This is a genomic window from Micromonospora sp. 050-3 (assembly GCF_046549335.1).
Lineage (GTDB): Bacteria > Actinomycetota > Actinomycetes > Mycobacteriales > Micromonosporaceae > Micromonospora > Micromonospora trifolii.
Genome location: NZ_JAJPVX010000002.1, coordinates 1,875,994 through 1,933,333 on the forward strand (window position 1 = coordinate 1,875,994; position 57,340 = coordinate 1,933,333).

Consider the following 57,340-nt stretch of genomic DNA (forward strand, 5'->3'; position numbering starts at 1 on the left):
GTACCCGGGTCGGCGCCGGCTGGGTCTCCACTGTGCTGCAACGCCTGGTGCTCGCCCTGTGGCGGGACCCGGCGGTCACCGAGTTGGTGCAGCGGGCGGCGCAGAGCTACGAGCAACGGCGCGAAGGGCTGCTCGCCGCGCTGGCCGAGCACGGCCTGAGCGCACACGGTCGCAGCGGCATCAACGTCTGGCTGCCGGTCGCGGACGAGACCAGCACTGTGACCGCGCTCCGCGACGCCGGCTGGGCGGTGGCCCCCGGCGCGCTCTACCGGATCGCCGCCCCGCCCGCCCTGCGCATCACCGTCAGCTCCCTGGACACCGCCGACCTGGCCCCGCTGGCCGCCGCCCTGGCCCACGCCGAGAACCCACCCCCCTCCCGAGGCTTCCCCACCTAACCCCACCCCACCCCGCCCTCGCGATCTTGCGGTTGGTGTTGGCGAAATGTCGGACCTGTGCATGTTGGCCCGGGCAGAAAGTGCGAGATCGCGGGGATTCGGGACGGCCGGGACGGGTATGCGGGCGCCCGGAGGTGGGGGACATGGCTTCTGGTGGGGCTCGTAAGGGGATCTGGATCGCGGTGGCGGTGGCGATCATCATCATCGTCATCGTGCTGATCGCGATCGCGTCCGGCGGCGACGGGGGCGGCAACGGGTACTGACGCGAAGCGGCCGGAGCACCGGGGCGTATCCGGCGGCGAGCATCGAACGGGTATATAACAGTCGGCATGGCCGAGCAGACCGGGAGCGCTCCGGGCGCCCAGCGGTTCATCCCGTCCGACGCCGACACCATCGACGACCTGCGCACCGCTGCCGGCGGCTGCCGGGGTTGCGAGCTGTACCGGGACGCCTCGCAGACGGTCTTCGGCCGGGGTGACGAGAGCGCCCGCGTGGTGCTGGTCGGCGAGCAGCCCGGTGACATGGAGGACCAGAAGGGGCTGCCCTTCGTCGGCCCGGCCGGGCGCCTGCTGCGCCGCGCCGTCGACGACGCCGGGCTGGACCCGGGCCACCTCTACCTCACAAATGCCGTAAAGCACTTTCGTTTTGAGCTGCGTGGCAAGCGGCGGATCCACCAGACCCCGGACCAGGCGCACATCACCGCCTGCCGCCCCTGGTTGGTCGCCGAGTTCGCCCGGCTGCGTCCGGAGGTCGTAGTGGTGCTCGGCGCGACCGCCGCCAAGGCGCTGCTCGGTCCGTCCTTCCGGGTCACCCGGCAGCGGGGTGAGCTGCTGCCCTGGCCGGAGTCGGCCCAACACCCCGCGGACTTCGAGCAGGTGCCGGTGGACAACGCCGGAAAGCGGGCCGACGCGCCGCAGGCTCGGCTGCTGGCCACCATCCACCCGTCCGCCGTCCTGCGGGCCGACGACCAGGACAAGGCGTACGAGGGCCTGGTCGCCGACCTCACCGTCGTCACCCGCGCCCTACCGGGCTAGCCGGCGACCGCAACCGCCCCGATCCGAGCCGGCCAAATTCCGGCCGGGTCGCGCGGCGAGGTGATACCCGCCGGAAACGGCGACGCGGGCACTGCGTAACAGATCCTCTGCAGACTCATGCGAGTCGATCTTGTAGGGGAGGCCGTTATGAGCGATCAGACGACGTCGATGGTCAGCCGGCGTGGGTTCCTGCGTACGGTCGGAGTCAGCGGTGGTGCCGGAGCGATGCTCGCCACGATGGGCGCCATGGGGCTGGCTCCCAGCGCGGCGGCGTCGGTCACCCCGGCATTCCGGCCGCCGGAGCGGTCAGACTTCACTCTCACTGGGCGGTCGGGCGCCAGCGTGGTCGTTCTCGGCGGCGGCATCGCCGGGCTCACCACGGCGTACGAGTTGGGCAAGGCGGGCTACCACTGCACCATCCTTGAGGCGCGGCACCGCGTCGGTGGACGGAATCTGACCATTCGGGGCGGCGACGTCGAGACCGACCTCGACGGACGCACCCAGCGGGCCAGCTTCTCCGACGGGGTCTACTTCAACGCCGGGCCGGGCCGCATTGCACAGTGGATGGTCACGATGGACTACTGCCGCGAACTCGGCGTACCCATCGAGGTCTTCACCAACCAGAACGCCGACGCCTGGATCTACAACGAGTCCGCCGGGATGACCGAGCCGGTCCGGTACCGCACCGCCAAGGCCGACGTGTACGGCTACGTCTCGGAACTGCTCGCGAAGGCCACCGACCAGGGCGCGCTGGACGCCCGGCTCACCACCGAGGACCGTGACCGGCTGCTGTCGTTCCTGCAGAGCTTCGGTGCGATCGGCGGTCGGACCAGCGACTGGGCGTACACCGGCACCAACCGTCGCGGCTATCTCACCTATCCGGGCGCGGGCAACGACGTGGGGAGCCCGCTCGGTACGCCGCCGGCGCTCTCCGACGTGTTCGCCAGCAACATCGGCAGGTACTTCTCCTTCGAGTTCGGCTACGACCAGGCCATGCTGATGTTCCAGCCGGTCGGCGGGATGGACCAGATCCCCCGAGCCCTGGCCCGGGCGGTGGGCCCGCACCGGATCCGACTCAACGCCGAGGTGACCGCGGTGACCGACCGGGGCAGTCGGGTGGAGGTGACCTACCGGCAGGGTGGCCGGCAGTCGCAGATCACCGCCGACTACTGCGTGGCGGCGCTACCGCCGCACCTGATGGCCCGCGTCCCGCACAATCTCGGCACGGCGGTGACAGCGGCCCTGGCCGACTTCCCGGTCACCGCCTCCGGAAAGATCGGCCTGGAATACCGCAGCCGCTGGTGGGAGACCGATCAGCGGATCTACGGCGGCATCACCGAGACCGACCTGGACCTGTCGCACATCTGGTACCCGTCCTACGGCTTCCACGGGAAGCGCGGCCTGGTCGTCGGCTACTACAACACCGGGGCGAACGCCAGGACATACAGCGGGCTCACGCCGGAGCAGCGCAGCGAGCGCGCGATCAGCCAGGGTGTGAAGATCCACGGTGACAAGTACCGCAGCGAGCTGGTCAGCTCGTACTCCCACGCCTGGGACCGTACCCGTTACATCGAGGGCGCCTGGACGTCACCCCGGTACGGCACGGCCGGCTACAACCTGCTGCTCCAGCCGGCCGGGCGGGTCTACTTCGCCGGGGACTGGCTCAGCCACGAGGTGGCCTGGCAGCACGGGGCGTTCGTGGCGGCGCGTTCGGCGGTTTCCGCGCTGCACCAGCGGGTGATGGCGGGCTGACCGACCCAGCCGTACGCCGTCCAGATCTTGGACAGTTTCCGTTCGCGCGGAACGGAAACTGTCCAAGATTGACAGTGCGTCGCGGATCGTGCTGGTGGGTAACGGGTGTCGATGGACGTTGACAACGAGGAGCGTCGCGCCGGAGCGGCCGCCGGGCGTCGCGGGAGAGGGAAGCGATTCTTCGAGCGGGCGCCCGGCTTGCAGCTCATGGCCGTCTACTGGGTGCCGATGACAGTGCTCATCGGGCTGCCGGTGCGCTGGCTCTTCGACCGACAGGAATCACTTGACGAAGCCGTGCTGGGTGCCGCGCTGAACGCCGTCTCGATCGGCCCCGCGCTCTACCTGAGCCGGCGGATGGCGGGCCAGCAGAGTGCCCGGCGGGATCCCGAGGGGTACGCGCTGCGCGAGGCGATGCGTACCGGCACCGTGCCCGAGGACGACGCGGTACGGGCCGACCTGCCCGGCTACCTCGCCGGACAGCGGCGGGCCACCTGGGCGGCGCTGCTGTCCATCCTGGGCATCTCCCTCGGGCTGATCCTGCTCGCTCTCGTCGCCGCCGACAACGAGGGCTTCGCTGTGCTCTTCGGCGTGGTCGCCGCCGTCAGTGTGGCCGTCGCCGCGCTCACCCTCACCCATATCCGCCGGCTGGCATCACGGGCACGATAGGCGTGGACCGCGTCGGCGGCGACTCCGTTCCGGCAAAACCCACTGCCGGGCGTTGGTGCGGGTGCGCGAGGATGAGGCACCCCTTCCGACAGGAGCGCCGATGGCGACCAACCTGACCGCGCCGCGTACCGCCGCCCGACCCGACGTCGCGTCGATCCAGCGGCGTACCCTGCGGCTGCTCTTCACCACCCAGATCATCGGCGGGATCGGCGTGACCATCGGCATCGCCGTGGGCGCGCTGCTCGCGGCACGGATCGCCGGGACCGCGGTGGCCGGTGTCGCGCAGAGCGCCGGGGTGGTCGGTGCCGCGCTGCTCGCCGTACCGGTCACCCGGATCATGGCGCGGCACGGTCGCCGGCCGGGCCTGGTGCTGGCGTACGCGGTCGGCGCCGTCGGCGGCCTGCTGGTGGTGCTGGCCGCTGCCACCCGCTGGGTGCCGCTGCTCTTCCTCGGCATGCTGCTCTTCGGCGGGGGCACCGCCGCGAACCTCCAGGCCCGCTACACGGCGGTGGATCTCGCCGAGCCGGCCCGCCGGGGGCGGCAGCTCTCCCTGATCGTCTGGGCCACCACCATCGGTGCGGTGGCCGCGCCGAACTTCGCCGCGCTGGCCGACCGGGTCACCACCGGCTGGGGATTGCCCCCGCTGGCCGGCCCGTTCGCGTTCAGCGCGGCCGCGTTCGTGCTGGCTGCCGTCGTACTCCTCGGGTTGCTCCGCCCCGACCCGCTGCTCACCGCGCGGCGGCTCGCGGCGGCCGACGCGCCGGCCGCCGATCTGCCGCCGGCCGCCGACGCGACGGCGACCGCGGTGGCGGCCGAGGCGCCGGTGGCAGGTGGCGGTGCGACGCCGGCCGCCGCGCCGGTCACGGTGCGCGCGCCGCGCGGCGCCGGGATGCGTGCGGCCTGGTCGGTGGTACGCGGGCAGCCCGCCGCCCGACTCGGGATCGCCGCCGTGGCGGTGGGTCATCTGGTGATGGTGGCGGTGATGGCGATGACTCCGGTGCGGCTCGGTGAGTCGCACGCCGACGCCGACGTGTTGCGGCTGGTCGGCATCGTGCTGAGTCTGCACATCGCCGGCATGTACGCGTTCTCCCCGGTGGTCGGTTGGCTCACCGACCGGCTCGGTCGACGGGCGGTGATCCTCGGTGGGGTCGGGCTGCTGCTGGCCGCCTGTGCTGTCGCCGGCACCGCCGGGCACCACACGCCCCGGCTCTCGGTCGGTCTGGTCCTGCTCGGGTTGGGTTGGTCGGGGACGATGGTGGCCGGCTCGACCCTGCTGTCCGAGTCGGTGTCGGCCGAGGTGCGGCCGAGCGTCCAGGGGCTGTCCGACCTGATCATGGGGCTGGCCGGGGCCGGGGCCGCCGTGGTCAGCGGGTTTGTCATGCAGTTCGCCGGATATCCCGTGCTCACCCTGCTCGCGGCGGTCGCGGCGGCGCCCCTGGTGGCGCTAGCGTTGCGCCCGGTGCCGACCGGGGCACCGGACGAGGAGGGCTGATCACTGTGCGGCTGACCGATTTCTGGACGCGGTTGGACGAGGCGTTCGGGCCCGGCTACGCGGCCAGCATCGCCCGCGATCAGGTGCTGTCCCAGCTCGGCGGGCGGACCATCGAACAGGCCCTGGCATCGGGGGAGCAGACGCACGTGGTGTGGCGGGCGGTTTGTGCCGCGTACCCCGACCGGGTGCCCGCCCGACTACGCTGAGCAGCCTTTTCGCCGGTCCCGCGTGTCACTTGTCGAGTCGTACACCTGTTCGGCTATTGTCCACAGCGGGGTGCTCGTCCACAGCTCGCGGCCCGTCGGCTGGTTTTCTGTCGGACCTAGCGCCTAGCGTGTCCGCGTGACGCGAAGCTCAGCAAAGACGCCGGCGAAGGCAGGGGTGGCAGCCATGGCAGCAGGGCCTGACCGGGAGAAGGCACTCGACCTTGCTCTCGCTCAGATTGACAAGCAATTCGGCAAGGGCTCGGTGATGCGGCTGGGTGACCGGCCGGTCGTCCAGACCGCAATCATTCCGACCGGCTCCATCGCTCTCGACGTGGCCCTCGGCATTGGTGGCCTGCCCCGTGGCCGGGTGGTCGAGATCTACGGCCCCGAGTCCAGCGGTAAGACCACCGTGGCGCTGCACTCGGTGGCCAGTGCCCAGCGACTCGGCGGCATCGCCGCCTTCATCGACGCCGAGCACGCGCTCGACCCGGAGTACGCGAAGGCCCTCGGTGTCGACACCGACGCGATGCTGGTCTCGCAGCCGGACACCGGCGAGCAGGCGCTGGAGATCGCGGACATGCTGATCCGCTCCGGCGCGATCGACATCATCGTGATCGACTCGGTGGCGGCCCTGGTGCCGCGCGCCGAGATCGAGGGTGAGATGGGCGACAGCCACGTGGGCCTCCAGGCCCGGCTGATGAGCCAGGCGCTCCGGAAGATCACCGGTGTGCTCAGCAACACCGGCACCACGGCGATCTTCATCAACCAGCTGCGGGAAAAGATCGGCGTCATGTTCGGCAGCCCGGAGACCACCACCGGTGGTCGGGCGCTGAAGTTCTACGCCTCGGTCCGGCTCGACGTGCGACGCATCGAGAGCCTCAAGGACGGCACCGACGTGGTCGGTAACCGCACCCGGGTCAAGGTCGTGAAGAACAAGGTCGCCGCGCCGTTCAAGCAGGCCGAGTTCGACATCATGTACGGCAAGGGCATCTCGCGTGAGGGCTCGCTGATCGACGTCGGTGTGGAGCAGGCGATCATCCGCAAGTCCGGAGCGTGGTACACGTACGACGGCGACCAGCTCGGCCAGGGCAAGGAGAAGGCCCGGGAGTTCCTGAAGGAAAACCCGGACGTGGCCGCCGAGATCGAGAAGAAGATCCTGGAGAAGCTCGGCGTCGGGGTCGGCGCGGGTGACGCCGCCGGTGGCCCGGAGCTGCCGCCGGTCGACTTCTGACCGGTCGCTGACCCATGGCAGGACGACGCGCTCGTACGGGGCGGGGCTGGGATGCCAGTCCGCCTCGTACGGGCGACGCCACCGATCCGCCGCGCCCTCGGCGAGGCCGCCGGGGTCGGTCCGAGGAGGCCGACGCCGTCGAGTCTCCGGCGCCTCCGCGCGACGAGTCCGAGGTGGCCCGGGAGATCTGTCTGCGCCAGCTTGCCGTCCGGCCCCGCACCCGGGCCGAGCTGGCCGGGGCGTTGGCCAAGCGGGGCATCTCCGAGGAGGTCTCGGCCGAGGTCCTCGACCGGTACGACGAGGTCGGCATCATCGATGACGCCGCGTTCGCCCGGGCCTGGGTGTCCAGCCGGCACGCCGGGCGCGGCCTGGCTCGCCGGGCGCTCGCCAACGAGTTGCGCCGCAAGGGCGTGGACGGCGAGGTGGCCACCGAGGCGCTGGGTGAGCTGGACGAGGAGACCGAGGCGGACACCGCCCGTGGCCTGGTGGAGCGCAAGCTACGCACCGCCCGAGGTGAGCCGGACGCGGTCTTCCGCCGGCTGGTGGGCATGCTGGCCCGCAAGGGCTACCCGCCTGGCGTGGCCATCCGGGCGGTGAAGGACGCGCTCGCCGCGCAGAGCGCCGAGGCGGCCGAGTTCGCCGAGCAGATCGACGCCGACGCGCTCGCCGACGCCGAGGGCGAGTTGGAGCGCGACAACCGTCTGGTCGAGTGAGCGGTCCGCTGCGACTCCCGATGGAGGTGCGGGCGCGGGCGGGTTCTGGTCGAGTGCATGGCCGAGGATGTGGCGGTCGCGTTGGCCGACGCCTCCCGGATTCTCACCGCGCTGCCGGCGGGCGCGCCGTCGGTGCTGCTGCACGCCGAGGGTCCGGCGACCTGGCCGGTCCTCGCCGAGGCGGTAACGCCGGGGCCTGGACACCCGGATCGGGCTTGAGGACACAGTGTGGCTGCCGGACGGCTCACCCGCCGCGGACAACGCGGCGCTGGTTGCGGCGGCCGTGGCGGTCGGAGCCAGCTGACGTCTGGATTAGACGGATCGGTCACACCTCACTCGTCGTCGCCCCCGTCTGACAACCGCCTGGGCGGCCGCTGAGCAGGCCCGACACGTCCAGTGGGCAGCACACCTCGCGGAGTTTGTCCCCTCCTGTCCGGCGTGACATCAGCGCGCGGTGACGGCTCAACTTCTCTCCGTTCGGGGGGTTTGATCATGAGTCCTTGACCAGAGCACCCCCGGCGACCTAGCCTCGCCATACAGGCTCACATTGCCCGACCAGCGCAGGCTAAGCGCACAACATAGATCGCGTAACAGAACAGCATCACTTTGGCCGACTCCGCGGCCTTTGGCGGCAGTCCCGGACAGGCCGGTCCGGAACGCTGCGACAACTGCACCCGGTCGCCGACGCTGCCCCATGGGCACCGCCGGCGGAGAAAGCTACCCACGGCCAGCCGCTCCGGTCGGGCGTCCACAGCCGCAGGAGTGTGCCCCCGGCACGGTCGCTGCGGTCTCGACGTTAGGGGAGGCGGCCATGGCGGGGCGGCGGCACAGGTTCATCGGTAGACCCGACGGGGTCCCGGTATGAACGCGTTCGACGTCGTGCTCCTCGCGGCCGTCCTCGTCCTCGCGGTGGTGGTGATCGGGGCCGTGCTGGTCGGCATCCGGACGATGCGCCGGATGGGTGCCGCGCCGGCTCCGGAGGATCCCGCCTTCATCGCCGAGAAGGACCGCCAGGAGCAGTCCCTCGCTGCGCTGCGGACCGCGGCCGACGAGGCGAACAGCACTATCGACGTGGCAAAGTCCGCGGCCGCCGCAGCCCGTACCGAGGCGGCGGCGGCGAAGGCCGAGGCGAAGGCGGCCCGCGCCGAGGCGCGTCGGGTCCTCGACGACGCCCGGGCCGAGGCGGACACCGTTCTGGAGCGTGCCCACAAGCAGGCCGAGGCGGACGCCGAGCAGTTGCGGACGGCAGCCCGGCGCAGCGGCGAGCGGGAGGTCGCGGTGCTCGCCGCCACCACCCGGGAGCAGGCCGCCGAGGTGGAACGTCGGGCAGCTCGGATGGACGAGCGGGAGCGGATGCACACCGAGGAGGTGGAGCGGTTCGCGGAGCGGGAGCGGCAGCTCACCGCCGCGAAGGCCGCCCTCGCCGCCCGGGAGGCCGCGCTCGCCCAGCGGGAGGCCGAGCTGACCGAGTCGGAGGAACTGCGCCGCCGGGAGCTGGAGCGGGTCGCCGGGCTCACCGCCGACTCCGCCCGACTGGAACTGGTCGACGCCATCGAGACGCAGGCCAAGCGGGAAGCGGCGCTGCTCGTGCGGGACATCGAGTCCGACGCGCGTAACACGGCCGAGCAGCGCGCCCGGCACATCGTGGTGGACGCGATCCAGCGGGTCGCCAGCGAGCAGACCGCGGAGAGCGTGGTCAGCGTCCTGCACCTGCCCGGTGACGAGATGAAGGGGCGGATCATCGGCCGGGAGGGGCGCAACATCCGCGCCTTCGAGTCGGTGACCGGCGTCAACCTGATCATCGACGACACCCCCGAGGCGGTGCTGCTCTCCTGCTTCGACCCGGTCCGTCGGGAGGTGGGCCGGGTGACCCTGGAGAAGCTGGTCCTGGACGGGCGCATCCACCCGCACCGGATCGAGGAGGTCTACGACCTGGCCCGGCAGGAGGTGGAGCAGCTCTGTCTGCGCGCCGCCGAGGACGCCCTGGTCGAGGTCGGCATCACCGAGATCCACCCGGAGTTGGTGACCCTGCTCGGCCGGTTGCGCTACCGCACCTCGTACGGGCAGAACGTGCTCAAGCACCTGGTCGAGACCGCCCACATCGCCGGCATCATGGCCGCCGAGCTGCGGTTGGACGTGCCCATCATCAAACGGTCGGCGTTCCTGCACGACATCGGCAAGGCGCTCACCCACGAGGTGGAGGGCAGCCACGCCATCATCGGCGCGGATCTGGCCCGCAAGTATGGCGAGCACGAGGACGTGGTGCACGCCATCGAGGCCCACCACAACGAGGTGCCGCCGCAGACCATCGAGGCCGTGCTCACCCAGGCCTCCGACGCCTGCTCGGGTGGTCGGCCAGGCGCGCGCCGGGAGAGCCTGGAGGCGTACGTCAAGCGGCTGGAGCGGATCGAGGAGATCGCCGCCGGCAAGCTCGGCGTGGACAAGGTCTTCGCCATGCAGGCCGGCCGGGAGATCCGGGTGATGGTCAAGCCGGACGACGTGGACGACATCGGGGCGGCAGTGCTGGCCCGCGACGTGGCCAAGCAGATCGAGGAAGAGCTGACCTACCCGGGTCAGATCCGGGTCACGGTGGTCCGCGAGTCCCGGGTCACCGAGATCGCCCGCTGAGTCGGACCGGCAGCGCTCGCCGCGCGGACACTGGCAGATGACCGAAGGCCGCCCCGAATTGCTCGGGGCGGCCTTTTGGTCGGTACGGCGTGGCTCAGGCGCCGCCTCCGCCGCCTCCGCCGCCGCCCTCGGCCTGGGAGACCAGGGCCGCCGGCGGCGGGTTCTGCGCCGGGGTGCCGGCGGTCTTGCGGCCTCGGGCGAGCCGCCGCTGGACGTACTGGGCGAGCTTCGACAGCGAGTAGTTCACCACGATGAAGAGCACGGCGATCACGACGTAGACCTGGATCGGGTTGCCCAGCACGCCGATGATCTGCTTGCCGATGTTCAGGGTCTCCTCGTAGCTGATGATGAACCCCAGCGAGGTGTCCTTGAGCACCACGACCAGTTGGCTGATCAGTGCCGGCAGCATGATCCGGAAGGACTGCGGCAGCAGGATCATCCGGGTGGTCTGCGCCGGGGACAGCCCGATGGCGGCCGCGGCCTCCCCCTGGCCGCCGGGCAGCCCCTCCATGCCGGACCGGAGGATCTCGCCGATCACCACCGAGTTGTAGATGGTGAGGCCGATGACCAGGTACCAGAGGTTGTCGAAGTAGAGACCGAACTCGGGAAAGCCTCTGGCCACGAAGAAGATGGTGATCACGACGGGCAGGCCGCGGAACACCTCGACGCAGACCCGGGTGACCGCCGACAGCAGGGTGCTCACGCCACGCAGCAGGTAGGCCACCGGCGTTGCCAGACCGGTGAACCGGAGCCGGTTCAGGCTCTTGAGCTGGATGCGCAGGACGGCGAGCAGTGTGCCCAGCACCAGCGAGGAGACGACGGCCAGAGCCGCCGCGATCAGGGTGTTCTTGAAGCCGAGGCCGATCCGGTCCCATACCTGGGAGAAGTTCTCGTTGGAGGGGTCGAGCAGCGGCCCCCACAGCTCCATCGAGAGCTGGCCCTTCTCGTCCAGGGGCTGGTAGATCAGGAAGTAGGCCCCGACGAGCAGGACGACGCCGGCGACGATGCTGCTGATCAGGGTGATCCGCCGCTGCCGGGGCCCGGGGACGTCGTAGAGGACGCTGGTCTGCTGACTCATCGGGCCACCGCCTGTCGCTTCTCGATCCGGTCCAACAGGGCGCCGAGCGGCACGGTCATGATCAGGTAGCCGAGCGAGATGCCGATGGCGACCGGGACGAAGGCGTAGCCCTCGGCCCCGGTGAGCTGGTCGGCCGTGGCCGACAGGTCGCCGACCACCCCGAAGAAGCCGGCCAGTGCCGAATTCTTGATCATCGCGATGATCACCGAGCCGAGCGGCACCACGGAGGCCTGCCAGGACTGCGGCAGCACCACGTGGCGCAGGTTCTGCCCGAAGGTCAGGCCCAGTGACCGGGCCGCCTCCGCCTGGCCGGCGGGCACCGCGTTGACCCCGGAGCGCAGTGCCTCACAGACGAACGCGGCGGTGTAGAGCACGAGGGCGATCAGCGCGAACCGGAAGTACGGAAGATCGGTGCCGAGCCGGGTGAACAGCGAGTCGATCAGCGGGATGCGGAGGAAGTCCGCGTTGGAGCCGAGCGCCGGCAGGCCGAACGCGGCGAAGAACATCACCACGGTCAGCGGCATGTTGCGGAAGACGTTGACGTAGCTGGTGCCGAGCGCGCGTAGCGGCGGCACCGGTGAGATGCGCAGCACCGCCACGATGGCGCCTAGGACGAGGGCACCGATCGCGGCGAGGATGCAGATCTGGAGGGTGAGCCAGAAACCACCCGCAAAGACGTCGAACTTGTCGATGAGCACGTTCACGGGTCGGTGTTCCTCCCCACCCTCCAGATCGAAGGATCAGATCAGTAGCGGTTGATGGTGGGCGCCGAGCCCAGTTCCGCGCCGAACTTGCCGGCGGTGCCGTCCCAGGCCTTCTTCCAGCTGCCGTCCGAGACCGCCTTGTCCAGCGTGTCGTTGATGAAGCTGCGGAAGTCCGCGTCCTCCTTCTTCACGCCGATGCCGTACGGCTCCTTGGTGAAGTTGCTGCCGGCCAGCTTGAACGACGCCTCGTCCTTGGCGATGTAGCCGAGCAGGATCACGTTGTCAGTGGTAACGGCGTTGACCTGGCCGCCCTTGAGGGCGTCCCGGCACTTGTCGTAGGTGTCGAAGAGCACCAGCTGGGAGCCGACGTCCTTGACGTACTGCTTGATCGTCTCGGCCGGGGTGGAGCCGGTGACGGAGCAGACCTTCTTGGTGCCGTCCTTGAACGAGTCCGGACCGGTGATGGTCGTGTCGTCCTTCTTGACCAGGATGTTCTGGCCGGCCTCGTAGTACGGGCCCGCGAAGGCGATCCGCTCCTTGCGCTTGTCGTTGATCGTGTAGGTCGCGGCGACCAGGTCGACAGTGCCGTTGACGATGACGTCCTCGCGGACCTTCGAGGGGGCCTCGACCCACTCGATCTTGTCCTCGGGGATGCCGAGCTCCTTGACGATGATCTTGGCAATCTCGACGTCGAAGCCCTCCGGCTTGCCGGAGAGGCCCTTCAGGCCGAAGCCGGGCTGGTCGAACTTGGTGCCGACCTTGATCTTCTGGGCCTTGTTCAGCTTCTCCATGGTGCTGCCGGCGGTGAAGGACTTGCTGCCAGCGCCGGTGCCCTCCCCGCCGTCGTCGCCACCACAAGCGGTGAGGCCGAGCGCCAGAGCGGCGACCGCGGCGACTGCCGCAACGCGCTTGATACGCATACTCTTCTCCTTCTTCAACGGAGCCCACCGAGTACGGCGCGCTCCACTACGGACGCCTAGTGCGTGAGGATCTTGGAGAGGAAGTCTCGGGCCCGCTCGCTGCGGGGGTTCGCGAAGAACTCCGCCGGTGGGGCGTCCTCGACCAGTTGCCCGTCGGCCATGAAAATGACCCGGTTCGCCGCGTGCCGGGCGAAGCCCATCTCGTGGGTCACCACGACCATCGTCATGCCGTCGCTGGCCAGCGAGGTCATCACGTCGAGCACCTCGCCGACCATCTCCGGGTCCAGGGCGCTGGTGGGCTCGTCGAAGAGCATCGCCTTGGGCTGCATGGCCAGCGCCCGGGCGATGGCCGCCCGCTGCTGCTGGCCGCCGGAGAGTTGGGCCGGGAACTTGTCCGCCTGGTTGGCGATGCCGACCCGGTCCAGCAGGGCCAGGCCGCGCTCGCGGGCGGCGGCCGGCTTCTCCTTGCGGACCTTGATCGGGCCGAGGGTGACGTTCTCCAGGATGGTCTTGTGCGCGAAGAGGTTGAAGGACTGGAAGACCATGCCCACCTCGCTGCGCAGCTTCGCGAGGGGCTTGCCCTCGGCCGGCAGCGGCTGACCGTCGAAGGTGATGGTGCCCGAGTTGATCGGTTCCAGTCGGTTGATCGTGCGGCACAGCGTCGACTTGCCGGAGCCGGACGGGCCGATGACCACGACCACCTCGCCCCGACCCACCGACAGTGAGACGTCGTCCAGCACGTGCAGCGGCCCGAACCACTTGTTGACCGCGTCCAGCACGATGAGCGGTTCGCCCGTCGTCACGTCGTCCACCGTCCCCTGTCGTCTCCCGGATCGGGGTCGGTTGACCCCCGGTGCGGCCACTGTAGGCGGCCTGATGTGGCAGAACGCAACCCAGCGGGTCACGGAGCGGTAACACCGGTCACGATCGTTCTCGGGCGTCCGATTTCGGTCACCGACTGGGTGGTCGTGGTGGCGATCGTGGCGCCTTGTCGAGATCATGGGGGGATGACCGAACCCGTACGGTTGACCAAGTACGCCCGCGGCGGTGGCTGCGCCTGCAAGATCCCGCCGGGCGAGCTGGAGATCATGGTGGCCGGTCTCGGCCCGGCGACCGGCACCGCCGAGTTGCTGGTCGGGCTGGACCACGGCGACGACGCGGCAGTGGTGCGCCTGGATGAGCGGACCGGCCTGGTCAGCACCGCCGACTTCTTCACCCCGGTGGTCGACGACGCCTACGACTGGGGTCGGATCGCCGCGGCCAACGCGCTCTCCGACGTGTACGCGATGGGCGGCACCCCGCTGGTGGCCCTCAACCTGCTCTGCTGGCCGCGCGACGTGCTGCCGCTGGAGTTGGCCCGTGAGGTGTTGCGCGGCGGCCAGGACGTGGCGCGGGAGGCCGGCTGCCACCTGGCCGGCGGGCACAGCGTGGACGACGACGGCCCGAAGTATGGTCTCGCGGTCACCGGCACGGTCCGACCGGAGGAGCTGATCACCCTCGACGCCGGGCGGGCCGGGGTCCCGTTGTCGCTGACCAAGCCGCTCGGGGTGGGTGTGTTGAACACCCGGCACAAGGCGACCGGGGAGAGCTTCCCGGAGGCGGTGGCCACGATGAGCGCGCTCAATCGGGACGCCGCCCGCGCGGCTGTCGCCGCCGGCATTCGGTGCGGCACCGACGTGACCGGGTTCGGGCTGCTCGGGCACGCCTCGAAGTTGGCCCGGGCCAGCCAGCTCACGGTGGCCATCGACACCGCCCGGGTGCCCTATCTGGCCGGCGCCCATGAGGCGCTGCGCGACGGGTTCGTCAGCGGCGGCAGCCGGCGCAACCTGGAGTGGGTGACCCCGTGGACCGACTTCGGCGCGGCGGACGAGGCCGAGCGGCTGCTGCTGGCCGACGCGCAGACCTCCGGTGGGCTGCTGGTCGCCGGCGAGGTGCCCGGCGCTCCCGTGGTGGGCGAGTTGCTGCCTCTGGGAGAGCACCGGGTGGTCCTGCGCTGATCAAGGGCGGTCGACCCGCGGCAGGACACGCGGTGGCGGTGGCGCGAATGGCGCACCATACCCGATAAACTGTCACCTTCCCGCTACTCCGAGCAATGCCGCTCAGGGAAATTTTGCCCGGAATGGTCACAGACCGGTAACTTGCCCCCGGCTGGGGTCAAATGCCCCCCACCATCGTGTGTAAGGCCCGATCCGGAGGCCGGTGGGGACGAACGCAGCGAGGAGGCGGAATGACCGAGCTGTGGAACTGGAGAATCGACGGGGCTCAACCCGTGGAGGTCTACCCGGCGCTGGCCGAGGCGCTTGGTCGGGTGGTGATGCCGCTGGCGGTGGCCGACCCGGCGCGGCTGCCGGCGTACGCGGTGGTGTGTGACGTCTGGCAGGCGCCGGGCGAGTTCTCGACGGTGGTGGACTGCTACGGGGTGCCGGAGCAGCTCTCCGAGCACGCGAGCATCGCGGCACTGGCCCGATTGCTGGGCCGCAACTGCCTGTTGCGCGACGACACGCTCGACGCGGGCCGGCACCTGCTCGTCGCCCCGGACGGCACGGTCCGTCCGGTGCACTTCGACGTGCGGGACACCGAGGACGGCGAGGTGCTCAGCAGGCTGCGGCTCTGCTCGCTGGGCGACCCGGGTTGCCGGGGCTGGTCGCAGTGTCACCGCTCGCGCTGGGCGCCCGACACTGTCGCCCCGGCGCTCGCCGCGGCCTGACCCTCCCCAGGGTCAGGCCCGGCCGGGGTGCCGTGCCGGTGGGCGGCGGTCAGTTGGCCGCGGTGGCCGACCGGTCCGTGGTGCCCGATCCGGCACCGCGCACCACCAGTTGGTCGAGCAGGGTGCGCGTCGCCTCGGCCACGGCGGCCACCGCGGCGTCGAAGGCGGCGGCGTTGTGCGCGGCGGGCGTCCGGAAGCCAGAGATCTTCCGGACGTACTGCAACGCCGCCGCCTCGACGTCCGCGTCGGTCACCTGCGGGGTGAACGGTTCACGCAGCGTCTTGATGCTCCGGCACATGTCAGCTCCTCCTCCGTCCACCGCCATGTGCCACTCGCCGTGCCGGCGGTGGTACCGACGGTGACACTGGGTCGATACTTGTCTATCCTGGTCACGGACCAGAGCCGTTCGAGCCACAGCCGCCGCTTGCGCTCCCAGCGCCCCGGGCCCCCGGAGACTCATTGTGGACCATGCCCCCACCCGCCCATCCCGTCCCGACCTAGACGATCTCACCCGTAGCCTGCACATTCCGCTGGAACGGATCGCCGTCGAGCACGCCGATCTGATCGAGGCGGTGCGCAGCCGCGTCGTCACTAACGACTCCGTGCCGTCCGGCATCGTGGCCGTCGCCGCCTTCAACTCGTCCATCTGAGTGATGGTCTGCCGGTGCGGTCCGCCCGGAGTGGGCGGATCCTGCCGGCGGATCAGCCAGTTCGTGCTGAAGGTGCACAGCCGGTGCGACCTCAGCTGCGACCACTGCTACGTCTACCAGCACGCCGACCAGACCTGGCGCGGCCGTCCGGCGCGGATGCCGCCGGCCACCGTCCAGGCCGCCGCACGACGCATCGCCGAGCACGCCCGCGAGCACGAGTTGCCGATCGTGCACGTGGTGCTGCACGGGGGTGAGCCGCTGCTGCTGGGGGCCGCCGGGTTACGGGAGGTGCTCGCCGAGCTGCGCACGGCCATCACCCCCTGGGCGCGGCTCGACCTGCGCATGCAGACCAACGGCGTGCTGCTCGACGAGGAGCTGTGCCGGCTGTTCGTCGAGTACGACGTGCGGGTCGGGGTCTCCTTCGACGGCGACCGTGCCGCCAACGACCGCCACCGGGTCTTCGCGCACGGCGGCAGCAGCCACGACCTCGTCCGGCGGGCGCTGGCCCTGCTCCGACGGCCGGAACACAGCGCCAGCTACGCCGGCATCCTCTGCACGATCGACGTCCGCAACGATCCCGACCGGGTGTACGAGGCGCTGCTGGCCGAGAGCCCGCCCCGGGTCGACCTGTTGCTGCCCCACGCCACCTGGGACAACCCCCCGCAGCGCCCCGGCCCCGAGCCCACCCCGTATGCGGACTGGCTGGGGCGGGTGCACCGGCGGTGGGTGGACGACGGGCGCCTGATGTCGATCCGGATGTTCGAGGCGCTGCGCCCGGGTGGCGGCGGCACCGAGGCGTTCGGCCTCGCGCCGGCCGACGTGCTGGTCATCGAGGCGGACGGCAGTTGGGAACAGGTCGACTCGCTGAAGACCGCGTACCACGGCGCGGCCGGCACCGGGTTCGACGTGTTCGACCACTCGGTGGACGAGGTTGCGCGCCACCCCGGGGTCGCCGTCCGGCAGGACGGCGTGGACGGGCTCTGCGCGACCTGCCGGGCCTGCCCGGTGGTCGACCGGTGCGGCGGCGGCCTGTACGCCCACCGCTGGCGCACGGGCTCCGGCTTCGACAACCCCTCGGTGTACTGCGCCGACCTGCTCCGCCTGATCGACACAGTGGACGCCTACCCGCCGCCCACCCCACCCGCGTCGGGGGACGGGTCGACCACCTCGCCCGTCGACGAGTTGCTGGACGACCTGGCGACCGGGCACGGGTCGGCGTCGACGCTCGCGCTGCTCGCCGACACCCAGCTCTCCATCACCCGGGCGCTGCTGGCTGCCTGCCGGGACGGGTCCGGCACCACTGCCGCCTGGGAGTTGCTCGTCCACCTCGATGAGGTGGCGCCGGAGGCGGTCCGGGCGATCCTGGCGTACCCCTTCGTCCGGCCCTGGTTGGTGCATCGCCTCGACTCGTCGGCCCCGCACGGCCTCGGCGCGGCAGTCGACCCACTGCCGGCCCTCGCCATCGCCGCGGCGCTGCGGGCCGGCGTTCCGGCCGCGTTGCACGTCCCGGTGCGGGCCGACACGATCACGTTGCCCATGCTCGGCAGCCTGGTGTTGCCCGGCCTGGGGAAGAGCGCCGAGGTGACCATCCGGCCCGGCGAGTTCCAGGTCCGCGGCGGGTCGGTCGCGCAGACTGTGGTCCTCGATCCGATGGCGCCGCCGTCGACCGGCTGGTTTGCGACAGGGGACGTGTCGGTGCCCGGTGGCCGGTTGCGCCTTGAGGACGGCGACCCGTACCGCGACTGCTACGGCCAGCCGGTGGAGTCCCGCCTGGACGTTCCGGCGGCGCGGGCGTTGGGCCGTACCCTGGCGGCGGCCTGGCGGGTCGTGCACCGGGACGTGCCGGCGCACGCGGCGGCGCTCGACGGCGGCCTGCGTGCCGTCGTCCCGTTGGCGCCCGACCCGGCGCGACCCCTGCGGAGCGCGACCGCCCGGCACGCGTTCGGCGCGGTCGCCGTCACCCCTCATCCCGACCCCGAGACGATGGCGGTGCTGCTCGTGCACGAGTGGCAGCACGCGAAGCTGGGTGCGGTGCTCGACCTGTACGACCTGGTCGAACCCGGGCAGGGCCTTCGGATCAGGGTGCCCTGGCGCCCCGACCCGCGGCCACCGGAGGGCGTCCTCCAGGGGGTGTACGCGCACCTCGCCGTCACCCAGGTCTGGCAGTCCCGGGCGGCCACCGACGATCCGGACGCGTCGGCGCACGCGGCCCACTTCCTGGGGTGGACCCGGGACGGCGTCGACGCGCTGCTGGCCAGCCGGTCGCTCACCGCGGCGGGTGAGCGGTTCGTCGGCCAGTTGCGCGACGCCCTGGAGGAGACCCGTGTCGGGTCCAGATGAGCACCCACCGCCCAGACTGGGCCGTCCCCGCCTCGCCGACGACCTGCGGGCGTTGGGCGTACGCCCGGGGGTGTGCCTGCTGGTGCACTGCGGCCTGCGCCGGGTGGGCCCGCTGGAACATGGCCCGGCGACCCTCGCCGGCGCGCTGCGCGACGTCCTCGGCCCGGCCGGCACGCTGCTGGTGCCCACCCACACCGACGGCAACTCGACCACCTCCCGGGCCCACCTGGCGGCCACCGCCGGCATGGACCGGGCACAGCGCGAACGGTACGAGGCGGCGCTGCCGGGCTGGGACCGCCGGACCACCCCCGCGCAGCGGATGGGCGCGCTCGCCGAGTACGTCCGGTGCACCCCCGGTGCCGTGCGCAGTGATCATCCACAGACCTCGTTCGCTGCGCTCGGCCCCCGGGCCCGGCAGCTCACCGACGGCCATGACCTCAGCTGTCACCTGGGGGAACGCTCACCGGTCGGCGGCCTCTACGCGTCGGACGGGCAGATCCTGCTGCTCGGCCTCGGCTACGAGGCGTGCACCGGCCTGCACCTGGCCGAGTACCGGCTGCCGGCGCCGCTACCCGAGCGCGACTACCACTGCTTCCGGCTCGTCGACGGGCGGCGAGTGCGCCTCGACTTCCGGGCTCTCGACCTGGACGACCGGGACTTCCCGACGGTGGGTGCCGCCCTCGACGACACGCCGTTGGTGCGGCACGGTCGGGTGGGGCGGGCCAACGCCCGACTGCTGCCGGCGCGGGCCGCTGTCGACTTCGCGACTGGTTGGTTCGCCACGAACCGGTTGGCGGCGCGACGTTGACGCGGGGACTACGCTGATGTTCCGGCCGCGTGGGGAGGGCGGAGGGGCTGCGGTGAGCACACTGGACGCACCCTCCCAAGCACGCGCCCCACTCTTCTTCATCAGCTATTCGCGGGCGCCGGTCGGCCGAGCCACCGGCAAACCCGCCGAGTACGTCTCCCGTTTCTTCGAGGACCTCTCCGTCCACGTCAGCGAGCTGGTCGGCCCGGTGACCGGAGTGGACGCCGGCTTCCTGGACAGCTCCATCGCCGGTGGTGAACGCTGGAGCCCGGAGCTTCTCCAGGCCGCCGGCACCTGCCAGGTCTTCGTCCCGCTGGTCTCCAGCGCGCTGCTCGGCAGCGACTGGTGCGGCCGGGAGTGGGACGCGTTCTCCCGCCGACGGATCACCCCGCGACACAGCTCCGCCTCGGTCCACGAGACGGCGATCGTGCCGGTCACCTGGTCGCCGACGAACGGCACGGCGCTGCCTCGGGTGCTCCGCGACATCCAGCGCTTCACCCCGACCGCGATGCCGGATCCCGACATCGCGGTGCACTACCAGCGGGACGGGGTCTACGGCTTGCTGACCATGCAGTGGGAGAACGCGTACCGGGCGGTGGTCTGGCGCCTCGCGCAACGGATCGTGGCCATCCACCGGTCGTACCTGGTCGAACCCTGGGTGCCGGCGAGCGTGGACGAGCTGTGCAACCGGTTCGCCGAGGAGCCGGAGTGAGCTCCCCGACGGCCCGGCGTCGGCCGGGGGCGCGCGGGACGTACTTCTTCCTGAGTTACGCCCACTCGGCGCCGCCGCCAGGCGGCCGGGCCGACGCCGACGTCTGGGTCGGCCAGTTCTTCGCGGACCTGACCGACGAGGTGCGGCGCCAGGCGCGACCGGTCGCCGGGATGCGGATCGGCTTCTTCGACCAGCACATCCCGTTGGGCGCCGACTGGAAGGCCGCCCTCGCCGAGGCGCTCGGTGACGCCGAGGTCTTCGTTCCGCTCTACTCACCCGGCTACTTCAGCCGCCCCTGGGCGCTGGGGGAGCAGGAGTCCTTCCGGGCCCGACTGGCCGCCGCCGGGTCGGCCCGGCTCACCGCCGGCCACCTCACCCCGGTGCTGTGGATCCCGTTCCCCCCGTGGGAGGCCCACCCGGAGCTGGACGGCGCCCTGGACCTGGGCCGGGACGTCCCGGAGTACGCGGCGGACGGCCTGCGCGCGTTCTGCATGCTGGCCTCCTACCGGGCCCAGTACGAGCTGATGCTGAGCCGCCTGGCGAGCCGGATCGTGCACACCGCCGAGCGGCGACCGATGGGCCCGTCACGGGCGCCCGGCCTGGACGAGGTGGTCCGTCCGGCGCCGACCGACCCGGACTTCGTCGTCGCCGTCCTGGCCCCGACCCGCGACCGGCTGCCGACCGATCGCGACCCCGCCGGCTACGCCGCCAGCGGCCGGCTCTGGCGGCCGTACGGGCGCAGCCAGCAACTGCCCGCCGCCGAGTACGCGGTCAGCACCGCCGAGCGGCTTGGGCTGTCGGCCCGTACCGAGGACTTCGCGCAGGCCTCCACGATGCTCGATCGGCGCCCGGCCGTGCTGTTGGTCGACCCGTGGATCGCTGCGACGCCGGACGCGGCAGCGGTCCTCGCCCGCATGCTGCGCGGCCTGCGGGAGTGGGTCGTTCCGCTGGTGGTCACCGACGACGACGACAGTCAGGACGCCACCCGCTGGGCCACCGAGGTGACGCAGCTGCTGCACGACGCCGGTCTGCCCCAGGTGAAGCGGGCGTGCAACATGCCGGAGTTCGTCGACCTGATGCCGGCGCTGGTCACCGAGGCGCGCCGGCAGTTCCTCAAGTACGGCCCGGTCGTCCCCTTCGAACCACCGCCGGAGCCGGTGCCGAGCCTGCGGGACGGCCTGCCCGCCGCCGGCTCGACCGCTTCCACCGACCCCGCGTCCCCGCCTGATGATCCGGCCCCACCGCGTCCCCACGGAGAAAACCGATGAACAACGATCGCGAAGGCCAGGTCGTCACCTTCTACTCGTTCAAGGGTGGGACGGGCCGGACGATGGCGCTGGCCAACGTGGCCTGGATCCTGGCGGCCAGCGGCCGGCGGGTGCTCGTCGCCGACTGGGACCTCGAGTCACCCGGTCTGCACCGCTTCTTCCACCCGTTCCTCGACGCCGAGGCGATCCAGGGCACCAGCGGCGTGATCGACATGATCCGCGACTACGAGTGGGAGACCACACGGGTCGACGACCGACCGGACCGCTGGATGGAGCAGTACGCCCGGGTCGGGCGGCACGCGTTCTCGCTGCGCTGGAACTTCCCCGACGGCGGCGGCCTCGACTTCCTCTCCGCCGGCCGGCAGAACAGCGACTACGCGGTCTCGGTGAGCGGGCTGGACTGGGACAACTTCTACAACCGGCTGGGCGGGGCGCAGTTCTTCGAGGCGCTGCGCGCGGACATGAAGCGCCAGTACGACTTCACCCTGATCGACAGCCGGACGGGGTTGAGCGACGTCGCCGACATCTGCACCCTGCACCTACCGGACACCCTTGTCGACTGCTTCACGCTCAGCGACCAGGGCATCGACGGCGCGGCCCGGGTGGCGCACTCGGTTCGGGACCGGTACCGGCGGCGTGACATCCGGGTCCTGCCGGTGCCGATGCGGGTCGACCAGGCCGAGAAGGAGCGGGCCGAGGCGGGTCGCCTGCTGGCCATGCGCCGGTTCGCCGGGTTGCCGGCCGGCATGACCGAGGCGGAACGGCGGCGTTACTGGGCCGCGGTGGAGGTGCCGTACCGGCCGTTCTACGCGTACGAGGAGACCCTCGCGACGTTCGGCGACCCGCCGGGCTCGCCGACGTCGCTGCTTGCCGCGTTCGAGACGTTGACCGGGATCCTCACCGACGGCGCGGTGACCGCGTTGCCGCTGATGGACGAGTCGGTGCGGGAGCGGGGCAAGGCCCGGTTCCGCCGACGCACCGAGGCGATCGACGACCAGATCGTGCTCCGGTACGCGCCGGAGGACGCCATCTGGGCCGAGTGGCTGGAGCGGGTGCTCAGCTCGGCCGGGCTGCGGGTGGTGGAGCCCACCGCCGCCGTCGGGTCCGCCGGCACGCCGGCCCCGCGCACGCTGACAGTTGTCTCACCGGCCTACGTGGCGACGCCGTCCGGTGGTCTGCCCGACCGGGACACGAGCACCGGTTCCACGGCCCTGGCCGTGTACGTCGCCGACCTGCGCCCGCTGGCCGAGTTCCCGTCGCAGAGCTCCACCAACCTGGTGAACGTGAGCGCCGCTACCGCCGTGGAGCGGGTCTTGCGGCTGGTCGGCCGGCCGGTGCCGTCGTCGGCGGACGGGCCGGCGGGCGGGGCCACCCGTTATCCCGGCACCGAGCCGTTGATCTTCAACGCCCCCAACCGGAACGCTCGGTTCACCGGCCGTGAGGACGACCTGGCGCGTCTGCGCGCGCAGTTGCAGAGCGGGGGCAGCGCTGTGGTGCTGCCGGTCGCCCTCCAGGGCATGGGCGGCGTCGGTAAGACGCAGGTGGCTCTGGAATACGTGCACCGGTTCAAGGCCGCGTACGACGTGGTCTGGTGGATCGTGGCGGACCCGCCGCAGTTCGTCGACACCGCCCTCGCCGACCTCGCCAGTCGCCTCGGCATCCTCGTCGGGCCGACCCTGCCCGACACGGTCCGGTCGGTGCTCCAGGTGCTCGGCCGTGGCGAGCCGTACGAGCGGTGGCTCGTCGTACTGGACAACGCCGAAGAGCTCGACCAGATCGAGCCGTTCCTGCCGCAGGGCCCCGGGCACGTCCTGCTGACCTCCCGCAACCGCGCCTGGGGTGACCGGGCGAACCCGATCCAGGTAGACGTCTTCGACCGCACCGAGAGCGTGGCGCACCTCGCCCAGCGGGTGCCGACGATCAGCGCCGAGGAGGCCGACCGGGTGGCCGAGGCGCTCGGCGACCTGCCGATCGCTGTGGCCGCGGCGGGCGCCTGGCTCGCCGACACCGGCACGTCGGTCGCCGACTACCTGCGGCAGATCGAGCGGCACGGCCCCAGCGCCCTCTCCGTGGAGGCGACCTGGGACCTGTCGCTCAACCGGCTGCTGGAGCAGGCGCCCGCCGCGTACCGGCTGTTGCAGCTCTGCTCGGTGCTGGCCCCGGAGATCGCCCTCGAACTCATCTACAGCGACGAGATGGCGGCGGCCCTCGTGCCGTTCGACCCGTCGGTGTCGGAGCGGCTCGTGCGCGGCGCCCTGGTCCAGCAGATCAACCGCCTGGCACTGCTCAAACTCGATGTCCAGGGCGGTCGGGTCCAGGTGCACCGGCTGTTGCAGGCGGTGGTCCGCGACCGGATGACCGACGACGAGATCGTCGCCGCCCGACACCAGGTGCACCTGGTGCTGGCCGCGTCCCGGCCCCGTGGCGACGTCGACGACCCGACCACCTGGGCCCGGCTGCGCATGCTCTGGCCGCACCTGGAGGTCTCCGAGGCGCTGACCTGCCCGGACGAGCCGGTGTGTCAGCTGCTGATCGACCGGGTCCGTTATCTGTGGCAGCGCGGCGGTCTGGACCAGGCCGACGCGTTCAGCCAGGAGGTGGACGACACCTGGAGCGCCCGGCTCGGCGACACGCACGACGAGGTCGAGGCGTCGGCGCTCGGCCGCCAGCTGCTGCACCTGCGGTTCAACCGGGCGAACATCCTGCGCAGCCTGGGCCGGTTCAACGAGGCCCGGGACCTGGACGAGGCGGTGCTGGCCGAGCAACGCCGGCTGCTGGGCCCGCTGCACCCGCACAGTCTGATGACCGCCGGCAGCCTCGGCGGTGACCTACGGGCGCTCGGCCGCTACGCCGAGGCCCTGGAACGGGACCGGTCCACCTACGCCTCCTGGCTCCAGGTGTTCGGCGAGGACCACCCCCGGACGTTGAGCGCGGCCAACAACCTCGCCGTCTCGTACCGGCTGGTCGGCGACTACCGGTCGGCGCGTCGCTGGGACGACGAGGTGCACCAGCGGCGGCGGCTGGTGCTCGGCCCCACGCATCCCTACACCCTCGTCTCCGCCGTGCGGCTGGGCAGCGACCTGCGGGAGGCTGGCGAGTACGAGAGGTCGGCCACCCTGCTGCGCACCGTGTACGACACGTACTGTGAGGTGCTCGGGCCGGATGACGGCCAGAGTCTCGCCGCTCAGGTCAACCTGGCGGTGTCCCTGCGCAGCTCCGGTCGGGGCAGCGAGGCCGCGCCGATGTTCGAGACGGCCTACCGCGAGCTCGACGAACGCTTCGGGGCGGACAACCCGGACACTGTGGCGTGCCGGTCGAGTCGCGCGGCGAACCTGCTGGCCGTCGGCGACGCGGCTCGGGCGCTGACCGAGATGAACGCCGTGCGGGTGGCGTTCGAGGAGCAGCTCCGGCTCGGCCCGGAGCACCCGCACGCCCTGGCGACGGTGAGTAACATCTCGGCGGCGGAGCGCGCGCTCGGGCGCAGGTCGGACGCGCTCGCGTCGGCGTCCCGGGCGGTCGGCGAGTTGCGCAAGGTGCTTGGTCCGGACCACCCGCACACCCTCGCGGCGGAGGTCAACCAGGCGGTGTGTCTCGCCGAGGAGGGTGACTGGGAGTCGGCGCGGGACCGGCTGCGGGAGGCCGCCGGCCGATTGGCCGCGGTGATCGGTGCGGACCACCCCGACACGCTGCGCTGCCTCGGCGATCTCGCCCTGGTGGCGAGGCGGGCCGGCGACGGCCCGGCCACCGAGGACGTCGGCGCCGTGGCGGACCGGTTGGCCGAGGTGATCGGTCTGGAACATCCCACCGTGCAGACCCTGCGCGAACGGCGGTTCGTGGTCCGGGTGATCGACCCACACACCATCTGAGCGGGTCGTTCGGTGGGCGGTCCGGCGGTCCGGGCCGGCCCGCCGGTCCGGACGCTCAGAGTTGCGGGCTGGTCGCGAGGTCCGGCGTGGCCAGCCAGGTCAGGGTCTGCGGCAGGATCTCCACCGCCCCGAAGTGCGCGGCGCCGGGCTGCACCTGCACCTCGGCGCGCGGAATCCGCGAGGCGAGCCAGTGGGAGTGCTCCACCGGGGAGAAGCGGTCCTGTTCGCCGTGCCAGAGCCGGACCTCCGCGCGGATGGCACCCAGGTCGAACCCCCAGCCGCGCCGGATCGCCAACACGTCGTCGATCCAACCCTCGGGGCCGTGTCGTAGCGCCTCGGAGTACATGTCGGTGAGCAGTCGGCGGATCGCGACGTCGTCGACGACCCGGATGTCCTCGTCGGGCAGCTGGGGGCGGAGGAAGTCCAGCAGCGTCATCGGGTCCCGGCGGGCCTCGTCCGCGCGAACCTTCAGGTTGAGCGTCAGCTCGGCCAGGTCCTCGTCGGCCTGCCCGTAGTCCTCCACGTTCGATTCCGCCATGCCCGCGTACCAGTCCAGGTCGGGCGCGCCGGCCGGGGCGAGCCCCACCAGCACGGCAGCCCGGGTGACCCGGTCCGGCAGCAGCGCGGCGCAGGCCAGGGCGTGTGGCCCGCCACCGGATCGGCCCACCACCGCGAACCGGTCGATGCCGAGGTCGTCGGCGATCGCCGCCACGTCGGCGGCGGCGTCGGCCACCCGCCGACCCTCGTGCCGGTCGGAGTCGCCGTACCCGGGTCGGTCGTAGCAGACAAGGTGCACGCCGAGGCGGTAGACGACGATGCCTCTGGGTCGGGGGCCGCTGCGGCTGCCCGGGGTGCCGTGCAGCAGGAAGACCGCCGGCCCGTCCGGCGCTCCCGAGGTCTCCACCGCGAGGTGCCGCCCGTCCGGGGTCGTGACGGTGCGCTGTGTCGCATCTTGTCGCGTCACGGTTGGCCTCCCGCGGGTCGTCATGTGCTCCCCCGTGAACGGAGCCGCGCATCGTCGGCGCCGAGTGCAAAGCCCCCGAAATCGCCCAGAACACATCCTTGTTGTGCAGCGTACTGCCCGTCGTGGATGCCCGCCATGGGCCAGCGGGTCAATGCCGGTGGGTCGGGCCTCCCGAACGGGCCGCTACCCTGGTAGCCCGAGGGGAAGGGGCACCAAGAGGGTGGCTAGGACCTACAACGTCGTGACGTACGGCTGCCAGATGAACGTGCACGATTCTGAGCGGATCTCCGGCCTGCTCGAACAGGCCGGTTACGTGCGCGCGGTGCCGACCGACGACACCCCGGACATCGTCGTCTTCAACACCTGCGCGGTGCGGGAGAACGCGGACAACCGGCTCTACGGCAACCTCGGTCGCCTGCGCCCGGTCAAGGACAAGCACCCCGGGATGCAGATCGCTGTCGGCGGCTGCCTGGCCCAGAAGGACCGCGGCGACATCGTCCGCAAGGCCCCCTGGGTGGACGTGGTCTTCGGCACCCACAACATCGGCGCGCTGCCGGTTCTGCTGGAGCGGGCCCGGCACAACGCCGCCGCCGAGGTGGAGATCCTGGAGTCCCTAGACGTCTTCCCGTCCACGCTGCCCACCCGCCGCGAGTCCACGTACGCCGGCTGGGTGTCGATCTCGGTGGGGTGCAACAACACCTGCACGTTCTGCATCGTGCCGGCGCTGCGCGGCAAGGAGAAGGACCGGCGCCCCGGCGACATCCTCTCCGAGGTGCGCGCCCTGGTCGACGAGGGCGTGCTGGAGGTGACCCTGCTCGGGCAGAACGTCAACTCGTACGGCGTGGAGTTCGGCGACCGGTACGCGTTCGGCAAGCTGCTGCGGGCCTGCGGCGACATCGACGGGTTGGAGCGCGTGCGCTTCACCAGCCCGCACCCGAAGGACTTCACCGACGACGTGATCGCCGCGATGGCCGAGACGCCGAACGTCTGCCACTCGCTGCACATGCCGTTGCAGTCCGGCTCCGACGACGTGCTCCGGGCGATGCGCCGGTCCTACCGCTCCGAGCGCTACCTGGGGATCATCGAGAAGGTCCGCGCGGCGATGCCGGACGCGGCGATCACCACCGACATCATCGTCGGCTTCCCCGGTGAGACCGAGGCCGACTTCCAGCGCACCCTGGACGTGGTCCGGGAGGCCCGGTTCTCCTCGGCCTTCACCTTCCAGTACTCGAAGCGGCCCGGCACCCCCGCCGCGACAATGGACGACCAGCTGCCCAAGCAGGTCGTGCAGGAACGCTACGAGCGGTTGATCGCCTGCGTCGAGGAGATCACCTGGGCGGAGAACAAGCGCCTCGTCGGGGAGACCGTCGAGGTGCTGGTCGCTGTCGGCGAGGGCCGCAAGGACGAGCGGACCGGCCGGATGTCCGGTCGGGCCCGCGACGGTCGACTGGTGCACTTCGCGACCGAGACCGCCGACGGGGAGTCCCTGGCCGGTCAGATCCGGCCGGGCGACATCGTGCACACCACTGTCACCTACGCCGCCCCGCACCACCTGAACGCCGACGGCGCGCCGGTGGCGCACCGACGCACCCGGGCCGGCGACGCGGCCGAGGCGGGTCGCTCCCCGCGTACCCCTGGGGTGTTGCTCGGTCTGCCGACGATCGGCGCGCCGCCGGTCGCGGCCGCTCCCGCCGCCGGCTGCGCCACCCACTGACCGCACGGAAGGGCCCCTGGACGAGGGGCCCTTCCGCGAGAGGCTGAGTCAGACGGTGATCCGGCCGGCGCCGGCGCCCGCCGTCACGATGGACTTGACGTTGCTCGCGGTGTCCAGCTGGTAGGAGTACGGGATGCTGGCCACGCTGCCGCCGGCCTGGCCGGTGGGCGAGTTGACGAAGTGGTTGTTGCGGGCGACCAGGCTGCCGGGCCCCGAGTCCCCCTCACCGAGGTGGTACGGGTCGTCGACGTTCTCGAAGTAGTTGCCCTCGACGAGCACTCCGGCGTTCTCGGTGGACGCCACGCCGTAGCCGCCGTTGGCCCGGTAGTAGTTGTTGTACACGTGCACCGGGTTGCCGAAGCGCACCCGGGGGTTGCGCTGGTTGCTGCCGTCGAACCAGTTGTGGTGGTAGCTCACCCGCAGGTGACCGACGTCCTGGCTGGCGTTGTCGTCGCTGTGGCCGAGCAGCATTGTCTTGTCGTGGCTGAAGACCCGGTTCCACGAGACGGTGACGAAGTCCGAGCCGCGCTTGATGTCGACGGCCCCGTCGTACCCGTTGCTGAAGCTGTTGTGGTCGATCCAGATGTTGGTGGCCGACTCCTGCACGTTGATCGCGTCGTCGTTCCAGCTGCGGAAGGTCAGGTTGCGGATGATCACATTGCGGTCACCGCTGACGTTGAACCCGCAGCCGGCGATGGTCGCGCCGTAGTTGCCGAGGATGGTCTTGTTGGACCGGACCCGCAGCATGCCCGAGCAGGTGATCGTTCCGGACACCCGGATCACCGCGGCGCCGGTCGCGTTCAGCGCGCTGGTCAACGCCGAGGCGGTGGTGACGGTGGTGGTGGCCGCGTTGCCGCCACCGGTGGTGCCGCCGTTCTGGGTGGCCCAGCCGACAAGCGTCGACGGCGGCTGCGTGCTGGGCGGGGGAGTGCTCGACGGTGGCGGGTCCGTCGGCGGCGGGGTGGTCGGTGTGGTGCTGCCGGTGCAGGCCACGTTGTTCAGGCTGAAGCTGCTCGGAACCGGGTTGCTGGAGCTGTTCCAACTCGCGTTGAAGCCGAACGTGGCGCTGGCGTTGGTCGCGAGGGTGCCGTTGTAGTCGACGTTTGTCGCGGAGACCTCGCTGCCACTCTGCGAGGCGGTTGCGCCCCACGCCTGGCTGACCTGCTGACCGGCCCCGTACGACCAGCGCAGCGTCCACCCGGAGACCGGGTCGCCGAGGTTGGTGACTGTGACGTTGCCGGTGAACCCGCCCGGCCACTGGCTGGCGACCGAGTAGGCCACCTGGCAGCCGGCGGCCGCCTGGGCGGACACGGAGGTCAACAGCCCGGCGGTGACCAGTGCGGCGGTGGCTACGGCAGTGGTGGCGATCAGCGTCATTCGACGCCGTCCTGTGCGCATGCTGCTCCCTTTCGATGAGGCGGACGGAGGTGTCGCGACGCCCATGCCCGTGGGCGGCGAATCTCGGCCGGGACCAGTGGTCCTCGGGCCCGCCAGTGCAGGTTCGTGAAGGAAAGCGGCTCCCGCGCTCGCGCCGACCGACGAAGAGGCAAGCGCTTTCCCGATAAAAGCATAGAAGGACCTCGATGTAAATGGCCGGGACGGCCGATGCGGTGCGCACCGGCCGTCCCGGTCGATCAGCAGCTGGTGCCGCTGAGTTTCACAGTGCCCGGCGCGTTCGCGGTGCCGTTGGCGGTGAAGCCCACGGTGACCGAACCGCCCGCCGGCAGGGACTGAGCGTGGCTCGGAGCCGCTGCGGTGACCGTCGTACCGGACTGCGTGACGGTGGCGTTCCAGCCACTGCCCAACGTCACCCCGGACGGCCAACTCCAGGTGACCGACCACGGGTTCACCGCGCCCGAGCCGGTGTTCTTCACTGTCAACTCGCCCTGGAAGCCGCCCTGCCAGGCGTTGACCTGCCGGTAGGTGGCCGTGCAGGCGCCGGCCGGCGGGTCCGTCGGGCCACCGGTCGGCGGCCCGCTGGTGCCGCCACCCGACGGCGCGATCAGGTACGGCTGAAGGATCGCCTGCTTGGCGGTGTTGACGTTCGTCCAGTCGTCAAGCGCGATGCCGCCGGTGTCACCCGAGTTGGGGTTCCACGACCAGTAGGTGAAGGACATACCGGTCACCCCGGTCCCGGTGTACGCCATCAGCTTCTCCAGCCACACCTTGTCCTTCGGGTCGACGAGGGTGCTGCCGAACTCGCCCATCATGATCGGCGCGATGTTCTGCTTGTAGAGGTAACCGAAGTACTTGTCCCAGATGGCCGGCATGTTCGCCGGGTAGTCCGGGGCGTCGAACCAGGTCTGCCGGTACACCGAGGTGGCGTACTCGTGCGGTGAGTAGACCAACCGGTTCGCCACGCTCAGCCGGACCGGGAACTGCCCCGCCTTCGACAGGTTGCCGCCCCACCAGCCGCAGTCCTCGTCGTTGCTGGTGTCGCCGTCCCAGACGTTGGAGAGGCCGCCGCTCGGGCAGCTCACCCCCTCCACGAAAATCAACCAGTTGGGCTGGACGCCGAGGATGGCGTTGCCGGCCCGCTCGGCGGCGAGCCGCCAGTCCCGGGTGGTGTCGCCACAGCCCCAGCACGCGCCGGTGGCCGCCGGGTTGGTGCCCTCCGCGTGCGGCTCGTTGTGCAGGTCGGCGCCGATCACCGTCGGGTTGCCCGCGTACCGTTGGGCGAGCATCTTCCAGTCGTTGATCCAGGTCGCCTCGGACACCGTCGACGTGTACCAGAGCGGCGACTGCCCGGCCGCCGTCGGCCGGTGCCGGTCCAGGATGATCCGCATGCCCTTGCTGCCGGCGTAGTCGATCACCTTGTCCAGGATCTGCAACGGCGACAGCCCGATCAGGTCCGGGTTGACGAAGTCGTTGATCCCACTGGCGGTCGCGCCCGGCTTCAGCGCGTCGTTCGAGTACGGCACCCGCAACGTGTTGTAACCCAGCCGGGCCATCGTGTCGAGCTGTCCCCGCCACGGGTTGTTCGACCACAGCCCGTGGAAGGTCTTGTTGTCGGTCTCCATGCCGAACCAGTTGATGCCGGTCAACCGGACCGTCGCGCCGGTGCTGTCCACGATCTGGTTGCCACTGGTATGCAGATAACCCGTACCGGTTCCAGCGGCGACGGCCGGGCTGGTGCTGACGGCGGCGGCGAGGAACACGCCGGCCGCGACGGTGACGAGCGCGGTGAGCGCGCCGCCGAGAGCTTTAGGACGGAACAATTCGAGCTCCACTTCGGAGGTCCGGCGCCGTCCAGAGACGACGCCGGCGGGCGGCCGTCCGCACGTCACGGCCCCCAGGGGTACGCGGACAGTGCGCGACGGCCATGTCACGCGGACGTGGTCACTCGCGGAAGCTCACCGGCGACCCTCGACGGCGGATGTTCCGCCTTCGTCGCCCTCGTGCCGGTGGCCCTACCTGGCTCCGTCGCTCATTCTGATCAGCCCACGTCAATGCGTCAACTGTCCCGCCCCGCTGCGCCCCGCGCGCCCTCGCCCCCATGATCACGCTCGATCCTGGATGTAGTGGCTTTCCGCCGCTTCGTGGCCACTACATCGTGGATCGGGCATGACCTTGGTGGCCGCACGCACCCCGAACCCTGCTCCGGGCGGTCAGACACGGGTTTTGTCGTCAAGATCCGCGCCACATCAGGGATGTTGCTGCCTCCCGCGCATCGGAGGCAGCAACATCCGGGAAGTTGCTCGGATCTTGGCCCGGGGCCCGGGGCGCGGGGCGGACACGCGGGAGCCCCCGGTCCCGCTGGGGACCGAGGGCTCCGGACGTCGTCAGCTCAGCCGGCCTGCTCGGCGAGTTGGAGGAACTGCCGCTTGGAGGCGAGGGCCTGCTCAGCCTCCTTGATCCGGCGTGCGTCCCCGGCGCTCTGCGCCCGGGCCAGCCGGTCCTCGGCCTCCGCCACCTGCGCCCGCATCTGGGCGAGCAGCGGGTTGTCCTCCTTGGTGGTGCGGCGCCACGCCGAGTCCATCACGTCACGGACCTTGTCGTCGATGACGCGCAGTCGGCGCTCCAGCCCGGCGGCCGCCTCGCGGGGCACCCGGCCGGCCTCGTGCCACTGGGCCTGGATCTCCCGCAGCTTGGCCTGGGCGCCCTTCGGGTCGGCGTCGATGTCCAACGCCTCGGCCTCAACGATCAGGGCCTGCTTGCGCTCCAGGTTGCCGCGCTGCTCGTTGTCCCGTGCCGAGAAGACCTCGCTGCGCCGGCTGAAGAAGGCGTCCTGCGCACCCCGGAACCGTTCCCAGAGCTTCTGCTCGGCCTCCTTGGAGGCGCGCGGAGCGGCCTTCCACTGGGTCATCAGGTCCTTGAGCTGGTTGGCGGCGGCGGCCCAGTCGGTGGAGTCCGAGAGCTTCTCCGCTTCGGCGACCAGTTCCTCCTTGGCGGTCTGCGCCTGCTTGCGCTGCGAGTCCAGGGAGGCGAAGTGGGCGCCGCGGCGGCGGGTGAAGCCGTCCCGGGCGGCGGCGAACCGCTTCCACAGCTCACCGTCGGCCTTCTTGTCGACCCCGCGGATGGTCTTCCACTCGTCGAGGATCTCCTTGAGCCGGTCCCCGGCGGTCTTCCACCCGGTGGATTCGGCGGCCAGCTTCTCGGCCTCTTCGACCAGCGCGGTCTTGCGGGCCAGGGCCTCGCCGCGAGCGGCGTCCCGGGCGGCGCGCGCTTCGCCGGCCTTCTCCTCGGCGAGGGTCGCCAGCTTGTCCAGGCGGGCGGCCAGCGCGTCGATGTCGCCGACCACGTTGGCCTCGGGCAGCGTGGTGCGGATCCGCCGGATCGTGCTCAACGAGTGCCCGGCGTCCGCCGCACCCGACTTGAGTCGCGCCTCGGTCAGGTCCACCTCGGTCACCAGGTCGGCGAAGCGACGGGCGAAGTGTGCCAGGCCCTCCTCCGGTGCCCCCGCCTGCCAGGATCCGACCACCCGCTCTCCCTCGGTGGTCTTGACGTACACGGTGCCGTCCGCGTCCACCCGTCCGAAGGCAGTCCAGTCGCTCATGTGCCCATCCTCGTTCTCCCGGCGTCGAGGGATCGATCCCCCGTCGCCGCCACGGCGCAGCCAAGTTACTTCCGGCATTGTCACAGGTCCGACCCGGTCCGCGTCGAGCGCCTATCGCCGACCGTGACCATACGGTGTCCTAGGGGCCTAATGACCGGATCGGCTCGGAGACGCACCGGGGATTCCCGCTACGGTGGACGGGTGCCACTGGTCGCTGCCGCCGTCTGCCCGCATCCGCCCCTGCTCGTGCCCGAGGTGGCCGGTGCCGCGGCCCCGGAGCTGGACGATCTGCGGGCGGCCTGTGACACCTCCGTACGCCGGCTGTTGGCCACCGATCCGGACATTGTGGTGCTGGTGGGTACCGGCCCGGTGACCGGCCCGATCCGCACCCCGGCGACCGGTTCCCTCCAGCCCTGGGGTGTCGACCTGGACGTGCCACTGGTGCCGGGTCAACCGGACCGGGGCGCGGTGCTGCCGTTGAGCCTGACCATCGGTTCGTGGCTGTTGGCCCGCCACGGCACCCCACCGCCGGTGATCGCCGTGCAGGTGGCTGCCGATGCCGGCCCGGCCGAGCTGGCCGCGCTCGCCCAGGAGGTCGGCGCCGCCGGTGACCGGGTGGCGTCGCTGGTGCTCGGGGACGGGTCGGCCTGCCGCGGGGAGAAAGCACCCGGCTACGACGACGCGCGCGCCCTCCCGTACGACCGGGGGGTTGCCGCGGCGCTGGCCGACGCGGACCTGGACGCCCTGCTCGACCTCGACCCAGTGGTGTCGACGGAGCTGAAGGCCGCCGGTCGCGCCCCCTGGCAGGTGCTCGCCGGCGCGGCCCGCGCGGCCGGTGGTGGGTGGCGCGGCGAGTTGCTGCACGACTCCGCCCCCTACGGGGTGGCCTACTTCGTGGCGTCCTGGGAGCGGGTGTGACCAGCGCCGGTGTCGGCACTGTCGTCGCTGTGGTCGGCCCGACCGCGGCCGGCAAGTCGGCGCTGAGCATCGCGTTGGCGCACGCCCTGGACGGGGAGGTGGTCAACGTCGACTCGATGCAGCTCTACCGGGGCATGGACATCGGCACGGCCAAGTTGACAGTCGCCGAGCGGGACGGGGTGCCGCATCACCTGCTGGACATCTGGGAGGTCACCGAGCCGGCGAGCGTCGCGGAGTACCAGCGACTGGCCCGTGCGGCGGTGGACGACATCCTGTCCCGGGGGCGGGTGCCGCTGCTGGTCGGTGGCTCCGGGCTGTACGTGCGGGCGGTGCTGGAGCGCTTCGAGTTCCCCGGCACCGACGCCGCGCTGCGGGAGCGGCTGGAACGGGAGTTGGCCGAGGTCGGCCCGGCCCCGCTGTACGCGCGGCTGCGCGCCGCCGACCCGGTCGCCGCGCAGGGCATCCTGCCCGGTAACGGCCGGCGGATCGTGCGGGCCCTGGAGGTGATCGAGCTCACCGGCGCGCCGTTCGCCGCCTCGCTGCCGCAGCCCACGCCGTACTACCCGTCGGTGCAGCTCGGCGTCGACCTGGACACCGGCCTGCTGGACGAGCGCATCGCGATGCGGGTCGACCGGATGTGGGCCGACGGCCTGGTGCCGGAGACCCGTGAGCTGGTCGGGCGCGGCCTGCCCGAGGGGCGGACGGCGAGTCGGGCGCTGGGTTACCAGCAGGTGCTGCGCCTGCTCGCCGGTGAGCTGACCGAGGCGCAGGCGCACGACGAGACGGTCCGGGCGACCCGGCGTTTCGTCCGCCGGCAGCGGTCCTGGTTCCGGCGCGACCCGCGGATCCACTGGCTGGACTCGACGACGCCGGACCTGATCGGGGCCGCCCTGCGTCTGGTGCCGGCCGCTGCGCGATGATGGGGGAGTGGAGTTCACCAAGGGCCACGGCACCGGCAACGACTTCGTCCTCCTTCCCGACCCGGACGGTCAGCTCGACCTGACCCCGGAGCTGGTCGCTGCGCTCTGCGACCGGCGTCGGGGCATCGGCGCGGACGGCGTACTGCGGGTGGTCCGCGCGGCCAAGCATCCGGACGGCGCGGGTTTGGCCGGCGAGGCCGAGTGGTTCATGGACTACTGGAACGCCGACGGTTCGTTCGCCGAGATGTGCGGCAACGGCGCCCGGGTCTTCGTGCGCTACCTGCTCGACACCGGGTTGGCCACGCCGGCCGGTGCGGCGCTGCCGGTCGCCACCCGGGCCGGCGTCGTGCGCGCGCTGGTCGAGGGCGACGTCGTGTCCGTCGAGATGCGCCGACCCCAGGTGTACGACAGCTCCGCCGCCACCCTCGGCGGGCTGACCCTGACCGGTGCTGTGGTGGACGTCGGCAACCCGCACCTGGTCTGCGTGCTGCCGGCCGGCGTGGAGCTGTCGGCGTTGGACCTGACCGTCGCGCCCGGGTTCGACCCGGCGGTCTTCCCGAGCGGGGTGAACGTGGAGTTCATCGTGGCGGGCGACCCGGTCGACGGCACCGACGAGCACAGCCTGATGCGGGTGTACGAGCGTGGCAGCGCCGAGACAATGTCCTGCGGCACCGGTGCCTGTGCGGTGGGCGCCGTGGCGCTGCGTGACGCCGACCGGGACACCGGAGTGGTCGCCGTGGACGTGCCCGGCGGCCGCCTGACTGTGACGGTCACGTCGGACTCGTGCTGGCTCTCCGGCCCCGCCGTCCTGGTGGCCACCGGCGAGCTCAGCCTTCCCTCGCTTCCCTGACGCCCCGCCCCACCCGTGTTGATCAAGAGGTTTGCGTCAGCTTTCACGCGGTTCCTGACGCAAACCTCTTGATCAACGGCGTGGCCGGTGGGTCGTTCGCGCGTTACGGGGTGGCGCTGGCGCTGGCCGCGATCTCGGGGAGGTCGGCCGGGCCGGGGTCGGCGGCCGGCAGCGGGCTGGGGTTGTGCGCGGCGGCGCGGACGGCGGCGGCGACCGCCGGGGCGACCCGGGAGTCGAAGACGCTCGGCACGATCACCGTCGGGTTGATCTTGTCCTCCCCGACGACGTCGGCGATGGCCCGGGCGGCCGCTAGGGCCATCTCCTCGGTGAACTCCTCGGCGTGCGCGTCCAGCATGCCGCGGAACACCCCGGGGAAAGCGAGCACGTTGTTGATCTGGTTCGGCTGGTCCGAGCGGCCGGTGGCGACCACGGCGGCGTGCTTGCGCGCCTCCCGCGGGTCCACCTCCGGGTCCGGGTTCGCGAGGGCGAAGACGATCGAGTCCTTCGCCATCTGCGCGATGTCGTCGCCGGTGAGCAGGTTCGGCGCGCTGACCCCGATGAACACGTCGGCGCCGCGGATGGCGCCGGGCAGGTCGCCGGAGTAGTTCTCCTTGTTGGTGTTCTCCGCCAGCCACTGCCAGGCCGAGTTGAGCCCGGTCAGCCCGCGGTGCAGGGCGCCCTCCCGGTCGTACGCGATGATGTCGCCGACGCCCTGACGCAGCAGCAGCTTCATGATCGCGGTGCCGGCGGCGCCGGCTCCGGAGACGACCACCCGGACGTCCTCGAGCCGCTTGCCCACCACCCGCAGCGCGTTGGTCAGCGCGGCAAGCACGCAGATCGCGGTGCCGTGCTGGTCGTCGTGGAAGACCGGGATGTCCAGCGCCTCGCGCAGCCGGGCCTCGATCTCGAAGCAGCGCGGCGCGGCGATGTCCTCCAGGTTGATGCCGCCGTAGGCCGGCGCGATCGCCTTGACGATCTGCACGATCTCGTCGGTGTCCTGGGTGTCCAGCACCACCGGCCAGGCGTCCACACCGCCGAAGCGCTTGAACAGCGCGGCCTTGCCCTCCATCACCGGCAGCGACGCGGCCGGGCCGAGGTTGCCCAGGCCGAGCACCGCCGAGCCGTCGCTGACCACCGCGACGGTGTTGCGCTTGATGGTCAGCCGCCGCGCGTCGGCCGGGTTCTCGGCGATCGCCATGCAGACCCGGGCCACCCCCGGGGTGTACGCGCGGGACAGCTCGTCGCGGTTGCGCAGCGCGACCTTCGAGGTCACCTCGATCTTGCCGCCGAGGTGCAGCAGGAACGTCCGGTCCGACACCTTGCGCACATCCACGCCGTCCAGCGCGGTCAGCGCGTCGACCACCTGGTCGGCGTGACCGGCGTCGGCGGTGTCGCAGGTCAGGTCGACGATCACATGGGTCGGGTCCGAGTCCACCACGTCCAGTGCCGTGACGATCGCCCCGGCCTCGCCGACGGAGGTGGTGAGCCGGCCGATCGAGGAGGCGTCCGCGGTCACGGCGATCCGAATGGTGATCGAAAATCCGGCGCTGGGCATTCGGGTGATGGCCACGGGATCCCTCCGTAACGGCTGTGCGGCCGATCGGCCGCCGCCCGCATTTCTACCGGGTTGTCGCGGCCGACCAGCATTCGCCCCCACTTTTGGCGACCTTCACCATGGGCATATAGCAGGTGCGTTCGGCGTTGTGTCATGTCAGGATTACGTTCTACTTATCAAAACGGACAGGAGAACCGCTTGCGAGACCAGGAGAGCTTTGTCCCCGTCGAGGACGAGCTCGACGACGTCACCACCGGCGAGATGGATCTGTCGGAGCGACAGTCCCTCCGACGCGTCCCGGGCCTGTCAACCGAGCTCACCGACGTCACCGAGGTGGAATACCGCCAGCTGCGGCTGGAGCGGGTCGTCCTGGTGGGCGTCTGGACCGAAGGCACTGTCACCGACGCGGAAAACTCGCTGGCCGAGCTGGCCGCGCTGGCCGAAACCGCCGGTTCGCAGGTGCTCGAAGGGCTCATCCAGCGTCGTACCCGACCCGACCCGGCCACGTACATCGGCCGTGGCAAGGTCGACGACCTCGGCGCGGTGGTGCTCTCCACCGGCGCCGACACTGTCATCTGCGACGGTGAGTTGTCCCCGTCGCAGCTGCGCAACCTGGAGCAGCGCACCAAGGTCAAGGTCGTCGACCGCACCGCGCTGATCCTCGACATCTTCGCCCAGCACGCCAAGAGCAAGGAAGGTAAGGCGCAGGTCGAGCTGGCTCAGCTCGAATACCTGCTGCCCCGACTGCGCGGTTGGGGTGAGACGCTCTCCCGGCAGACCGGTGGTTCCGGCCGGGGCGGCGGCGCCGGCGGCGGTGTGGGTGTCCGTGGTCCCGGTGAGACCAAGCTGGAGACCGACCGGCGGCGCATCCGTCACCGCATCTCCCGGCTGCGTCGCGAGATCAAGAGCATGAAGACGGTACGCGTCACCAAGCGCGCCCGGCGTTCCCGCAACGCCGTTCCCGCGGTCGCCATCGCCGGCTACACCAACGCCGGCAAGTCCAGCCTGCTCAACCGCCTGACCGGCGCGGGCGTGCTGGTGGAGAACGCGCTGTTCGCCACGCTGGACCCGACCACCCGCAAGGCCACCACCTCGGACGGGCGGCTCTACACCCTCTCCGACACCGTCGGCTTCGTCCGACACCTCCCGCACCAGATCGTCGAGGCGTTCCGCTCGACGCTGGAGGAGGTCGCGGAGGCGGATCTGGTGGTGCACGTCGTGGACGGCACCCACCCGGATCCGGAGGAGCAGGTTCGGGCGGTCCACGCGGTGCTCGCCGAGGTCAGCGCGGACCGGCTCCCCGAGCTGTTGGTGGTCAACAAGACCGACGCGGCCGACGAGGACACTCTGCTGCGGCTCAAGCGGCTCTGGCCCGACGCGATCTTCGTGTCCGCGTACTCCGGGCGCGGCATGGACGAGCTGCGCGCGGCGATCGAGGAGCGGTTGCCGAGCCCGGCCGTGGAGGTCCGGGCCGTGCTCCCGTACGACCGGGGTGACCTGGTGGCTCGGGCGCACCGCACGGGCGAGGTGCTCAGCACGTCGCACCTGCCGGAGGGCACTTTGCTGCACGTCCGCGTCGGCGCGGAACTGGCGGCGGAGCTGACGGCGTTCGACGTGGAGCGGCAGGGGCAGGCGGCCGGCAGCCGGTCCTGAGCGGCCACGGCGTCATCCACCGGAAACGCGCGGCATGCGACACTGGCCGAATGCGCCGCGTTGTTTCCTCGGTCACGGTTGCCCTCGGCCTGCTCGGGGCAACCGTGGCGCTCGCCGGAGTCGCCGCAGCGGCTCCCGCCCCTGGGGCGTCCGGGCCGCCCGCCGCCAACCCTGGCCAGAAGCGATGCACGATCGTCGACGAACGCCTACGGGAGCTGTCCGGGCTGGTCGCCACCAAGAGTGGCTACATCGTCATCAACGACGGCACCGAGGTCGCGGAGCGCAAGCGGGTCTTCTTCCTCGACAGCAAGTGCAAGATCTCGAAGGAGCCGGTCCGCTACTCGGGGCAGGGTCCGTTCGACACCGAGGATCTCGCCCTGTCCAAGGACGGCAAGACCCTCTGGATCGCCGACACCGGTGACAACCCCGACTCGAAGGAGCGCCGCAGCCGCGTCGCGCTCTGGTCGATGCCGGTCACCGGCGCCAAGGCGCCGACGCTGCACCGGCTCTCCTACCCCGAGGCCAAGCCGCACGACGCCGAGGCGCTGCTCATCGGTGACGACGGAAAACCGCTGATCATCACCAAGGTGACCAGCGGCAAGGCCGACATTTACACGCCGTCGGCGGCTCTCAAGAGCGGCGACACCGCCCCGGTGCCGATGCGTAAGGCCGGCGAGCTCACGCTGCCGAAGACCCAGACGGAGAACACCCTCAACACGTTCGGCCGGATCGCCATCACCGGCGCGTCCCGGGCACCGGACGGCTCCCGGGTGGTCCTGCGCACCTACGCGGACGCCTTCGAGTTCGACGTCACCGGTGGCGATATCGTGGGCGCGCTCACCACCGGCAAGCCGCGGGTGACGCCGCTGGCCGACCCCTTCGGCGAGGCCATCAGTTACACCTCGGACGGGAAGTCGTTCCTCACCGTCTCCGACGCGGGCCGGTTCACCGAAGACGAGCCGCTCGACATCCTCAGCTACGCCCCGTCCACGTCGACCGCGGTGCCACTTGCTGCCGAGGACGGTGCCAAGCCGGCCGCCTCGAAATCCTGGACCGACGGGCTGAGCCTCGACGACATCACGTACCTGGTCGGGGCGGTCGGGCTGATCGGCCTGCTGTTGGTCGCCGCCGGCATCTTCGGCATTGTCCGCGCCCGCCGTCGGCCGCCGCCCGGTGACGCGTCCGACCCGTCGGAGCCGGATGGCGAGCCGTTCGGCCCGCCAGCGGGCCGTGCCGTCGACGGGTTCCCGGCCGACGATGACCGCAGGGGTGGTGTCTACGGGGGCGGCGCGCCGGCCGGTGGCGCGGTCTACGGCGGTGGTGCGGGTCGCGGCGGCCCGGCCCCAGCGGGTGGTGCCGTGTACGGCGGTGCCGGCCGGCCGGCACCGGCCGAGGGTGGCTACGGTGCGCCGCGACCGGACGGCGGCGGTGCTGGCGTGTACGGCGGCGGGGGACGTCCCCCGGCTGGCGGCGGCGGTCGTCCCCCGGCTGGCGGCGGTGGCCGTCCGCAGGGTGGCGGCGGCGGTCGCCCCCACGGCGGTGGCAGTGGTCGTCCTGGCGGTGGCGTGTACGGCGGCGACGGCGGTCAGCCCGGTCGCGCGGAGCCGCCACGGCGCGGTGGGCAGGAGCCCGACTACCGGGGTCAGCGGCCCGGTCGCCGACGCGACGACGACGCGCCGCCCGTGGACCCGTACGGGCAGTATCCCGGGGGCGGTCGCGGTCACCGGGGCGACCGTTACTGATCGGCGCTGAGGCGCTCACCCGGCCTGAACGAGCGGTGCGGGTGGGCGCGCCGTCGGCACCCACCCGCCGATCGGTCAGATCCGGCGTAGCACCGCCACGACCCGGCCCATGATGGTGGCGTCGTCGCCGGGGATCGGGTCGAAGGCCGGGTTCTGCGGCATCAGCCAGACGTGCCCGTCGCGCCGCCGGTAGGTCTTCACTGTCGCCTCGCCGTCGAGCATGGCGGCCACGATCTCGCCGGAGTCGGCGGTGGGCTGCTGCCGGACGACCACCCAGTCGCCGTCGCAGATCGCCGCGTCGAGCATCGAGTCGCCCTTGACCTGGAGCATGAAGACCTCGCCCTCACCCACCAGCTCGCGGGGGAGGGGGAAGATGTCCTCCACGGCCTGCTCGGCGAGGATCGGCCCACCGGCGGCGATCCGACCGAGCATCGGCACGTACGCCGGGGTCGGCCGCTGTGCCCTCGACAGCTCGTCGTCGATCGCCTCGCTGGGGGCGCGGACGTCCACCGCGCGCGGCCGGTTCGGGTCGCGGCGCAGGAAGCCCTTCTTCTCCAGCTCCTTGAGCTGGTAGGCGACGCTGGACGGCGACACCAGGCCGACCGCCTCGCCGATCTCGCGGACGCTCGGCGGGTAGCCGTGTCGTTCCACCCAGGTGCGGATGAACTCCAGGATGCGCCGCTGGCGGGCGGTCAGGTCGACCGTCGCCGGGTCGGGGAAGGCGCTGACCACCGGGGTGACCGGGCGCACGGCGGGCTGACCCGTCCGGCTGCGCGCGGCGCTGCGGCGTCGGGTGGCTGGCGGGCCCGCCTCGGTGATCTGCTGCGGGCTCTTCGGCCGGCTGGCCCGGTCCTCGGTCACGTCCGTCCTCCCTGGTCGGCGCTGGGTGCCTCGTCGGCTCGTGGTGCGTGCGGTGGTGCCACGTTGTTCATGACCGTATAGGTGAGATCAGTCATTTTCAAACATCTGTACGACCTCTCACCGGCGTGTCGGGGTGAAAAAGCACTCCGGTCGTACGGATGTTCTGATAAATGGTACGTCAGGTAGCACTGGTGTTCGATCGTGGACCATTTTCCGGCCTGATCCGGCCGGCTGGCCGGTAACCCGGGCGGGATCGTGACGTTGGGTCTTCGGGCGTTGTGCGGGGCGTGGATGACCGGATGGTCCGTGACGCGCCGGACACGCCGGTCAACTTGACCCGGCTTCCCCGGCGACATACGGTCGACCCCTAGATGTAGTAGTGACACGGGCGTAAGTTGCCTACAGGTTGGGTCTGACTACCGACCGCACTCCCGTAACGTCGATCACGGCGGGCGTCATCCGAGGATGGCATCGTCGGGGTCAGTCGTGCCCGGGAGCGTCCGGTGTGCTCGCAGTTGATCATTATTTTGGAGGTGGGCGATGCGGTGTCCGTACTGCCGGCACGCTGACTCCCGGGTGGTCGACTCGCGGGAGGCCGACGACGGCCAGCTCATCCGACGGCGGCGGTCCTGCCCGGAGTGCGGCAAGCGGTTCACCACCGTCGAGGAGGCGGTCCTCGCGGTCGTCAAGCGCAGCGGGGTGACCGAGCCGTTCAGTCGCACGAAGATCATCGGCGGGGTGCGTAAGGCGTGCCAGGGCCGGCCGGTGGACGACGACTCACTCGCGCTGCTCGCGCAGCGGGTGGAGGAGACGGTCCGGGCCAAGGGGGCCGCCGAGATCCCCAGCCACGACGTGGGCCTGGCGATCCTGGGTCCGCTGCGCGACCTGGACGAGATCGCCTACCTGCGGTTCGCCAGCGTCTACCGCTCGTTCGACTCGCTCGCCGACTTCGAGCGCGAGATCGAGACGTTGCGGGCCGCGGCGCGAGCCCGGGAGCAGGACCGGGCCGATGCGGTCGAGACCGCCGGCCGTACCAGCTGAGTCTTCACGGTTTTTCAAAGAGATTGGGACGCGCGGTGGGTGACCGCGCAGACGAGGGGGGCAACGGCGTGACTACTAGCCGTTCACGAAGCAAGGCAGGCGCGGGGCTGAAGATCGAGCGGGTGTGGACGACCGAGGGGGTCCACCCGTACGACGAGGTCTCCTGGGAGCGCCGTGACGTCGTGATGACGAACTGGCGGGACGGCTCGATCAACTTCGAGCAGCGTGGGGTGGAGTTCCCGGAGTCGTGGAGCGTCAACGCAGCCAACATCGTGACCACCAAGTACTTCCGGGGAGCGGTGGGGACCCCGGAGCGGGAGTGGTCGCTCAGGCAGTTGATCGACCGGGTGGTCACCACCTACCGCACCGCGGGTGAGGAGTACGGCTACTTCGCCAGCCCGGCAGACGCCGAGGTCTTCGCGCACGAGCTGACCTGGATGCTGCTCAACCAGGTGTTCAGCTTCAACTCGCCGGTCTGGTTCAACGTCGGCACGCCGTCGCCGCAGCAGGTCAGCGCCTGCTTCATCCTGGCCGTCGACGACTCGATGGACTCGATCCTCGACTGGTACAAGGAGGAGGGGCTGATCTTCAAGGGCGGCTCCGGCTCCGGGGTCAACCTGTCGCGGATCCGCTCGTCCCGTGAGCTGCTCTCCTCCGGCGGCAACGCTTCCGGCCCGGTCAGCTTCATGCGCGGCGCGGACGCCTCCGCCGGCACCATCAAGTCCGGCGGCGCGACCCGCCGGGCGGCCAAGATGGTCATCATCGACGTCGACCACCCGGACATCCAGGAGTTCGTGGTCACGAAGGCGCGCGAGGAGGACAAGATCCGCGCGCTGCGTGACGCCGGGTTCGACATGGACCTCGGTGGCTCCGACATCGTCAGCGTGCAGTACCAGAACGCCAACAACTCGGTCCGGGTCTCCGACGAGTTCATGTCGGCGGTGGAGAACGGCAAGGGCTTCGACCTGCGCGGCCGGCTGGACGGCTCGGTGATCGAGACCGTCGACGCCAAGAACCTGTTCCGCTCCATCTCCCAGGCAGCCTGGGAGTGCGCCGACCCAGGTCTGCAGTACGACGACACCATCAACGACTGGCACACCTGCCCGGAGACCGGGCGGATCACCGCGTCGAACCCGTGCTCGGAGTACCTGCACCTGGACAACTCCTCGTGCAACCTGGCCTCGCTCAACCTGATGAAGTTCCTCCGCGCCGACGGTGGCTTCGAGGTGGAGAAGTTCGTCAAGTCCGTCGAGTTCGTCATCACCGCGATGGACATTTCGATCTGCTTCGCGGACTTCCCGACCGAGAAGATCGGTGAGACGTCCCGCGCCTACCGGCAGCTCGGCATCGGCTACGCCAACCTGGGCGCCCTGCTGATGGCCACCGGCCTGCCGTACGACTCGGACCAGGGCCGCTCGGTCGCCGCGTCGATCACCTCCCTGATGACCGGCACCGCCTACCGCCGCTCGGCCGAGTTGGCCGGAGTCGTCGGCCCGTACGACGGCTACGCCCGCAACGCCGAGCCGCACAAGCGGGTCATGCGCAAGCACGCTGCGGCCAACGACGAGATCAAGCCGACCAGCCCGGTGGCCACCGCGATCGTTCGCGAGGCGACCAAGCAGTGGACCCAGGGCAACAAGATCGGCGACAAGAACGGTTGGCGCAACGCGCAGGCGAGCGTCCTCGCCCCGACCGGCACGATCGGCTTCATGATGGACTGCGACACGACCGGCGTGGAGCCGGACCTGGCGCTGGTCAAGTTCAAGAAGCTGGTCGGCGGCGGCTCGATGCAGATCGTCAACCAGACGGTGCCGCGCGCCCTGCGCAGCCTCGGCTACCCCGAGGAGCAGGTCGAGGCGATCGTCGAGCACATCGCCGACCACGGCCACGTGGTGGACGCCCCCGGCCTCAAGCCGGAGCACTACCCGGTCTTCGACTGCGCCATGGGGGAGCGGACGATCGCCCCGATGGGTCACGTGCGGATGATGGCGGCCATCCAGCCGTTCGTCTCCGGCGCCATCTCCAAGACGGTCAACATGCCGGAGGCGGCCACCGTCGAGGACGTCGAGAAGATCTACTTCGAGGGCTGGAAGCTCGGCCTCAAGGCGCTGGCGATCTACCGCGACAACTGCAAGGTCGGCCAGCCGCTCTCGGTGGCCAAGTCCAACAAGGCCACCGCACCGGCCGCAATCGAGACCGCACCGGCCGCGCCGGCCGCGGTCGAGAAGGTCATCGAGTACCGGCCGGTGCGTAAGCGCCTGCCGAAGAAGCGCCCGTCCGAGACGGTCAGTTTCTCCGTCGGTGGCGCCGAGGGCTACCTGACCGCGTCGTCCTACCCGGACGACGGCCTCGGTGAGGTCTTCCTGAAGATGTCCAAGCAGGGCTCGACCCTGGCCGGCGTGATGGACGCCTTCTCGGTGGCCATCAGCATCGGCCTGCAGTACGGCGTGCCGCTGGAGACGTTCGTCAGCAAGTTCACCAACATGCGCTTCGAGCCGGCCGGCATGACCGACGACCCGGACGTGCGGATGGCGGCCTCGGTGATGGACTACATCTTCCGTCGCTTGGCGCTGGACTTCCTGCCCTACGAGCGCCGCGCCGAGCTGGGCATCTTCACCGCCTCGGAGCGGGCCGCGCAGCTGCGGGCCGAGGCCGACGCGGAGGCCGCTGGCGTCACCGGCGCCGAGCTCACCGCGATGGCGTCGTCCGCGCCGGTGGAGACCCCGGCCAAGCCGGAGGCTGTCGCCCAGCCGGCCCAGGAGATGGCCGACGTGGCCGCCGCCAAGCCGGCTCCGAGCGTGGGTTCCAGCACCGAACTGCTGGAAGCCGTGATCGGCAAGGCCGCCGACGCGCCGCTCTGCTTCACCTGCGGTACGAAGATGCGCCCCGCCGGTAGCTGCTACGTCTGCGAGGGCTGCGGCTCCACCAGCGGCTGCAGCTGACGTACGCGAAACGCGGCGCTGCCCCGGCTTCCCTCGTGGGAGTCGGGGCAGCGCCGTTTCCAGATGCTCGTCATGACGGTATCCCCATGATCAAATGATCAAGGTAGGTCACCACCGTTGCGTCAGGCGGAGTGGCTGTCCATCAATCCGGAACTACCTCGTCGATCATGGAGTTGTGGTGGGTGACAAAGTGCCCGGACAGCACCATGCCAGGCACGACAACTCCATGATCGACGAGGACGGGACCGTCCCACCCGCGCCGATCTTGCACTTACTGTCCAGGCGTAGGGGGCATTCCGCGCATCTCGGCAACCGAAACTGCAAGATCGGCGCGAGTGGTCCGTTCCGTCGCCCTCGGTTGGGCCGCCTCGATCACTTGATGCTGGGTAGTTGTGCGCGAGCCGCTCTGGCTACTCAGCATCAAGTGATCTTGGCGATGACGGCGCAGTCGGGCTACTGGCTCGCTCGCTCGGCGGCGCGCACGGCGTTGCGGAAGAGCATCGCGACGGTGGTCGGACCGACCCCGCCGACCCGGGGGGTGATGGCGCCGGCGACCTCGGCGCACGCTTCGTCCACGTCCGGTAGGAGGCGCCGCCCTTCGTAGCGGACGCCGGCGCCGATGACGACGGCGCCGGGCTTGACGTGCTCAGGCTGCACAATCCGGGGTACGCCGGCCGCGGCGACGAGGATGTCGGCGCGGCGGGTGTAGCGGGCCCAGTCGGGCACCCCGGTGTGCACGACGGTGACGGCGGCGTTGGCGGTCGGGCGCTTCTGGGCGAGGAGCATGGCCAGGGGGCGGCCAAGGGTGGCGCCCCGGCCCAGGATGACGACCTCACGACCGGCGACGGGGATTTCGTAGTACGCCAGGAGGGCTTCGATGCCGGCGGGGGTGCACGGCAGCGGGCCGGGCAGGCCGACGGCGAGACGTCCCATGTTCAGTGGATGCATGCCGTCGACGTCCTTGTCCGGGTCGATGGTCTGCAGCGCCGCGTCGTAGTCCAGATGCCCCGGCACGGGGTACTGCACGAGCAGCCCGTGCACGGCTGGATCGCTGTTGAACCGGGCAATGGCCTGGTGCAGCTCGGCCTGGGTGGCGGTGGCGGGCAGGTGCACGTGCGGGGAGTCGAACCCGAGCGCGGCGGCCTGACGCTGCTTGATGGAGATGTAACCGGCGCTGGCGTCGTCGTCGCCGACGAGGATCGTGGCGAGGCTCGGTGTGATCCCGCGGCTGCGCAGGCGGGCGGCTGCGGCGGCGGTCTCGGCCAGGACGGCTTCGGCGACCGGCGCACCCGGCAGGAGCCGGGCCGTGCCGGAGGGGGTGCGGTGCTCGGTGGATTCGCTGGTCGTGGTCATGACGGTTCCTCGACGCAGGCGCCCAGGCGGTCGACGCCCGCGAGAGGCTCCCCGATGGTTCCACCATCCCCGTGCCGCCAGTCGCCGGTGCTTCGATAATGCCGTATCACCAGGTCGGCTGCCCAACTGGACCAGCAGCGCCGCCGTCAGAGCCGGGCGGCCTCAATCAGTCGGCAGGAGCGGGCGCATGAACGTTCGCTCGTACCGCACGACACAACCCGAGTGGTCCCGGATGCTGTCCGCCGCGAGGAACTCCGGGTCATTGCCGAATCGTGCGCGGTAACGCTCATAGGCTGCGAGGCTCTCGAAGCTGAACAGCGCCTCGGCCTTGTCGCTGGCGCCCTCGGCGGGCAGGAAGTAGCCGTGGTGCACGCCACCGTGCTTGGCCACCAGCCGCATCCATGCTCGGGCGAAGTCCTCGAACGCTTCGATCTGTGCGGGATCAATGGTGTAGTGCACGACACAGGTGATCACGCCGTCACCCTACGGGCGGGATGTTCGGTAACACCCGCGCTCCGCGTGACGAAGAAGGGGTGTGAGGGCTACGAGGGGGGACGGCCTGTGAATGAGCCGAGCCGAGCCGATGACGACATTTCTGGCATCGGAGCCGATCCGGTGGCCTTCGAGGTCTTCTACCGGCGGCACCTGGAGGCGGTGGGCCGGTTCGTGGCGCGGCGGGTCGACGACCCGCATCTCGCCGCCGACCTGACCGCCGACGTGTTCCTGGCGGTGATCGAGTCGGCGGCCGGCTACCGGCCGGAGCGGGGTAGCCAGATCGGCTGGCTGTACGGGGTGGCCCGCAACGTCATCGGCGACGAGCGGCGTCGGGTGGCTCAACGGCTGCGGGTGACCGGCCGGCTGGCCGGACGACGGGACCTCGGCCCCGATGACATCGCCCGCATCGAGGAACGGATCGACGCCGAGTCGGCGGCCTGCCGCACACATCGGGCGCTGAGTGAGCTGCCCGAGGGCACCCGAACGCTTGTCGAACTCGTCGCCGTGGACGGCCTCACCGTCGCGGAGGCGGCGACTGTGCTCGGGGTGTCGCCGGTCGCCGCTCGGGTCCGCCTGCACCGTGCCCGCCGTGTCGTCCGCGCCGTGCTCGCCCGCCCGGCAACCACCCTCGCCTGAGAGACGGAGATGACGATGAACGAGATCGAACAATCGCCGCAGGGTTTCGAAGAGCAGCTCCTCAGGGATCTGACCGCACACGTCGCCCAACGGGCCGAGATGGCGTCGGCGGCCCGTCCCGCCGGGCGTCGTACCCGGTCCCTCCGCGGTTGGCGCCTCGCCGGAGCGTTCGGGTTGGCAGTGACGCTGACCGCCGGTGCCTTGGTGGTGCAGACGATGAGGCTGGGCGACCAGCCGCCTCCGACGGCCAGCGCGTCGGAGATCTTCCATCTGGCGGCCGACGCGGCCCGGCAACAGCCGGAGCTCACCGCCCGACCCGACCAGTACGTCTTCACGGAATCCCTGGTGACGATCCGGGACCTGCCGGACAGCGGCCCTTACCAGACCATCCGGAACCAACTGTGGCAGTCGGCCGGCGGAGTCGCGTACACGCAGGGACGCTACCGACCGGAGAGCGATCCGAACGGGTGGGGTGAGCTGAGGGAGCTCCGGATGGGCGATGCCGCCGATCCCACGAAGAAGCTCGATGCGTTCCAGCCGCCGGCGTACCACGGCGACCTGCCCACCGATCCGGACGAGCTGCTTCGATACCTTCGGGAACACCCGGTCGACCTGCATCTTCCCGAAGGCGTCGATGAGGAGGCCCTCTACGGGGACGAGAGCATGGCGTACACCACCGCGCGGATGATGCTCCAAGGCTACGTGCCACCCCGAGCGCTGGCGGCGCTGTTCGAACTGTTGGCGCGGGAGCCCGGAGCGGTCGTCATATCGGGCGACGTGGTGGACGCTGCCGGTCGGCACGGGGTGGCGATCCGGATGCCCGGTGTGATCGGTGGCAACTCGGACCTGCTCTTCGACCGCGACACCCACGTCTTCCTCGGGCGCCGCGGGTCGGTGGTGCGCAACGGCAAGGAGTCGCTGGAGTCGGCTGCCGCGCTACTCCGCATCGAAATCGTGGACCGGCCGGGCCAGCTGCCGTGAGCGGCGATGCGCTCGTTCCGGCTGCGTCCGGCCGGTCAGGGCTGGGCGAACAGGGGCCCGTAGTTCGAGCGGAACATCTGCTCGCCGAGGCGGCGCATCACCAGATCGCGCAGCGCGGGCGGGAGCCCGGTGGCCTTGTCCCGGCGATGGGTCTGGCTGAGCACCCAGTCGGTACGTGGGCGGCGACGCGCCTCGTACCCGCGCAGGGCCTCGGCAATGGACCCGGCAGTGGCCAACGAGAAAGCGAGCACGACCGCGTCCTCCAGGGCCATCGCCGCGCCCTGGGCCATGTTCGGCGAGGTGGCGTGGGCGGCGTCGCCGATCAGCAGCACCGGCCCCCGGGACCAGGAGTCGAGCACGACCTCCTGGTTCGGCCCCGCGTGCAGGGTGCTGTCGTCGTAGTCGAGGGCCTTGAGCATGGTGGCCACCGGCTCGGTGAACGTCGCTGCCAGCTCGTCGCGCCAGCCGGGCCGCTCGGTCACCGGGCCGTCGTTGTAGTAGCAGTACGTCTGCTCGGCGCTGATCGGGATGGTCAGGAACTGCCTGCCGCGCCCCAACTGCACCGACCAGACCGGCTCGTCGTCGACGCGGAGAGCGACCCACCGGTACGCGTACTGGCCGAGGTCGCGGGCCGTCTGGCCGTCGAAGGCGAGCCGGCGGACCGCCGAATTGACCCCGTCCGCGCCGAGCACCAGGTCGTACCTTTCGGTGGCACCGTCGTCGAACTCGACGGCGACCACGTCGCCCTCCTCGGCGAGCGCGACCGGCTGGCGGCCCCAGCGGATCGGCGCGTCGCCGACACCGGCGAGCATCGCCCGGTGCAGTTGTGCCCGGGGCAGCGACACGCAAGGCCCCACGCCCCGCCACAGTGCGGCCACGTCGATGTCGAAGAGGCGACGCCCGCGCTGGTTGGCGCTGCGCTGCCGGGTGATCTCCACGGCGACGTCGACGACCGGCTCCCGCAGACCGAGTACGTCGAGCATTCGGGTCGCGTTGCCGGTGAGGTAGATGCCGGTGCCGGAGTCGGTCGGCCCGTGCGCCCGCTCGACCACGTCGACCGTCGCGCCCCACTCGCGCAGCGCGGCCACCGCCGCCAGTCCGGCGACACCTCCGCCGACGATCAGTACCCGGACACCGTCACCCCGCACGACACGATCCTCCCCGTTGCCCTCGCCCGCACCCCGGCTGGGCTGCTGCTCACCGGTCCGGCCGCCGCAGCACTCTACGAGGCGGGTGAGTCAGCGCACGGAAATGGGGGCTGAACTACCGAGGAATGGGCTGCAACGATGAGGGCATGACGACCGCTGAGGCGTACGCCACGTTCGGCAGCTACGAGGCGCGCGGGGTGTCGGCGACGTATGAGCGCCTGTCGCAGGCCGTCGCCCGCGACGACGACCTGCTCACCCTGCTCGACGGGCTTCCGCCGGCCAAGCGGCAGCCGAATCTGCTGTTCGGCGTCGTCCGCTGGCTCGGTGGCCCGGTCGACGACCCGGCCGCGTTCCACGAGTACGTGGTGACGCACTGGCCGGCCATCGAGACGCAGATGCGTGTCCGGGCCACCCAGACGAACGAGGCGGGTCGGTGTGCGGTTTTGTTGCCGGTGCTCGCCGCGTTGCCGCAGCCCCTCGCCCTGCTGGAGGTCGGTGCGTCGGCCGGGCTCTGCCTCTACCCCGACCGGTACGCGTACCGCTACGGCGACCATCGGGTCGGCTCCGGCGAGCTGGTCCTCGACTGCGCGGCCAACGGGCTGGTGCCGCCGGCGCGCGTACCCCAGGTGGTGTGGCGGGCCGGCCTGGACCTCAACCCGCTCGACGTGAACGACCCCGACGACGTGTCCTGGTTGGACGGACTGATCTGGCCGGAGCACGCCCACCGGCGGGCCCGGCTGCGCGCCGCGGCGGCGGTCGCCGCAGCCGACCCGCCGCTGCTGGTCCGCGGCGACCTGGTGGACGACCTGCCGGCGCTGGCCGCGCGGGCGCCGACCGACGCGACGCTGGTGGTCTTCCACACGTCAGTGCTCTATCAGGTGCCGCCCCCGCGCCGGGACGCGTTCGTGAGGTTGGTCCGGGAGCTGCCGGGGCACTGGGTGGCGAACGAGGAGCCGGAAGTGCTCCGGTACGGCGGGCTGCCCAACCCGCCGAGCGACGCGCTGCACAACGTCCTCGCGCTCGACGGAAAGCCGCTGGCCTGGGCCAGAGGCCACGGCCAGGCGCTGACCTGGTTCGGCTGACGCCGCCATCGGTCAGGTCAACGAGCCGGCTCGGGCATGCGGTGGTGCAGGGCCCGGATGAACCAGTCCACGGCCGGCGCCGTCGCATCGCCGGTCGACCAGCCGTTCAGCACCGCCAACAGGTCGAGGTAGCGGTCCCGGCGGGGGTCGTTGGCCGGAACGAGCCGGTCAAGTAACCGCCGACGCAGATCGGCCTCGTCGGAGTGACAATGCAGGCTCGCGTACCGGTTGGTGACGGCAGCGATCACCGGGTCGGCGTCCGGGCTGGTCGGGTCGACACCAGCGGCGAGGGCGGGGGCCACCGCGTCCCTGACCACAGCGACGGCGTCCGGGCGGGGCAGCCCCGGGACGTCGTGGTCGGCGGCGTGTTGCCGCGCCAGCCGCCGCATCCGGGCCTGGAACTCCGGGTCCCGGCACAACTCCGCCAGCTCCAGCCACGCCTCGACCTGCTCGGTGCTGGGGTCGTCGGGAAGCTCCGGCGTCAACGAGACGATCACACCCGGGTAGGCGGGCTGGTCACCGAGGCCGGCGAAGACGCCGTCCAGGAAGTCGCTGACCAACTGCCCTCGCTCGCGGGTGGTGAGCTGGGCCAGCCGGTGCAGCTCGTCCACCTCGGCCGGGCCCGACCCTCGCCTCGCCGCGACGGTGAGCACCGCCTGGCGTAGCCGCAGCACCCGGATCTGCACGGCCAACGCCTCGGCGTGCGCGGCGGCCACCTCGCGAAGGGGCACCTCCTGGTCCACCACCCGCCGGATGGTGGCCAGGTCCAGGCCCAGGTCACGCAGCGTCCGGACTAGCTCCAACCGGGCCACGGCCCCCGGGCCGTACCGCCGGTAGCCGGCCGGGCTCCGGTCCGTCGGCGGCACGACCCCGCTGTCGGCGTAGTACCGGATGGTCTTGACGCTCAGGCCGGTCCGTCGGGCCAGGTCGCCGATCGTGTGAAACGTCTGCCCGCTCATGCCCCCACCCTCGCGTCTCCCCCCGGTGGAGACTCAAGCACCCGCGCTCATCGGTCAGCGCGCCCGCTCGTGGCGGAGCAGGACCACGCCGTTGCCGAAGACCCGGCTCTCCACCAGCCGCAGACCGGTCGGAGTCTCGGCGTCGGGGAAGAGCCGACGGCCCCGACCGACAAGCACCGGGTGGACGTAGATCCGGTACTCGTCGATCAGGTCGTGCCGGGCGAACGTCGCGGCCAGGTCGGCCCCCCCGAGCGCCAGGTCGCCGCCCGGTTCTGCGGTGAGCTTGCGGACCTGCTCGACGTCGACCTCGCGCACGACAGTGGCGTTCCAGTCGGCGTGGTCGAGGGTGCGCGAGTAGACGATCTTCGGCATGTCCCGCCAGATCCGGGCGAACTCGCGCTCCGGGCCGCTGGCGGCCGGGTCCTGATCGGCGGTCGGCCAGTAGGCGGCCATTAACTCGTGGCTGACCCGGCCGCTGAGGAACCCGCCCATCGGGGCGATCACGTCGTTGAAGTGCTGGTGCAACTCCTCGTCGACCTGGTGCCAGCCGATGTCGCCGCCCGGGCCCTCGAAGAACCCGTCCAACGACAGGCTCATCTGCACAACGATCTTCCGCATCGCGTCTCCTCCGTATGCGTCGACGGGTGTCGAACCCGATCGTCGTCGGACCGTACGACGAAACGGCGACCCACCGCGACGCCTGCGGGGGCATGTCGTCGCATCCCAGACGGCGGGTACCGTCCCGGGGCCCGCACCGAGCGGCCGAACGGAGGCTCGAAACCCGTGTCCATCGCCCTGATCACCCTCGGCGGCACGATCGCGATGGGTGGCGTCGACGCCGGACGCCCCGGTGTGGTCACCCGGCTCACCGGCGCGGACCTCACCGCCGCAGTGCCCGGCCTGGCCCAGGTGGGCGTACCCGTGGAAGTGCGGGACACCCACGCGGTGCCCAGCGCCCACCTCACCGGCCGGCAGCTACTCGCCGTGGTCGACGAGGCGTCACGGGCGGTGTCCGACGGGGCGACCGGTGTCGTGGTCACCCAGGGCACCGACACCCTGGAGGAGACGGCGTTCCTGGCCGACCTGGTCTGGCCACACGCCGCCCCGCTGGTCTTCACGGGCGCGATGCGCAACCCCACGCTGGCCGGTGCGGACGGGCCGGCGAACCTGCTCGCGGCGCTGCGGGTGGCTGCCGCTCCGGCCGCCCGTGATCTGGGCGTGCTGGTCGCGGTCAACGACGAGGTACACGCCGCTCGCTGGCTGCGCAAGACGCACAGCACCAGCATCAGCACCTTCGCCTCGCCCAACACCGGTCCGCTCGGGCAGGTGATCGAGGGCGAGGTGCGGGTGTTGACCCGGCCGGTGCGGCACGAGCCGCTGTCACCCGTCGACCCGGACCGGCTCGACGCGACCCGGGTGGCCCTGTACGTGGTGACGATGGATGACGACGGGCTGCTGCTGAACGACCTGGACCACACCCACCACGCCCTGGTGGTAGCCGGGTTCGGCGTCGGGCACGTGCCCGCCACGCTCGCCCCGGCGCTCGGGGACCTGGCCGAGCGGATGCCGGTCGTGCTCACCTCCCGCTCCGGGGCAGGGTCGGTGTTGCGGCACACGTACGGGGCGGTCGGCTCGGAGACCGACCTGCAACGACGCGGCCTGCTCAACGGCGGGCTGCTCGACCCGTACAAGGCCCGGGTGCTGCTGCGTCTGCTACTCGCCGCGGGCGGCGGTCGAGGCGAGGTGGCCGCCGCGCTGGCCCGGCACGGATGAGCCGGGCGGCGGTGCTCGTCCCTAGACTGCTCCGGTGACCGGAGAGCGACGACCCCTGGCCGGCCGGCCGCTCACCGAGCCGCACCCGTCCCGGCTGTCGTCCGACCATCCCGACCGGGCCCGGATCCTCGCCGCGCACACCGCCGCGTTGGCCGCCGACGAGGCTGGTTACCTCGACCCGGCGAGCGGGCTGTTCGTGCTCAGCGCCGGGTTTCTGGCCCGCCGCGGCACGTGCTGCGGGCGCGGCTGCCGGCACTGTCCGTACGTGGATGATCCACCCTCGGAATAGGCGTAGAACGAGGGCTTCCGCGCGACACCGACACCCCGTACGGTGTCCGACGGACATCTGGCGGGCGCCTTCCGCCGTCGGTCGGCGAGAGGGTGGAATGTGCGCGGGCGGATCGTGGTCGCCGGGCTGGCCGGGCTGCTGGTGAGCGGCTGCGCCGACGAGGCGGAGCCGGTGGCGGTGCCGCCGCCGGTGCCGATCGCTGTGGATGTGGCGGCGGCCTCCTCGGGCGGCGCCTGCCGTCTGCTGGACTTCACAGTGATCGAGCAGGCGGTGAAGGTCCGCTTCGACGTGGCGGCGGCCAGCGAACAGGGCGACACCCACACTTGTGTGGTCCGGGCCTCGGGTGCCACCCTGCCGGAGCTGACACTCAGCGTGACCGAGACCACGATCGACAAGACCAGCTTCGGCGCGGATGTGGTGCCGGACAAGGCGGCGAAGGTCACCGGGCTGGGTCAGCAGGCGTACAAGCGGACCACCGCCGCGGCCAGCGGGCACGGGCCGGTCGCCGAGGTGGGCTGGCTGGCCGGCGACGGACGGCTCGCCACGGTGAGCTGGACCGCGGCCCGTGGCAGTGAGCGCTCGGCGGTGGAGAAGCTGACCGGTGACCTGGCCGCGCTGGCGAAAAAGGTGGACACCCGGGCGTTGTGACGCCCGGGTGCCCGGTTGATCAGGTGGCGGCGACTCAGGTGGCGGCGACGAAGACCCGGGAGGCGACCTCGCGGGGCAGTCGCACCCGGTCACCGGAGCGGTCGATCGACACCCCGTCGCGCTCCTGGGCCACTGTCACAGTGGCGCCCGGGTCGACACCGGCGGCGTGCAGTTGGCGCAGCACGTCGGCGTCCTTCTGCACGCTCTCGCAGATCCGGCGCACCACTACCGACCCGGAGAGGCCGGGGAAGGCCAGGTTGCGCTCGCCCTCCGGGGCCTCGGTGGTCTCCGCGGCCGGCGAACCCAGCTCCTCAAGCCCGGGGATCGGGTTGCCGTACGGGGAACGGCTCGGCCGGTTGAGCAGGTCGTAGACCCGCTTCTCCACGGCGTCGCTCATCACGTGCTCCCAGCGGCAGGCCTCCTCGTGGGCCTCCTCGTAGGGCATCCCGATGACGTTGACCAGCAACAGCTCGGCGAGGCGGTGCTTGCGCATCACGGACACGGCGCTGCCGCGACCTTGGGCGGTGAGCGTCAGGTGCCGGTCTCCCTCGACGGTGAGCAGGCCGTCGCGCTCCATCCGGGCGACGGTCTGGCTCACCGTGGGGCCACTCTGCTGCAGCCTTTCGGCGATCCGGGCACGCAGCGGTGGCACCCCCTCTTCTTCCAACTCGAGGATGGTGCGCAGGTACATTTCGGTCGTGTCGACCAGGTCGTGAGACTTCATAAGGTCAGCGGCCCTCCGGTGCACGATGTTACCTCGGTGAACGACTGGCGACCGCCGCCGAACCGCGTGCCGTCTACGCGAATGGTGTTGGATGGTCGCCATGTCCGGTACCCAGGAGCCGTTGGTCGAGGTCGATCGGCTCGTCGCCGAGCTCGACCAGGTCGATCCGCCCACCCTGCTCGACGTCCGCTGGCGGCTCGTCGGCCCGCCCGGCCGCGACGACTACCTCGCCGGTCACCTGCCCGGGGCGGTCTTCGTCGACCTGGACACCGCGCTCTGTGGGGCGCCGGGCGCCGGCGGCCGGCACCCGCTGCCCGACCCGGCCGCGTTGCAGGCCGCGCTGCGGGCCGCCGGCGTCCGCGCCGGTCACCCCGTTGTGGTGTACGACGGCGGCGACGGCATGGCCGCGGCGCGGGCCTGGTGGACGCTGCGCTGGGCGGGGCACCGGCCGGTGCGTGTGTTGCACGGCGGCTACCCGGCCTGGGTCGGCGCCGGCCGGCCCGTCTCCACCGACGCGCCCGCCCCACCTCCCGGTGACGTCGTCGTGCGCCCCGGTGATCTCCCGGTGCTCGACGCCGGGCAGGCCGCCGCGCTGGCCGCCGCGGACGACGCCGTGCTGCTCGACGTACGGGCGGCGCCCCGCTACCGGGGCGAGGTCGAGCCGATCGACCCGGTCGCCGGGCACGTGCCGGGAGCGGCGAACCTGCCCGCCGGTGAGTACGTCGGGCCGGACGGCCGCTTCCTGGCCGCCGACGTGTTGAGCGAGCGGTTCGCCGCCGCCAGGGTGACCGAGGGACGGGCCGTCGGCGCGTACTGCGGCTCGGGGGTAACCGCCGCCCAGGCGGTGCTCGCGCTGCACCTGGCCGGCCGCACGGACGCCGCGCTCTACGTCGGATCGTGGAGCAACTGGGTGGCGGACCCGGCCCGGCCGGTCGCCTCCGGGCCGACACCCGGCCGCTGACCAGCGCGTGCGGTGGGCCGGCGCCGGTCCTCGTGCGACGATGGGCTCATGTCCGACGACACGGTGGTGGTGTGGGACGAGTCGCTGCTCGCCTACGACATGGGTGACCATCCACTCGACCCGGTCCGGGTGGAGCTGACCATCGCGCTCGCCCGCGAGCTGGGCATCCTGAATCGACCAGGGGTGCGGATGGTCAAGCCGGAGCCCGCCGACGATGCTCTGCTCACCCGGGTGCACGAGCCGGCCTACCTCGCCGCGGTGCGTAACGCGCCGCGCGACCCGCTCTTCGCCGGGTACGGGCTGGGCACCTCCGACAACCCGGTCTTCGAGGGGATGCACGAGTCCAGCGCGCTCATCGCCGGCGCGACGGTGGCCGCGGCCGAGGCGGTCTGGCGCGGCGACGCCCGCCGGGCGGTGAACGTGGCCGGTGGGCTGCACCACGCGATGTCCGCCCGAGCCTCCGGCTTCTGCGTCTACAACGACCCGGCGGTGGCCATCGCCCGCCTGCTCGACCTGGGTGCCGAGCGGGTCGCGTACGTGGACGTCGACGTGCACCACGGCGACGGGGTGCAGGACATCTTCTGGAACGACCCGCGGGTGCTGACGGTCAGCCTGCACGAGACCCCGCTGGCGCTCTTTCCGGGCACGGGTTTCCCGGACGAGACGGGTGGGCCGGGCGCGCAGGGCACCGCTGTCAACATGCCGTTGCCGCCGGGTGTCGACGACAGCGGCTGGCAGCGCGCGTTCCACGCGATCGTGCCGTCGGTGCTGCGCGCGTTCCGGCCGCAGGTGCTGGTCAGCCAGTGCGGCGCCGACGGCCACCGACTGGATCCGCTCGCCGACCTGAACCTGACGGTGGACGGGCAGCGGGCCACCTACCTGGCGATGCGGGCTCTCGCCGACGAGTTGTGTGAAGGCAGGTGGGTGGCCACCGGCGGCGGCGGGTACGCGCTCGTCGAGGTGGT

General features: G+C 71.3%; 52 protein-coding genes (2 of these 52 running past the window's edge). 35 read left to right on the top strand and 17 right to left on the bottom strand.

Annotated features, from left to right (window positions below; genetic code table 11):
• From ACLJOK_RS23680 to rny, 11 genes are all read left to right on the top strand, one after another.
• Positions 1–395, top strand: partial view of an aminotransferase class I/II-fold pyridoxal phosphate-dependent enzyme gene (locus ACLJOK_RS23680; RefSeq protein ID WP_410820825.1) — the end only. It extends 946 nt beyond the left edge of the window; 395 of the gene's 1,341 nt are visible here — the last part of the coding sequence; the start codon falls outside the window, past its left edge; its stop codon occupies positions 393–395.
• A gap of 329 nt (positions 396–724) precedes the next feature.
• Entirely contained in the window at positions 725–1,429 is a 705-nt protein-coding gene (locus ACLJOK_RS23685) for a UdgX family uracil-DNA binding protein (RefSeq protein WP_410820826.1), read from the top strand.
• A 147-nt stretch (positions 1,430–1,576) separates the two neighbouring features.
• Positions 1,577–3,181, top strand: a complete 1,605-nt coding sequence (locus ACLJOK_RS23690; protein WP_410820827.1) for an FAD-dependent oxidoreductase — start codon at positions 1,577–1,579, stop codon at positions 3,179–3,181.
• Positions 3,182–3,292: 111 nt separating this feature from the next.
• The gene (locus tag ACLJOK_RS23695) at positions 3,293–3,847 is read left to right on the top strand and encodes a hypothetical protein (protein ID WP_410820828.1); all 555 of its coding nucleotides are present in this window, start codon (positions 3,293–3,295) and stop codon (positions 3,845–3,847) included.
• A 100-nt stretch (positions 3,848–3,947) separates the two neighbouring features.
• Complete coding sequence (locus ACLJOK_RS23700) at positions 3,948–5,339, top strand: MFS transporter (RefSeq protein ID WP_410820829.1); 1,392 nt, start codon at positions 3,948–3,950, stop codon at positions 5,337–5,339.
• Between the two features lie 5 nt (positions 5,340–5,344).
• Entirely contained in the window at positions 5,345–5,545 is a 201-nt protein-coding gene (locus tag ACLJOK_RS23705) for a DUF3046 domain-containing protein (protein WP_030489422.1), read from the top strand.
• A 184-nt stretch (positions 5,546–5,729) separates the two neighbouring features.
• Entirely contained in the window at positions 5,730–6,776 is a 1,047-nt protein-coding gene (recA, locus tag ACLJOK_RS23710; RefSeq protein ID WP_053656326.1) for a recombinase RecA, read from the top strand.
• Positions 6,777–6,790: 14 nt separating this feature from the next.
• On the top strand, positions 6,791–7,489 hold the full coding sequence (locus ACLJOK_RS23715; RefSeq protein WP_410820830.1) for a regulatory protein RecX: 699 nt from the start codon (positions 6,791–6,793) through the stop codon (positions 7,487–7,489).
• A 57-nt stretch (positions 7,490–7,546) separates the two neighbouring features.
• Entirely contained in the window at positions 7,547–7,708 is a 162-nt protein-coding gene (locus tag ACLJOK_RS23720; RefSeq protein WP_410820831.1) for a hypothetical protein, read from the top strand.
• 7 nt (positions 7,709–7,715) lie between these two features.
• A complete protein-coding gene (locus ACLJOK_RS23725) occupies positions 7,716–7,793 on the top strand; it encodes a hypothetical protein (RefSeq protein ID WP_410821574.1) in 78 nt (25 codons plus the stop codon).
• 557 nt (positions 7,794–8,350) lie between these two features.
• Entirely contained in the window at positions 8,351–10,117 is a 1,767-nt protein-coding gene (gene rny / locus ACLJOK_RS23730; protein WP_410820832.1) for a ribonuclease Y, read from the top strand.
• Positions 10,118–10,211: 94 nt separating this feature from the next.
• Here the strand turns inward: rny and ACLJOK_RS23735 are convergent, their stop codons facing one another.
• The 4 genes from ACLJOK_RS23735 to ACLJOK_RS23750 are packed head-to-tail and all read right to left on the bottom strand — an operon-like array spanning position 10,212 to position 13,631.
• The gene (locus tag ACLJOK_RS23735; protein ID WP_410820833.1) at positions 10,212–11,195 is read right to left on the bottom strand and encodes an amino acid ABC transporter permease; all 984 of its coding nucleotides are present in this window, start codon (positions 11,193–11,195) and stop codon (positions 10,212–10,214) included.
• The gene (locus ACLJOK_RS23740) at positions 11,192–11,899 is read right to left on the bottom strand and encodes an amino acid ABC transporter permease (protein WP_410820834.1); all 708 of its coding nucleotides are present in this window, start codon (positions 11,897–11,899) and stop codon (positions 11,192–11,194) included. Before ACLJOK_RS23740 ends, ACLJOK_RS23735 begins: the two co-directional genes overlap by 4 nt.
• Before the next feature lie 41 nt (positions 11,900–11,940).
• Complete coding sequence (locus ACLJOK_RS23745; protein WP_410820835.1) at positions 11,941–12,819, bottom strand: glutamate ABC transporter substrate-binding protein; 879 nt, start codon at positions 12,817–12,819, stop codon at positions 11,941–11,943.
• 56 nt (positions 12,820–12,875) lie between these two features.
• A complete protein-coding gene (locus tag ACLJOK_RS23750) occupies positions 12,876–13,631 on the bottom strand; it encodes an amino acid ABC transporter ATP-binding protein (protein WP_238660654.1) in 756 nt (251 codons plus the stop codon).
• A 195-nt stretch (positions 13,632–13,826) separates the two neighbouring features.
• Between ACLJOK_RS23750 and selD the strand changes: the two genes are divergently transcribed.
• Positions 13,827–14,816: a selenide, water dikinase SelD gene (gene selD / locus ACLJOK_RS23755; RefSeq protein ID WP_410820836.1), complete on the top strand. Its 990-nt coding sequence runs from the start codon at positions 13,827–13,829 to the stop codon at positions 14,814–14,816.
• A gap of 230 nt (positions 14,817–15,046) precedes the next feature.
• Complete coding sequence (locus ACLJOK_RS23760) at positions 15,047–15,526, top strand: hypothetical protein (protein ID WP_238681830.1); 480 nt, start codon at positions 15,047–15,049, stop codon at positions 15,524–15,526.
• 49 nt (positions 15,527–15,575) lie between these two features.
• Here the strand turns inward: ACLJOK_RS23760 and ACLJOK_RS23765 are convergent, their stop codons facing one another.
• A complete protein-coding gene (locus tag ACLJOK_RS23765; protein WP_238681829.1) occupies positions 15,576–15,824 on the bottom strand; it encodes a DUF2277 family protein in 249 nt (82 codons plus the stop codon).
• Between the two features lie 163 nt (positions 15,825–15,987).
• Between ACLJOK_RS23765 and ACLJOK_RS23770 the strand changes: the two genes are divergently transcribed.
• Genes ACLJOK_RS23770 through fxsT form a run of 6 tightly spaced genes read left to right on the top strand, consistent with a single transcriptional unit; the run spans position 15,988 to position 25,170 of the window.
• Positions 15,988–16,176, top strand: coding sequence for a hypothetical protein (locus ACLJOK_RS23770; protein ID WP_354941896.1), 189 nt, complete (start codon positions 15,988–15,990; stop codon positions 16,174–16,176).
• Positions 16,177–16,206: 30 nt separating this feature from the next.
• On the top strand, positions 16,207–18,516 hold the full coding sequence (locus ACLJOK_RS23775) for an FxsB family cyclophane-forming radical SAM/SPASM peptide maturase (protein ID WP_410820837.1): 2,310 nt from the start codon (positions 16,207–16,209) through the stop codon (positions 18,514–18,516).
• The gene (locus ACLJOK_RS23780) at positions 18,500–19,324 is read left to right on the top strand and encodes an aminoglycoside N(3)-acetyltransferase (RefSeq protein WP_410820838.1); all 825 of its coding nucleotides are present in this window, start codon (positions 18,500–18,502) and stop codon (positions 19,322–19,324) included. Before ACLJOK_RS23775 ends, ACLJOK_RS23780 begins: the two co-directional genes overlap by 17 nt.
• Before the next feature lie 52 nt (positions 19,325–19,376).
• On the top strand, positions 19,377–20,036 hold the full coding sequence (locus ACLJOK_RS23785; RefSeq protein WP_410820839.1) for a TIR-like protein FxsC: 660 nt from the start codon (positions 19,377–19,379) through the stop codon (positions 20,034–20,036).
• Complete coding sequence (locus ACLJOK_RS23790) at positions 20,033–21,304, top strand: TIR-like protein FxsC (protein WP_410820840.1); 1,272 nt, start codon at positions 20,033–20,035, stop codon at positions 21,302–21,304. Before ACLJOK_RS23785 ends, ACLJOK_RS23790 begins: the two co-directional genes overlap by 4 nt.
• Positions 21,301–25,170, top strand: coding sequence for an FxSxx-COOH system tetratricopeptide repeat protein (gene fxsT, locus ACLJOK_RS23795; protein WP_410820841.1), 3,870 nt, complete (start codon positions 21,301–21,303; stop codon positions 25,168–25,170). Before ACLJOK_RS23790 ends, fxsT begins: the two co-directional genes overlap by 4 nt.
• A gap of 55 nt (positions 25,171–25,225) precedes the next feature.
• Here the strand turns inward: fxsT and ACLJOK_RS23800 are convergent, their stop codons facing one another.
• Positions 25,226–26,134 (bottom strand): alpha/beta fold hydrolase, encoded by a 909-nt coding sequence (locus ACLJOK_RS23800; protein ID WP_410820842.1) that lies wholly within the window; start codon positions 26,132–26,134, stop codon positions 25,226–25,228.
• Positions 26,135–26,354: 220 nt separating this feature from the next.
• Here ACLJOK_RS23800 and miaB point away from each other — a divergent pair, with 220 nt between their 5' ends.
• Positions 26,355–27,848 carry a tRNA (N6-isopentenyl adenosine(37)-C2)-methylthiotransferase MiaB gene (gene miaB / locus ACLJOK_RS23805; protein ID WP_410820843.1) on the top strand — a complete coding sequence of 498 codons (1,494 nt, stop codon included), beginning with the start codon at positions 26,355–26,357 and terminating at the stop codon, positions 27,846–27,848.
• Between the two features lie 48 nt (positions 27,849–27,896).
• Here miaB and ACLJOK_RS23810 read toward each other — a convergent pair whose 3' ends face one another.
• The 3 genes from ACLJOK_RS23810 to ACLJOK_RS23820 form a co-directional block, all read right to left on the bottom strand.
• Complete coding sequence (locus ACLJOK_RS23810) at positions 27,897–29,246, bottom strand: cellulose binding domain-containing protein (protein ID WP_410820844.1); 1,350 nt, start codon at positions 29,244–29,246, stop codon at positions 27,897–27,899.
• Between the two features lie 236 nt (positions 29,247–29,482).
• Positions 29,483–31,066 carry a cellulase family glycosylhydrolase gene (locus ACLJOK_RS23815; RefSeq protein ID WP_410821575.1) on the bottom strand — a complete coding sequence of 528 codons (1,584 nt, stop codon included), beginning with the start codon at positions 31,064–31,066 and terminating at the stop codon, positions 29,483–29,485.
• Between the two features lie 569 nt (positions 31,067–31,635).
• A complete protein-coding gene (locus ACLJOK_RS23820) occupies positions 31,636–32,844 on the bottom strand; it encodes a DUF349 domain-containing protein (RefSeq protein WP_410820845.1) in 1,209 nt (402 codons plus the stop codon).
• A gap of 150 nt (positions 32,845–32,994) precedes the next feature.
• On the opposite strand from ACLJOK_RS23820, the gene ACLJOK_RS23825 reads away from it, so the two are divergent.
• The 3 genes from ACLJOK_RS23825 to dapF are packed head-to-tail and all read left to right on the top strand — an operon-like array spanning position 32,995 to position 35,532.
• Positions 32,995–33,762, top strand: coding sequence for a hypothetical protein (locus ACLJOK_RS23825; RefSeq protein WP_410820846.1), 768 nt, complete (start codon positions 32,995–32,997; stop codon positions 33,760–33,762).
• Positions 33,747–34,682 (top strand): tRNA (adenosine(37)-N6)-dimethylallyltransferase MiaA, encoded by a 936-nt coding sequence (miaA, locus tag ACLJOK_RS23830; protein WP_410821576.1) that lies wholly within the window; start codon positions 33,747–33,749, stop codon positions 34,680–34,682. Before ACLJOK_RS23825 ends, miaA begins: the two co-directional genes overlap by 16 nt.
• A gap of 7 nt (positions 34,683–34,689) precedes the next feature.
• A complete protein-coding gene (gene dapF / locus ACLJOK_RS23835; RefSeq protein WP_410820847.1) occupies positions 34,690–35,532 on the top strand; it encodes a diaminopimelate epimerase in 843 nt (280 codons plus the stop codon).
• 103 nt (positions 35,533–35,635) lie between these two features.
• Here the strand turns inward: dapF and ACLJOK_RS23840 are convergent, their stop codons facing one another.
• Complete coding sequence (locus tag ACLJOK_RS23840) at positions 35,636–37,102, bottom strand: NAD-dependent malic enzyme (protein WP_238681286.1); 1,467 nt, start codon at positions 37,100–37,102, stop codon at positions 35,636–35,638.
• Positions 37,103–37,285: 183 nt separating this feature from the next.
• Between ACLJOK_RS23840 and hflX the strand changes: the two genes are divergently transcribed.
• Positions 37,286–38,740 (top strand): GTPase HflX, encoded by a 1,455-nt coding sequence (gene hflX / locus ACLJOK_RS23845; protein WP_410820848.1) that lies wholly within the window; start codon positions 37,286–37,288, stop codon positions 38,738–38,740.
• A gap of 50 nt (positions 38,741–38,790) precedes the next feature.
• Entirely contained in the window at positions 38,791–40,482 is a 1,692-nt protein-coding gene (locus tag ACLJOK_RS23850; protein ID WP_410820849.1) for a hypothetical protein, read from the top strand.
• Between the two features lie 75 nt (positions 40,483–40,557).
• On the opposite strand, the gene lexA is transcribed toward ACLJOK_RS23850, so the two are convergent.
• Entirely contained in the window at positions 40,558–41,343 is a 786-nt protein-coding gene (gene lexA / locus ACLJOK_RS23855) for a transcriptional repressor LexA (protein WP_091400540.1), read from the bottom strand.
• 540 nt (positions 41,344–41,883) lie between these two features.
• Here lexA and nrdR point away from each other — a divergent pair.
• A complete protein-coding gene (nrdR, locus tag ACLJOK_RS23860) occupies positions 41,884–42,384 on the top strand; it encodes a transcriptional regulator NrdR (RefSeq protein ID WP_410820850.1) in 501 nt (166 codons plus the stop codon).
• Between the two features lie 35 nt (positions 42,385–42,419).
• Positions 42,420–45,326: a vitamin B12-dependent ribonucleotide reductase gene (locus tag ACLJOK_RS23865; RefSeq protein ID WP_410820851.1), complete on the top strand. Its 2,907-nt coding sequence runs from the start codon at positions 42,420–42,422 to the stop codon at positions 45,324–45,326.
• Positions 45,327–45,779: 453 nt separating this feature from the next.
• On the opposite strand, the gene ACLJOK_RS23870 is transcribed toward ACLJOK_RS23865, so the two are convergent.
• Both ACLJOK_RS23870 and ACLJOK_RS23875 read right to left on the bottom strand, forming a co-directional pair.
• Positions 45,780–46,679: a bifunctional 5,10-methylenetetrahydrofolate dehydrogenase/5,10-methenyltetrahydrofolate cyclohydrolase gene (locus tag ACLJOK_RS23870; RefSeq protein ID WP_410820852.1), complete on the bottom strand. Its 900-nt coding sequence runs from the start codon at positions 46,677–46,679 to the stop codon at positions 45,780–45,782.
• A 162-nt stretch (positions 46,680–46,841) separates the two neighbouring features.
• Complete coding sequence (locus tag ACLJOK_RS23875) at positions 46,842–47,153, bottom strand: NIPSNAP family protein (protein WP_410820853.1); 312 nt, start codon at positions 47,151–47,153, stop codon at positions 46,842–46,844.
• An 87-nt stretch (positions 47,154–47,240) separates the two neighbouring features.
• On the opposite strand from ACLJOK_RS23875, the gene ACLJOK_RS23880 reads away from it, so the two are divergent.
• Together ACLJOK_RS23880 and ACLJOK_RS23885 are read left to right on the top strand one after the other, a co-directional pair.
• Positions 47,241–47,810, top strand: coding sequence for an RNA polymerase sigma factor (locus ACLJOK_RS23880; RefSeq protein ID WP_410820854.1), 570 nt, complete (start codon positions 47,241–47,243; stop codon positions 47,808–47,810).
• Positions 47,811–47,825: 15 nt separating this feature from the next.
• On the top strand, positions 47,826–48,791 hold the full coding sequence (locus ACLJOK_RS23885) for a CU044_5270 family protein (protein ID WP_410820855.1): 966 nt from the start codon (positions 47,826–47,828) through the stop codon (positions 48,789–48,791).
• A gap of 35 nt (positions 48,792–48,826) precedes the next feature.
• Here the strand turns inward: ACLJOK_RS23885 and ACLJOK_RS23890 are convergent, their stop codons facing one another.
• Positions 48,827–49,939 carry an FAD-dependent monooxygenase gene (locus ACLJOK_RS23890; RefSeq protein WP_410820856.1) on the bottom strand — a complete coding sequence of 371 codons (1,113 nt, stop codon included), beginning with the start codon at positions 49,937–49,939 and terminating at the stop codon, positions 48,827–48,829.
• Between the two features lie 146 nt (positions 49,940–50,085).
• On the opposite strand from ACLJOK_RS23890, the gene ACLJOK_RS23895 reads away from it, so the two are divergent.
• Positions 50,086–51,021 (top strand): DUF2332 domain-containing protein, encoded by a 936-nt coding sequence (locus ACLJOK_RS23895; protein ID WP_410820857.1) that lies wholly within the window; start codon positions 50,086–50,088, stop codon positions 51,019–51,021.
• Positions 51,022–51,038: 17 nt separating this feature from the next.
• On the opposite strand, the gene ACLJOK_RS23900 is transcribed toward ACLJOK_RS23895, so the two are convergent.
• The gene (locus tag ACLJOK_RS23900; RefSeq protein WP_410820858.1) at positions 51,039–51,980 is read right to left on the bottom strand and encodes a MerR family transcriptional regulator; all 942 of its coding nucleotides are present in this window, start codon (positions 51,978–51,980) and stop codon (positions 51,039–51,041) included.
• Between the two features lie 54 nt (positions 51,981–52,034).
• On the bottom strand, positions 52,035–52,598 hold the full coding sequence (locus tag ACLJOK_RS23905; RefSeq protein WP_410820859.1) for a dihydrofolate reductase family protein: 564 nt from the start codon (positions 52,596–52,598) through the stop codon (positions 52,035–52,037).
• A 165-nt stretch (positions 52,599–52,763) separates the two neighbouring features.
• Between ACLJOK_RS23905 and ACLJOK_RS23910 the strand changes: the two genes are divergently transcribed.
• The 3 genes from ACLJOK_RS23910 to ACLJOK_RS23920 all read left to right on the top strand — a co-directional run bounded on the left by ACLJOK_RS23910 (position 52,764) and on the right by ACLJOK_RS23920 (position 54,690).
• Positions 52,764–53,753, top strand: a complete 990-nt coding sequence (locus ACLJOK_RS23910; RefSeq protein ID WP_410820860.1) for an asparaginase — start codon at positions 52,764–52,766, stop codon at positions 53,751–53,753.
• A gap of 34 nt (positions 53,754–53,787) precedes the next feature.
• A complete protein-coding gene (locus tag ACLJOK_RS23915) occupies positions 53,788–54,042 on the top strand; it encodes a DUF5522 domain-containing protein (protein ID WP_410820861.1) in 255 nt (84 codons plus the stop codon).
• Positions 54,043–54,141: 99 nt separating this feature from the next.
• The gene (locus ACLJOK_RS23920; RefSeq protein WP_410820862.1) at positions 54,142–54,690 is read left to right on the top strand and encodes a hypothetical protein; all 549 of its coding nucleotides are present in this window, start codon (positions 54,142–54,144) and stop codon (positions 54,688–54,690) included.
• A gap of 34 nt (positions 54,691–54,724) precedes the next feature.
• Here the strand turns inward: ACLJOK_RS23920 and ACLJOK_RS23925 are convergent, their stop codons facing one another.
• Positions 54,725–55,414, bottom strand: a complete 690-nt coding sequence (locus ACLJOK_RS23925) for a metal-dependent transcriptional regulator (protein ID WP_410820863.1) — start codon at positions 55,412–55,414, stop codon at positions 54,725–54,727.
• Between the two features lie 100 nt (positions 55,415–55,514).
• Between ACLJOK_RS23925 and ACLJOK_RS23930 the strand changes: the two genes are divergently transcribed.
• Together ACLJOK_RS23930 and ACLJOK_RS23935 are read left to right on the top strand one after the other, a co-directional pair.
• Positions 55,515–56,375: a sulfurtransferase gene (locus ACLJOK_RS23930; protein WP_410820864.1), complete on the top strand. Its 861-nt coding sequence runs from the start codon at positions 55,515–55,517 to the stop codon at positions 56,373–56,375.
• A gap of 48 nt (positions 56,376–56,423) precedes the next feature.
• Positions 56,424–57,340 carry the 5' portion of an acetoin utilization protein AcuC gene (locus tag ACLJOK_RS23935; RefSeq protein WP_410820865.1) on the top strand. The gene runs 265 nt beyond the window's last position, so the window shows 917 of its 1,182 coding nt (coding positions 1–917); its start codon is at positions 56,424–56,426; the stop codon falls past the right edge of the window.

Coding starts and splice junctions, on each gene's coding strand:
- ACLJOK_RS23685 (WP_410820826.1), top strand. CDS start 725: ATGGCCGAGCAGACCGGGAGCGCTCCGGGCGCCCAGCGGTTCATCCCG.
- ACLJOK_RS23690 (WP_410820827.1), top strand. CDS start 1,577: ATGAGCGATCAGACGACGTCGATGGTCAGCCGGCGTGGGTTCCTGCGT.
- ACLJOK_RS23695 (WP_410820828.1), top strand. CDS start 3,293: ATGGACGTTGACAACGAGGAGCGTCGCGCCGGAGCGGCCGCCGGGCGT.
- ACLJOK_RS23700 (WP_410820829.1), top strand. CDS start 3,948: ATGGCGACCAACCTGACCGCGCCGCGTACCGCCGCCCGACCCGACGTC.
- recA (WP_053656326.1), top strand. CDS start 5,730: ATGGCAGCAGGGCCTGACCGGGAGAAGGCACTCGACCTTGCTCTCGCT.
- ACLJOK_RS23715 (WP_410820830.1), top strand. CDS start 6,791: ATGGCAGGACGACGCGCTCGTACGGGGCGGGGCTGGGATGCCAGTCCG.
- ACLJOK_RS23720 (WP_410820831.1), top strand. CDS start 7,547: ATGGCCGAGGATGTGGCGGTCGCGTTGGCCGACGCCTCCCGGATTCTC.
- rny (WP_410820832.1), top strand. CDS start 8,351: ATGAACGCGTTCGACGTCGTGCTCCTCGCGGCCGTCCTCGTCCTCGCG.
- ACLJOK_RS23735 (WP_410820833.1), bottom strand. CDS start 11,195: ATGAGTCAGCAGACCAGCGTCCTCTACGACGTCCCCGGGCCCCGGCAG.
- ACLJOK_RS23745 (WP_410820835.1), bottom strand. CDS start 12,819: ATGCGTATCAAGCGCGTTGCGGCAGTCGCCGCGGTCGCCGCTCTGGCG.
- selD (WP_410820836.1), top strand. CDS start 13,827: ATGACCGAACCCGTACGGTTGACCAAGTACGCCCGCGGCGGTGGCTGC.
- ACLJOK_RS23760 (WP_238681830.1), top strand. CDS start 15,047: ATGACCGAGCTGTGGAACTGGAGAATCGACGGGGCTCAACCCGTGGAG.
- ACLJOK_RS23765 (WP_238681829.1), bottom strand. CDS start 15,824: ATGTGCCGGAGCATCAAGACGCTGCGTGAACCGTTCACCCCGCAGGTG.
- fxsT (WP_410820841.1), top strand. CDS start 21,301: ATGAACAACGATCGCGAAGGCCAGGTCGTCACCTTCTACTCGTTCAAG.
- ACLJOK_RS23810 (WP_410820844.1), bottom strand. CDS start 29,246: ATGCGCACAGGACGGCGTCGAATGACGCTGATCGCCACCACTGCCGTA.
- ACLJOK_RS23820 (WP_410820845.1), bottom strand. CDS start 32,844: ATGAGCGACTGGACTGCCTTCGGACGGGTGGACGCGGACGGCACCGTG.
- ACLJOK_RS23825 (WP_410820846.1), top strand. CDS start 32,995: ATGACCGGATCGGCTCGGAGACGCACCGGGGATTCCCGCTACGGTGGA.
- ACLJOK_RS23850 (WP_410820849.1), top strand. CDS start 38,791: ATGCGCCGCGTTGTTTCCTCGGTCACGGTTGCCCTCGGCCTGCTCGGG.
- nrdR (WP_410820850.1), top strand. CDS start 41,884: ATGCGGTGTCCGTACTGCCGGCACGCTGACTCCCGGGTGGTCGACTCG.
- ACLJOK_RS23870 (WP_410820852.1), bottom strand. CDS start 46,679: ATGACCACGACCAGCGAATCCACCGAGCACCGCACCCCCTCCGGCACG.
- ACLJOK_RS23885 (WP_410820855.1), top strand. CDS start 47,826: ATGAACGAGATCGAACAATCGCCGCAGGGTTTCGAAGAGCAGCTCCTC.
- ACLJOK_RS23895 (WP_410820857.1), top strand. CDS start 50,086: ATGACGACCGCTGAGGCGTACGCCACGTTCGGCAGCTACGAGGCGCGC.
- ACLJOK_RS23900 (WP_410820858.1), bottom strand. CDS start 51,980: ATGAGCGGGCAGACGTTTCACACGATCGGCGACCTGGCCCGACGGACC.
- ACLJOK_RS23905 (WP_410820859.1), bottom strand. CDS start 52,598: ATGCGGAAGATCGTTGTGCAGATGAGCCTGTCGTTGGACGGGTTCTTC.
- ACLJOK_RS23925 (WP_410820863.1), bottom strand. CDS start 55,414: ATGAAGTCTCACGACCTGGTCGACACGACCGAAATGTACCTGCGCACC.
- ACLJOK_RS23930 (WP_410820864.1), top strand. CDS start 55,515: ATGTCCGGTACCCAGGAGCCGTTGGTCGAGGTCGATCGGCTCGTCGCC.